General features: G+C 70.8%; 55 protein-coding genes (1 of these 55 cut by a window edge). 31 read left to right on the forward strand and 24 right to left on the reverse strand.

Annotated features, from left to right (window positions below; all coding sequences use genetic code 11):
- Positions 1-322: 322 nt before the first annotated feature.
- On the reverse strand, positions 323-955 hold the full coding sequence (locus tag NE236_RS37225; RefSeq protein ID WP_252846975.1) for a VC0807 family protein: 633 nt from the start codon (positions 953-955) through the stop codon (positions 323-325).
- Positions 956-1,067: 112 nt separating this feature from the next.
- Positions 1,068-1,523: a MaoC family dehydratase gene (locus tag NE236_RS37230; RefSeq protein WP_252846976.1), complete on the reverse strand. Its 456-nt coding sequence runs from the start codon at positions 1,521-1,523 to the stop codon at positions 1,068-1,070.
- Positions 1,524-1,751: 228 nt separating this feature from the next.
- Between NE236_RS37230 and NE236_RS37235 the strand changes: the two genes are divergently transcribed.
- The 4 genes from NE236_RS37235 (at position 1,752) to NE236_RS37250 (ending at position 7,220) form a co-directional block, all read left to right on the forward strand.
- Positions 1,752-2,021, forward strand: coding sequence for a DUF1876 domain-containing protein (locus tag NE236_RS37235; RefSeq protein WP_252846977.1), 270 nt, complete (start codon positions 1,752-1,754; stop codon positions 2,019-2,021).
- Positions 2,022-2,205: 184 nt separating this feature from the next.
- Complete coding sequence (locus tag NE236_RS37240) at positions 2,206-3,597, forward strand: tryptophanase (protein WP_252846978.1); 1,392 nt, start codon at positions 2,206-2,208, stop codon at positions 3,595-3,597.
- Between the two features lie 63 nt (positions 3,598-3,660).
- The gene (locus tag NE236_RS37245) at positions 3,661-5,154 is read left to right on the forward strand and encodes a M1 family metallopeptidase (RefSeq protein ID WP_252846979.1); all 1,494 of its coding nucleotides are present in this window, start codon (positions 3,661-3,663) and stop codon (positions 5,152-5,154) included.
- Between the two features lie 281 nt (positions 5,155-5,435).
- Positions 5,436-7,220 (forward strand): S53 family peptidase, encoded by a 1,785-nt coding sequence (locus NE236_RS37250; protein WP_252846980.1) that lies wholly within the window; start codon positions 5,436-5,438, stop codon positions 7,218-7,220.
- A gap of 49 nt (positions 7,221-7,269) precedes the next feature.
- On the opposite strand, the gene NE236_RS37255 is transcribed toward NE236_RS37250, so the two are convergent.
- Positions 7,270-7,899 carry a PaaI family thioesterase gene (locus NE236_RS37255; protein WP_289851376.1) on the reverse strand — a complete coding sequence of 210 codons (630 nt, stop codon included), beginning with the start codon at positions 7,897-7,899 and terminating at the stop codon, positions 7,270-7,272.
- A gap of 405 nt (positions 7,900-8,304) precedes the next feature.
- On the opposite strand from NE236_RS37255, the gene NE236_RS37265 reads away from it, so the two are divergent.
- Both NE236_RS37265 and NE236_RS37270 read left to right on the forward strand, forming a co-directional pair.
- The gene (locus tag NE236_RS37265; protein ID WP_252846981.1) at positions 8,305-8,853 is read left to right on the forward strand and encodes a hypothetical protein; all 549 of its coding nucleotides are present in this window, start codon (positions 8,305-8,307) and stop codon (positions 8,851-8,853) included.
- A 138-nt stretch (positions 8,854-8,991) separates the two neighbouring features.
- A complete protein-coding gene (locus NE236_RS37270; protein ID WP_252846982.1) occupies positions 8,992-9,555 on the forward strand; it encodes a CGNR zinc finger domain-containing protein in 564 nt (187 codons plus the stop codon).
- A gap of 26 nt (positions 9,556-9,581) precedes the next feature.
- Here NE236_RS37270 and folP read toward each other — a convergent pair whose 3' ends face one another.
- Positions 9,582-10,424 (reverse strand): dihydropteroate synthase, encoded by an 843-nt coding sequence (gene folP, locus NE236_RS37275; protein ID WP_252847085.1) that lies wholly within the window; start codon positions 10,422-10,424, stop codon positions 9,582-9,584.
- Between the two features lie 295 nt (positions 10,425-10,719).
- Here folP and gmd point away from each other — a divergent pair, with 295 nt between their 5' ends.
- The 4 genes from gmd to NE236_RS37295 all read left to right on the forward strand — a co-directional run bounded on the left by gmd (position 10,720) and on the right by NE236_RS37295 (position 14,131).
- Complete coding sequence (gene gmd / locus NE236_RS37280; protein ID WP_252847086.1) at positions 10,720-11,754, forward strand: GDP-mannose 4,6-dehydratase; 1,035 nt, start codon at positions 10,720-10,722, stop codon at positions 11,752-11,754.
- A 71-nt stretch (positions 11,755-11,825) separates the two neighbouring features.
- Positions 11,826-12,095, forward strand: coding sequence for a ubiquitin carboxyl-terminal hydrolase 14 (locus NE236_RS37285; RefSeq protein WP_252846983.1), 270 nt, complete (start codon positions 11,826-11,828; stop codon positions 12,093-12,095).
- Positions 12,092-13,600 carry an MFS transporter gene (locus NE236_RS37290; protein WP_252846984.1) on the forward strand — a complete coding sequence of 503 codons (1,509 nt, stop codon included), beginning with the start codon at positions 12,092-12,094 and terminating at the stop codon, positions 13,598-13,600. Before NE236_RS37285 ends, NE236_RS37290 begins: the two co-directional genes overlap by 4 nt.
- A gap of 306 nt (positions 13,601-13,906) precedes the next feature.
- Positions 13,907-14,131, forward strand: a complete 225-nt coding sequence (locus NE236_RS37295) for a hypothetical protein (protein WP_252846985.1) — start codon at positions 13,907-13,909, stop codon at positions 14,129-14,131.
- 85 nt (positions 14,132-14,216) lie between these two features.
- Here the strand turns inward: NE236_RS37295 and NE236_RS37300 are convergent, their stop codons facing one another.
- The 4 genes from NE236_RS37300 to NE236_RS37315 form a co-directional block, all read right to left on the reverse strand.
- Entirely contained in the window at positions 14,217-17,510 is a 3,294-nt protein-coding gene (locus NE236_RS37300; RefSeq protein WP_252846986.1) for an RICIN domain-containing protein, read from the reverse strand.
- Between the two features lie 5 nt (positions 17,511-17,515).
- Entirely contained in the window at positions 17,516-20,044 is a 2,529-nt protein-coding gene (locus NE236_RS37305) for a hypothetical protein (protein ID WP_252846987.1), read from the reverse strand.
- Between the two features lie 176 nt (positions 20,045-20,220).
- Positions 20,221-22,818 carry a class III lanthionine synthetase LanKC N-terminal domain-containing protein gene (locus tag NE236_RS37310; RefSeq protein WP_252846988.1) on the reverse strand — a complete coding sequence of 866 codons (2,598 nt, stop codon included), beginning with the start codon at positions 22,816-22,818 and terminating at the stop codon, positions 20,221-20,223.
- Positions 22,819-22,866: 48 nt separating this feature from the next.
- On the reverse strand, positions 22,867-23,055 hold the full coding sequence (locus tag NE236_RS37315; protein ID WP_252846989.1) for a hypothetical protein: 189 nt from the start codon (positions 23,053-23,055) through the stop codon (positions 22,867-22,869).
- A gap of 82 nt (positions 23,056-23,137) precedes the next feature.
- Here NE236_RS37315 and NE236_RS37320 point away from each other — a divergent pair, with 82 nt between their 5' ends.
- Positions 23,138-23,383 (forward strand): hypothetical protein, encoded by a 246-nt coding sequence (locus tag NE236_RS37320; RefSeq protein WP_252846990.1) that lies wholly within the window; start codon positions 23,138-23,140, stop codon positions 23,381-23,383.
- A 26-nt stretch (positions 23,384-23,409) separates the two neighbouring features.
- Here the strand turns inward: NE236_RS37320 and NE236_RS37325 are convergent, their stop codons facing one another.
- Positions 23,410-24,282 (reverse strand): LysR family transcriptional regulator, encoded by an 873-nt coding sequence (locus tag NE236_RS37325; RefSeq protein WP_252846991.1) that lies wholly within the window; start codon positions 24,280-24,282, stop codon positions 23,410-23,412.
- Between the two features lie 148 nt (positions 24,283-24,430).
- Positions 24,431-25,321 (reverse strand): Lrp/AsnC family transcriptional regulator, encoded by an 891-nt coding sequence (locus NE236_RS37330; RefSeq protein ID WP_252846992.1) that lies wholly within the window; start codon positions 25,319-25,321, stop codon positions 24,431-24,433.
- Positions 25,322-25,883: 562 nt separating this feature from the next.
- Here NE236_RS37330 and NE236_RS37335 point away from each other — a divergent pair.
- From NE236_RS37335 to NE236_RS37345, 3 genes are all read left to right on the forward strand, one after another.
- Entirely contained in the window at positions 25,884-26,717 is an 834-nt protein-coding gene (locus NE236_RS37335; protein WP_252846993.1) for a polysaccharide deacetylase family protein, read from the forward strand.
- Positions 26,718-26,864: 147 nt separating this feature from the next.
- Entirely contained in the window at positions 26,865-28,301 is a 1,437-nt protein-coding gene (locus NE236_RS37340) for a GuaB1 family IMP dehydrogenase-related protein (RefSeq protein ID WP_252846994.1), read from the forward strand.
- 167 nt (positions 28,302-28,468) lie between these two features.
- On the forward strand, positions 28,469-29,512 hold the full coding sequence (locus tag NE236_RS37345) for an enolase C-terminal domain-like protein (RefSeq protein ID WP_252846995.1): 1,044 nt from the start codon (positions 28,469-28,471) through the stop codon (positions 29,510-29,512).
- 146 nt (positions 29,513-29,658) lie between these two features.
- Here the strand turns inward: NE236_RS37345 and NE236_RS37350 are convergent, their stop codons facing one another.
- From NE236_RS37350 to NE236_RS37360, 3 genes are read right to left on the reverse strand one after another with little or no spacing between them, the layout of a single operon-like run.
- A complete protein-coding gene (locus NE236_RS37350) occupies positions 29,659-30,426 on the reverse strand; it encodes an amino acid ABC transporter ATP-binding protein (RefSeq protein WP_308209199.1) in 768 nt (255 codons plus the stop codon).
- Positions 30,423-31,214, reverse strand: coding sequence for an amino acid ABC transporter permease (locus tag NE236_RS37355; RefSeq protein WP_252846996.1), 792 nt, complete (start codon positions 31,212-31,214; stop codon positions 30,423-30,425). Before NE236_RS37355 ends, NE236_RS37350 begins: the two co-directional genes overlap by 4 nt.
- Positions 31,215-31,259: 45 nt before the next feature.
- Entirely contained in the window at positions 31,260-32,129 is an 870-nt protein-coding gene (locus tag NE236_RS37360) for an ABC transporter substrate-binding protein (RefSeq protein WP_252846997.1), read from the reverse strand.
- A 387-nt stretch (positions 32,130-32,516) separates the two neighbouring features.
- Here NE236_RS37360 and NE236_RS37365 point away from each other — a divergent pair, with 387 nt between their 5' ends.
- Positions 32,517-34,136 carry an AMP-binding protein gene (locus NE236_RS37365; RefSeq protein ID WP_252846998.1) on the forward strand — a complete coding sequence of 540 codons (1,620 nt, stop codon included), beginning with the start codon at positions 32,517-32,519 and terminating at the stop codon, positions 34,134-34,136.
- 14 nt (positions 34,137-34,150) lie between these two features.
- Here NE236_RS37365 and clpX read toward each other — a convergent pair whose 3' ends face one another.
- Positions 34,151-35,425 (reverse strand): ATP-dependent Clp protease ATP-binding subunit ClpX, encoded by a 1,275-nt coding sequence (gene clpX, locus NE236_RS37370; protein ID WP_252846999.1) that lies wholly within the window; start codon positions 35,423-35,425, stop codon positions 34,151-34,153.
- 119 nt (positions 35,426-35,544) lie between these two features.
- Between clpX and NE236_RS37375 the strand changes: the two genes are divergently transcribed.
- Positions 35,545-36,630, forward strand: coding sequence for a TetR/AcrR family transcriptional regulator (locus NE236_RS37375; protein ID WP_252847000.1), 1,086 nt, complete (start codon positions 35,545-35,547; stop codon positions 36,628-36,630).
- A gap of 152 nt (positions 36,631-36,782) precedes the next feature.
- Here NE236_RS37375 and NE236_RS37380 read toward each other — a convergent pair whose 3' ends face one another.
- Positions 36,783-37,991 carry an RNA-guided endonuclease InsQ/TnpB family protein gene (locus NE236_RS37380; protein WP_252847001.1) on the reverse strand — a complete coding sequence of 403 codons (1,209 nt, stop codon included), beginning with the start codon at positions 37,989-37,991 and terminating at the stop codon, positions 36,783-36,785.
- 155 nt (positions 37,992-38,146) lie between these two features.
- Here NE236_RS37380 and NE236_RS37385 point away from each other — a divergent pair, with 155 nt between their 5' ends.
- A complete protein-coding gene (locus NE236_RS37385; protein WP_252847002.1) occupies positions 38,147-38,734 on the forward strand; it encodes a P-loop nucleotide/nucleoside kinase family protein in 588 nt (195 codons plus the stop codon).
- On the opposite strand, the gene NE236_RS37390 is transcribed toward NE236_RS37385, so the two are convergent.
- Positions 38,706-40,505 (reverse strand): hypothetical protein, encoded by a 1,800-nt coding sequence (locus NE236_RS37390; protein WP_252847003.1) that lies wholly within the window; start codon positions 40,503-40,505, stop codon positions 38,706-38,708. The two genes, NE236_RS37385 and NE236_RS37390, sit on opposite strands and share 29 nt — an antisense overlap.
- Positions 40,506-40,648: 143 nt before the next feature.
- Here NE236_RS37390 and NE236_RS37395 point away from each other — a divergent pair, with 143 nt between their 5' ends.
- Both NE236_RS37395 and NE236_RS37400 read left to right on the forward strand, forming a co-directional pair.
- Entirely contained in the window at positions 40,649-41,371 is a 723-nt protein-coding gene (locus NE236_RS37395) for a hypothetical protein (protein WP_252847004.1), read from the forward strand.
- Positions 41,372-41,418: 47 nt separating this feature from the next.
- Positions 41,419-42,138, forward strand: a complete 720-nt coding sequence (locus tag NE236_RS37400; protein ID WP_252847005.1) for a 4'-phosphopantetheinyl transferase family protein — start codon at positions 41,419-41,421, stop codon at positions 42,136-42,138.
- Here the strand turns inward: NE236_RS37400 and NE236_RS37405 are convergent.
- Both NE236_RS37405 and NE236_RS37410 read right to left on the reverse strand, forming a co-directional pair.
- A complete protein-coding gene (locus NE236_RS37405; protein ID WP_252847006.1) occupies positions 42,126-43,100 on the reverse strand; it encodes a helix-turn-helix transcriptional regulator in 975 nt (324 codons plus the stop codon). The genes NE236_RS37400 and NE236_RS37405 overlap by 13 nt on opposite strands.
- Before the next feature lie 195 nt (positions 43,101-43,295).
- Complete coding sequence (locus NE236_RS37410; protein ID WP_252847007.1) at positions 43,296-44,204, reverse strand: NADP-dependent oxidoreductase; 909 nt, start codon at positions 44,202-44,204, stop codon at positions 43,296-43,298.
- 176 nt (positions 44,205-44,380) lie between these two features.
- Here NE236_RS37410 and NE236_RS37415 point away from each other — a divergent pair, with 176 nt between their 5' ends.
- The 4 genes from NE236_RS37415 to NE236_RS37430 all read left to right on the forward strand — a co-directional run bounded on the left by NE236_RS37415 (position 44,381) and on the right by NE236_RS37430 (position 47,742).
- Entirely contained in the window at positions 44,381-45,586 is a 1,206-nt protein-coding gene (locus NE236_RS37415; RefSeq protein ID WP_252847008.1) for a serine hydrolase domain-containing protein, read from the forward strand.
- A 242-nt stretch (positions 45,587-45,828) separates the two neighbouring features.
- Positions 45,829-45,993 carry a hypothetical protein gene (locus NE236_RS37420; RefSeq protein WP_252847009.1) on the forward strand — a complete coding sequence of 55 codons (165 nt, stop codon included), beginning with the start codon at positions 45,829-45,831 and terminating at the stop codon, positions 45,991-45,993.
- Positions 45,994-46,144: 151 nt separating this feature from the next.
- Complete coding sequence (locus tag NE236_RS37425; protein WP_252847010.1) at positions 46,145-47,332, forward strand: RNA-guided endonuclease InsQ/TnpB family protein; 1,188 nt, start codon at positions 46,145-46,147, stop codon at positions 47,330-47,332.
- A gap of 83 nt (positions 47,333-47,415) precedes the next feature.
- On the forward strand, positions 47,416-47,742 hold the full coding sequence (locus NE236_RS37430; protein ID WP_252847011.1) for a hypothetical protein: 327 nt from the start codon (positions 47,416-47,418) through the stop codon (positions 47,740-47,742).
- Between the two features lie 129 nt (positions 47,743-47,871).
- Here NE236_RS37430 and NE236_RS45370 read toward each other — a convergent pair whose 3' ends face one another.
- From NE236_RS45370 to NE236_RS37440, 3 genes are all read right to left on the reverse strand, one after another.
- Positions 47,872-47,982 (reverse strand): DUF397 domain-containing protein, encoded by a 111-nt coding sequence (locus tag NE236_RS45370; protein WP_372494497.1) that lies wholly within the window; start codon positions 47,980-47,982, stop codon positions 47,872-47,874.
- A 10-nt stretch (positions 47,983-47,992) separates the two neighbouring features.
- Entirely contained in the window at positions 47,993-48,907 is a 915-nt protein-coding gene (locus NE236_RS37435; RefSeq protein WP_252847012.1) for a helix-turn-helix domain-containing protein, read from the reverse strand.
- A gap of 70 nt (positions 48,908-48,977) precedes the next feature.
- On the reverse strand, positions 48,978-49,571 hold the full coding sequence (locus tag NE236_RS37440) for a TetR/AcrR family transcriptional regulator (protein WP_252847013.1): 594 nt from the start codon (positions 49,569-49,571) through the stop codon (positions 48,978-48,980).
- Positions 49,572-49,670: 99 nt separating this feature from the next.
- On the opposite strand from NE236_RS37440, the gene NE236_RS37445 reads away from it, so the two are divergent.
- The 3 genes from NE236_RS37445 (at position 49,671) to NE236_RS37455 (ending at position 51,450) form a co-directional block, all read left to right on the forward strand.
- A complete protein-coding gene (locus tag NE236_RS37445; RefSeq protein WP_252847014.1) occupies positions 49,671-50,117 on the forward strand; it encodes a nuclear transport factor 2 family protein in 447 nt (148 codons plus the stop codon).
- Positions 50,114-50,545, forward strand: a complete 432-nt coding sequence (locus NE236_RS37450) for a nuclear transport factor 2 family protein (protein ID WP_252847015.1) — start codon at positions 50,114-50,116, stop codon at positions 50,543-50,545. The genes NE236_RS37445 and NE236_RS37450 overlap by 4 nt, the downstream gene beginning before the upstream one ends.
- Before the next feature lie 110 nt (positions 50,546-50,655).
- Positions 50,656-51,450 (forward strand): SAM-dependent methyltransferase, encoded by a 795-nt coding sequence (locus NE236_RS37455; protein WP_252847016.1) that lies wholly within the window; start codon positions 50,656-50,658, stop codon positions 51,448-51,450.
- Here NE236_RS37455 and NE236_RS37460 read toward each other — a convergent pair.
- Together NE236_RS37460 and NE236_RS37465 are read right to left on the reverse strand one after the other, a co-directional pair.
- Complete coding sequence (locus NE236_RS37460; protein ID WP_252847017.1) at positions 51,425-52,582, reverse strand: glycerate kinase; 1,158 nt, start codon at positions 52,580-52,582, stop codon at positions 51,425-51,427. The genes NE236_RS37455 and NE236_RS37460 overlap by 26 nt on opposite strands.
- A gap of 99 nt (positions 52,583-52,681) precedes the next feature.
- Entirely contained in the window at positions 52,682-53,155 is a 474-nt protein-coding gene (locus NE236_RS37465) for a MarR family winged helix-turn-helix transcriptional regulator (protein WP_252847018.1), read from the reverse strand.
- 60 nt (positions 53,156-53,215) lie between these two features.
- On the opposite strand from NE236_RS37465, the gene NE236_RS37470 reads away from it, so the two are divergent.
- From NE236_RS37470 to NE236_RS37480, 3 genes are all read left to right on the forward strand, one after another.
- Entirely contained in the window at positions 53,216-53,428 is a 213-nt protein-coding gene (locus NE236_RS37470; protein WP_252847019.1) for a hypothetical protein, read from the forward strand.
- Positions 53,429-53,586: 158 nt separating this feature from the next.
- Entirely contained in the window at positions 53,587-54,933 is a 1,347-nt protein-coding gene (locus tag NE236_RS37475) for a hypothetical protein (protein WP_252847020.1), read from the forward strand.
- Between the two features lie 19 nt (positions 54,934-54,952).
- Positions 54,953-55,600, forward strand: coding sequence for a class I SAM-dependent methyltransferase (locus tag NE236_RS37480; RefSeq protein ID WP_252847021.1), 648 nt, complete (start codon positions 54,953-54,955; stop codon positions 55,598-55,600).
- Positions 55,601-55,610: 10 nt separating this feature from the next.
- On the opposite strand, the gene NE236_RS37485 is transcribed toward NE236_RS37480, so the two are convergent.
- Positions 55,611-55,787, reverse strand: coding sequence for a hypothetical protein (locus NE236_RS37485; RefSeq protein WP_252847022.1), 177 nt, complete (start codon positions 55,785-55,787; stop codon positions 55,611-55,613).
- Positions 55,788-55,886: 99 nt separating this feature from the next.
- On the opposite strand from NE236_RS37485, the gene NE236_RS37490 reads away from it, so the two are divergent.
- Both NE236_RS37490 and NE236_RS37495 read left to right on the forward strand, forming a co-directional pair.
- Complete coding sequence (locus NE236_RS37490) at positions 55,887-56,030, forward strand: hypothetical protein (RefSeq protein ID WP_252847023.1); 144 nt, start codon at positions 55,887-55,889, stop codon at positions 56,028-56,030.
- A 72-nt stretch (positions 56,031-56,102) separates the two neighbouring features.
- A protein-coding gene (locus NE236_RS37495) for a class I SAM-dependent methyltransferase (protein ID WP_252847024.1) crosses the window boundary here: on the forward strand, positions 56,103-56,362 show its start. The gene runs 484 nt beyond the window's last position; 260 of the gene's 744 nt are visible here — the first part of the coding sequence; its start codon is at positions 56,103-56,105; the stop codon falls past the right edge of the window.

A 56,362-nucleotide genomic window follows, 5' to 3' on the forward strand; every position in this document is an offset into this window, starting at 1 on the left:
CCGGTGATGCCTGTGGAGCTGGTGTCAGACGGCAAGGGTCCTCCCTTCCGCAGTCGGCGCTGAAACAGGAAACCCGCGCCGTGAGGCGCCCGGCCTAAAGGCCGGATCGGCCACAAGGCCGATGGGACTCCCCCTTTCTTCAGAAGGGGGAGGAAGTCAACGTGAACCTCTCCCTCGATCTGGGACGGCGATCAGTGTCGAGAGCCGGATGCCCTCATATCGAGAGATGTCACGTGCGGCGCGTCGGTTCGGCCGGAGTCACCGGGTTCTGGCCATCCGGTCAGGGGCGACGGCCGCCGGCGGGGCCGGACTGCCGTCGCGGTCAGGCGGGGACGGCGGTGACGCGGTTCACGCAGCGCTTGAAACCCCATACCGAGATCAGCACCGCGGTCGCGCCCAGGAACGCCACCGCCGTGGTCCGCACCCATAGGTACGTGCCGATCGACTGGTTGAACAGCAGCCAGAGGCTGATGGCGGTGTTGAGCGTGAAGGTGAACGACCACAGCAGCGAGATTCGCAGGAAGAAGCGGCGGACGCGGTCGTGGGCGAGGAACGCCTCCGGCAGCGGCACCAGGTCGGTGGCGACCTTGGCGGCGAGGGGACGGCCGAGCGGCACCGAGGCCAGGAACGAGACCGCGACGAGCATGGTGCCGAGGGTCGGCTGCAGGAAGTAGACGACGGCACTGCCCGTCACGGCCGCTAGGGCGGCGCGGGCGGTCACGCCGAGCGCCGCGAGCAGGAGCGTGCCGGGCACCGGCCGGCGCCGCACGACGCGGACGAGGATCCCGCCGTAGACCCAGGCGACCGCGGTCACGAGCGCGCCGTTGAACCCGAGCAGGAGGAGGCCCGCGTAGAACACGGCGACGGGGGCGATCATGCCTTCGACGACTCTGGGCAGCGCGTGCAGGAGGAGAGAGGTCAGGCAGGGAATCTCGAACCGATGCGGTGATTCCATGTGCCGGGCGACTCCCGATCGATCGACTTCACCAGGACCCGGACCACGGTACGCGAAGATCACCACCGAGTCGGCCGCTTCCGACATATGCCCCGGCTTGTCCAGAGTCCCTTTATTCAGCGATATAGAGGGACAGCGTCTCCGCGACGCAGGCGGGCTTGTCCTGCCCTTCGACCTCGATCGTCATCGTCACGAACGCCAGCTTGCCGGCAGGGGTGTTCTTCACGTCGGTCAGTTCGGCGCCCGCGCGGATACGGGCGCCGACCTTCACCGGGCTCGGGAAGCGCACCTTGTTCAGGCCGAAGTTGACGCCCATCTTCAGGCCGTCGATCCGGAAGATCCGCATCATGAAGGAGGGCAGCAGCGCGAGGGTCAGATACCCGTGCGCGATGGTGCCGCCGAACGGCCCCTGTGCGGCGCGCTCGACGTCGACATGGATCCACTGGTGGTCGTCGGTCGCGTCGGCGAACAGGTTCACCTGGTCCTGCGTGACCTCCTGCCATTCGCTGTGGCCGAGGTGCTCCCCCTTGGCCGCGATGTACTCGTCCAGATCGGCGAAGATGCGCATGACCCGCCCCCACTAGAACGATATTCGGTTAGGGTAAGCTAGCCGCTCCCCGGCGCGTTGTCATCGGCGCCGGAACCACGGCCGGACGCGACGCCTCCGCCGGCCGCCAGAGAAGAGCACGGCCCGCGTCCGCGACCGGCGGCGCGATCGGGGACCTTCGCCCCTGACGACGCAGTGGATGCAAGGGGACCCTCAGGAGTAAAAGGCCCGGTTTCGAAGGAGGCGGAGATGAGAACGGAGGATCGCTGGTCCGTCGAGGTCTACCTCGATGAACACGATGGCGAGACGCACGCGGAGGCGAGGCTCGTCGCGGGGGACGCCGAGCGCGTGCGCGGCCGAGGCAGGGCGCGCTGCAACCCCGCCGACTGGGACGTCCCCCGGATCGGCGCGGAGCTCGCGACGTCTCGGGCGCTGTCCGACCTTGCGCACCGGCTGCTCGACCTCGCCGCGGCGGACATCGAGGGGGTGACCCACGAGCACGTCACGCTGATCCGCTGATCGGTGCGACCCACCGTACGACCGGGGAGGCAGGACGCCAAAACGGACATTTCGCCAACACGGGCACGGCGACACAGTGACAGACGGGCGAAAAGTACAGTAAACGGGCCATATGACCACTATGCTCCTAACCCGGATTATCGGTTGCCCGAAAACCGTCTCGGGTGCAGCAAGGAGCGTCGGCATGCCCCTCATGGAGCCGTACCGCATCAAGGTCGTCGAGCCCATCCCGGTGACCACTCGGGTCGAGCGCGAGAAGGCGCTGGACCGTGCGGGTCACAATCTGTTCAATCTCCGAGCGGACGACGTCACCATCGATCTGCTCACCGACTCCGGAACCGGTGCCCTGTCCGCCGCCCAGCAGGCGGCCGCCGCGCTCGGCGACGAGACGTACGCGGGCGCGCGGTCGTTCGAGCGGTTCCGTGAGGTCGTCGACGAGCTGACGTCCTTTCCGCACATCTTCCCCGTCCATCAGGGACGGGCCGCGGAACGGATCCTGTTCTCCACGCTGCTGAAGCCGGGCCAGATCACCCTCAGCAACACCCATTTCGACACCACCCGCGCCAACTCCGAACTGGCGGGGTGCGAGGCACGCGACCTGCCCTGCCTGGAGATGAAGGATCTCGACAGCGACGAGCCGTTCAAGGGGAACATCGATCTGGCGGCGCTGGAGGCGACGCTGACCGGCCCGGACGCCGACCGGGTCGGGTTGGTGATCATGACGATCACCAACAACGGAGGCGGTGGGCAACCGGTGTCCATGGCCAACATCGAGGCCGCCTCGCAGATCTGCCGCCGACACGCGGTGCCGTTCTTCCTGGACGCCGCGCGGTTCGCGGAGAACGCCTGGCTGGTGACCCAGCGCGAGCCCGGTTATGAGAACTCCTCTCCCCGCGAGGTGGCGAAGGCGGCGTTCCGGCTGGCCGACGGCTGCCTGGCGAGCCTGAAGAAGGACGGGATCGGCAACATCGGAGGCCTGCTCGCACTCCGCGACGACGAGGTGGCCGGACGCTGCGAACTCACGCTGACCGCCACCGAGGGCTTCCGGACGTACGGCGGTCTGGCGGGCCGGGACCTGGAGATGCTCGCACAGGGGCTGGTCGAGGTCACCGATCCGCACTATCTGCGCGCACGGACCGACGCGGCCGCTCACCTCGCCGAACTCGTCACCACGGCCGGCGTCAGCATCGTACGGCCGCCGGGGATCCACGGCATCTACCTGAACGCCGGTCGCCTGCTGCCGCACATTCCGCCGGAGCGGTTCCCGGGTCACGCGCTGGCGTGTGCGCTGTACCTCGAAGGCGGCATCCGCTCGGTGGAGCTGGGCTCCCTCTTCCTCGGCGATGTCGACGCCGACGGGCGGCTCCTGACGCCGGCGCCGTACGAGTTGCTCCGCCTCGCCCTGCCGCGCCGGGTGTACACGCAGAGCCACCTCGAGTACGTCGCCGAGGTGATCGCCGCCGTGGCCAAGCGCGCCGAGAGCGTGTCGGGGTATCGCCTGGTCACCACTCCCCCGATCCTGCGGCACTTCAACGCGACCCTGGCGCCCGTGGATCCTCCGTCGGCCCGACCCTGAGACCCGCACCCGAAAGATCTCTATTATCCGGGTAGGTTGACTCGGAGAAATGCGGGAGAGCGAATGCGCAGCACACGACTGACCGCCGTGGTGGCCGCCGCCACCGGTGTCCTCCTGGCGGCCACGGCCGCCCATGCGGACGCAGGCCCCGGCGCCCCGGGCATCGGTGACCCCTATTATCCCGACTACGGCAACGGCGGCTACGACGTCGCCCATTACGGCCTGGATCTGAGGTACCGGCCGTCCGATGACCGTCTCGACGGGACGGCCACGATCACCGCGCGGGCGACGCAGGACCTCACCCGCTTCGACCTGGACTTCCTGCTCGACGTCTCGTCCGTGACGGTGAACGGGCGGGCGGCGCGGTTCGCCACCTCCGGTGCCCACGAGCTGGTGATCACACCGGCGGCCACCCTCCACAAGGGCCGGCCGCTCACCGTCGTCGTCCGGTACTCCGGCGTCCCGTCGACGAAGAAGTACAACGACTACGTCGGCTGGGCCCGGACCCCGGACGGGGCCGTGGCCGCCCAGGAGCCGGAGAGCGCCTGGTGGTGGTTCCCGAGCAACGACCACCCGCTCGACAAGGCCACCTACGACGTCCAGATCACCGTGCCGAACGGCCTGCAGACGATCAGCAACGGCGAGCCGACCGGTGCCCGAAGCGCGAACGGCTGGACGCGGTACGGCTGGCGCGAGACCCGGCCGCAGGCGACGTACCTGGCGACGCTGGCGGTCGGGAAGTTCGACGTCCACCACTCCCGGACGAAGAACGGGCTGCCCGTCATCACCGCCTACAGCCCCGACCTGCCCGCCGACCGCGCGGCGGCGGCCAAGGCGAGCGTCGAGCGCACCGCCGAGGTCGTCGACTGGGAGAGCGGGATCTTCGGCCCCTACCCGTTCACCTCGGTCGGCGGTTACGTCCCCAACGTGACCTCCCACTTCGCCCTGGAGACCCAGACGCGGGTGTTCTACAGCCCGTACGGCTTCCGCAACGGACCCCGGCCGTACCTCGTCGTCCACGAGAACGCCCATCAGTGGTTCGGGGACAGCGTCTCCCTCGCCCGGTGGAGCGACATCTGGCTGAACGAGGGGTTCGCGACGTACGCCGAGTGGCTCTGGTCGGAGCAGCACGGCGAGGGCACGGCCGCCGAACTCGCCCAGAAGACCTACGACTCCTATCCGGCCGACGACCCGTTCTGGCAGGTGAAGCCGGGCGACCCGGGGCCGGGCGAGAACCAGTTCCACGACGCCGTCTACGACCGTGGCGCGCTCACCCTACAGGCGCTGCGGGCGAAGGTCGGCGACCGGGCGTTCTTCACGATCCTGCGCACCTGGGCGGCGCTGAAGAAGTACGGAAACGCGACGATCCCGGAGTTCATCGCGCACGCCGAGCGGGTCTCCGGTCACAAGCTCGGTGATCTGTTCCAGACCTGGCTGTTCACCCCCGGCCGCCCGGCCGGGCCGCCGCAGCGGACCGCCACGGCGGGCACGCCGAAGTCGTGGCCCCAGATCCGGCAGGCGCACGCCGCCCTGCACGCCCCGGCACCCCGCGGCTGACCACGCACGATCCCGTACCGGCCACGTGCCCGGCGCTCCGCCGGACACGTGGCCGGCCTGTTGCTCGGGTATGGCCCGTTCTGCCATCGTATGCGAGCACACGCACCAAGAGTGGCCATCCGGCTACTGGTGTCACACCAGCCCCAGGCTCGCCTCCGCGGTCTGGAAGACGGAAACCCCCTTAACGTGTGGAACCGGCGACAAGTCGCGCTCGTCTGAGCGCTCACGCACGGTCCACCCGTGCGTGTCGGCAGTCCCAGACGAGGAAACGGGGTACATCCGTGCGCAAGCGCCGGGCCGCATGTCTCAGAGTGCTGCTCGCACTGACCGTGTTGAGCGGATGCGGGAGTTCGGGGAACTCCGGCAAGCCGTCGGCATCACCGACCGCCGCCGCATCGTGGAAGTTCACGGCTCTCAACCTCGGGATCCCGGACAAGGCGCTGAAGGCGCCGGTCACCGGCCGGGTCCCGGAGGACAGGACGCTGCACGTCGGCGTCACGCTGAAGGTCAGCGACGCCGCGTGGAAGAAGTTCGGGCACGGTAAGAGTCCGGCCCAGAGCGCCGGTGACGTGGGCAAACAGCTCGGCGTCAGCGACGAGACGATCCAGAAGGTTCAGGCGTACCTGGGCAACGCCCACATCCAGGCCAAGACCAGCAAGACGCGTACGAGCGTGACCTTCGACGTCAAGGCCGGGCAGGCCGCGAAGCTGCTCCGGACGTCCTTCGTCACGCACCGGCTGAACGGCCGCACGTACTTCACGCCCGACCCGTCGCACCCGCCGCAGATCCCCGAGCAGCTCGCGCCGTACATCCTGGCCGTGACCGGCCTGGAGAGTTACAGCGCCGCCCCCAAGGCCCGCGGCGCGCTGGGCGCGTCGGTGCCCGGGCGCGCCCTCCCTACGCGGGCGGCCAGCTGCATCCAGCGGTTTCCGCAGAAGTTCGCCTCGAGCGACCGGGTCGCCGCCGCGTACGGCTACAACCAGATGTGGAACCAGGGCTGGCGCGGCGAGAACATGACGGTCAACCTCGTCGAGATGGACGGGTACGACCGGAACGACGTCGCCAACTACGTCGCGTGCACCGGCTCCCACATCCAGCTGGGCAACGTGAACCTCGGCGCGAGCGAGCCGGCGGTCGGCGCCGAGGCCACCCTCGACATCCAGATGCTGGCGGGCCTGGCCCCCAACCTGCGCATCGTGGACTACCAGGAGGACCCCGCCCTCCTGAACAGCGGCAACGGCGCCGACTCCTGGACCGCGCTCAACGACGCGTTGCAGCGGATCAGCGACGACAACTACAACGTGCCGCGGCCGGGCAGCGTCGTCAGCATCAGCATGGGCGGCCCGGAGGGCTACCTGTCGCAGCCCATCATGCAGGCGATCGACCAGAGCCTCCGCGTCCTCACCGTGGCCGAGAGGATGACGGTGTTCGTCTCGAGCGGCGACTGCGGGGCGTACAGCGACCGGACCTACGGCTCGCTCGACGTGTCCTTCCCCGCGACCTCGACGTACGCGGTCGCGGTGGGCGGCACCCGTCTGGACCTCGCGCCGAATGGGGCCCGCACGCAGGAGGTCGTCTGGTCCGACCGCTCGAACCTGTCCCGGTGCGAGAACCAGTGGGGCAGCGGTGGCGGAGTGAGCAAGGTCTTCTCGCACCAGCAGTTCCAGACGGCGCCCGGCACGAACAACCAGTACGCCGGCAGTGGCGGCCGGCAGGTGCCGGACATCTCCGCGGCCGCGATCAACCTGCCGATCTACTACCGAGGCCGGTGGGTGTCGTCCGGTGGTACGAGCGCGGCGGCGCCCATCTGGGCGGCCGGCATGGCGCTGGTGAACCAGGGACTGCTGACGCGGATCCACCTGTACTGCTTCGGCCCGGACACCTTCTACCACGTGGCGAGCGCGGCCGGGGCGAACAAGCCGTACACCGACGTGGTCGCGGGCAACAACCTGTACTACCCGGCGACGGCGGGCTTCGACCTGTCGACGGGTCTCGGCACGCCGAACCTGCCGGCGTTCTTCAACACGCTGGTCGTCAACCCGGGTGGCACCCCGGGCGGCAACTGACCGGATGCCTCGTCGGCCCGGCGCGCGACCGGGCGCCGGGCCGCGGTGGTCACAGGTCCGGGTCGGTGTCCTTGGCGCTCGCGACGGGCCGCAAGGGCTTGCGCAGCGGAACGATCATCATGCTGAAGTCGGCCGCCGCGATGACGCGGTCCTCCACGTCGGTGACCCTGCACTCCACGACGATGAGCTGGCGGCCCGCCTTGAGCACCCGGGCGCGCGCGTAGACGGCGTCGCCGTGCGGGCGGCCGAGGTACCGGACGTGCAGGTCGGCCGTTACGAGACTCTGCCGGCCCGGCTCGAAACCGCTCCCCCGGGCCGCCGCCGTGCCCGCCGCCACGTCGATGAGCGTGGCGATGGCGCCGCCGTGGAGGTTGCCGGTGCTGTTGAACGCCTGCGGCCGGATCGGCATGGACAGCACCGCGTGGTCCTCACCCATCTCGACCATCTCCAGGCCGAGCAGGTCGTGCAGCGGCGTGTCGTGCCGCAGGGCGGTCCGCATCGACTTCTGGTCCGACTCCGGCAGGTCGACGATGCGGACGGTGCCACCTGGCCCCGGCGACCGCCCCGGCTCCGGCGGCCCTGACGCCGTCGGATGCTCCGGCGGACCGGCCCGCCCCGTCTGCTGCGGTTGCTCCGGCGCCGCCGGCCGCTCCTGCGGCATCCCCGCTTGCTCGGCCATAGGACTCCTTCGACTCGCACCTGATCCGCCGTACCGAGTTTACGGACAGTGGCCCGCCTGCGCCGTGATCGCCACCCCGCCGCCGCTTTTACGGGCAATAGGGCGAATTACCCAGAAAGTACGGCCGAGCATTACGCCGGGTGAAGATCATTTAAGTCGGCTTCGTGATCTCTCCTGAAGAATCATCGGCGGCAGAGTTGGCCACTCTGGGCCATCGTTCAATCCTCCTAAATACATCTATGAGCACATAAGTCTGCTGGTACCTTGGCCAGCCGGTCCCGGAAATATCGGCCTTTCGCCTGCGAGAGGGCCACCGGACCGCTTCCATAGGCGTCTTATGACGTACCGCGAATACCACGAAAGAGGGGGACCCGGATGAGACACGCGCGCGATGGTGCGTCTGCGGTGATCGACGCCGCGAGTCAGGTGCTCACGATCCGCGGCCGGTCCGAGCCGCCCGAGGCCCGCAATCCCGACGTCGCCTGGGGCCCCCGGGCGGTCGACGGCGTCTGGGTGCCGACCCGGAACGGGCAGCGCCTCCAGATCGGGCTGCCCGGTCCCGCCGACGATCACGCCGTCACGGCCGTCCGGCCGAGCCTGCGGCTCTTCCCCGGCGTCGCCACCGACACCGATCTGATCGCGCAGACCACCACCACGGGCATCCGCCTCATCACTGTGGCGCACGGGCCCGGAGCGCCTGCGGAGTTCCGCTTCGCCGTCGGGCTCGGCGAGGGCCTGTCGCTCGACGCCACGCCCTCCGGCGGCTACGACGTCGTCCACGATCGGTACGGCGCGACCGTGGGCCGGTTCCACGCACCCTGGGCGTGCGACGCGCTCTACCGTCCGATCCCCGCGGCCTACGATCTGGACGATTCGGCCCTGGTGATGACCGTGGGGCACCGGGAGGCCGACGCCCTCTACCCGGTCATCGCCGATCCGTTCTACGCCCGTTGACCGGGCGCGGCTCCTCCTCCTGCACGAGGGGGTCGCCGAGGACGCCACAATGTGTAGTAGGAGCACCGGCATACGAAGTAAGTAGCGTTTGCGCGTACGCTGATTACTCCAGGACCATGACGGCCGAACGGAGTCGAAGTGCTTTTCAGCCATGACACCGAGCACGCACTCGAGATCGTCGTCGAGCTGGTCAACACCGGGCCTCCGGCCACCGAGACCGAGCACTTGCCCGACCTGGCGGCCCTTCAGGAGTTCGTCGACCACAACCGGCTGAGCGACGCCCGCGACCTCGACGCCGCCGACCTCATCGCCACTCACGGTCTCCGCGACCGGCTCCATGAGGTCTTCCGGACGGCGAACGACAAGGACGCGGCCGTACGCCTGATCAACGCGATCATCGCCGGGGCGCGCACCTCGCCGCACCTGACCGACCACGACGACTACGACTGGCACGTGCACTTCTTCGCACCGGGCGCACGGCTCGCCGAGCACCTCGCGGCCGAGGGCGGCATCGCCCTCGCGTACGTCATCGCCGCGGACGAGCTCGACCGCCTGCGCGTCTGCGAGGCCCCCGACTGCTCGCGCGTGCTCGTCGACCTGTCCCGCAACCGCTGCCGGCGATACTGCGACAGCCGCACGTGCGGGAACCGCATGCACGTCGCCGCCTACCGGGCGCGTCAGCGCGAGTCCGCGACGCGCTGACCCCGCGCGTCACCGCCCCGGCGTCGTCACGGGTGAATCGCGGGGGCGCCACGGACGACCGTCGCGGGACCGCTCCGCCCCGGGCCGACGACGTCGCGTCGTAGCGCGGCCACGGCGTCGAGCGCCCGCCGGGCGCCGTCGGCGTCGTGCACCCGGAAGACCCGGGCGCCCAGCCAGGCCGAGATCCCCAGCACCGCCATCGTCCCGACGCCGCGCTTGTCGACCGGCCGGCCGAGCGTCTCCCCGATGAAGTCCTTGTTCGACACCGCCACGAGGACGGGCCACCCGGTCGCGGTCAGTTCCCCCAGCCGGCGCGTGATCTCCAGGGACTGGCGCGTGTTCTTGCCGAAGTCGTGCGCGGGGTCGATGAGGATCGCGTCGGGGCGCACGCCCAGTGAGACGGCCCGCTCGGCCTCGGCGGTCACGTGGCGGATCACGTCCGCCACCACGTCGTCGTAGGCCACCCGGTGCGGACGGGTCCGGGGGCGCAGGCCGCCGGCGTGCGCGCAGACCAGCCCGATGTCGTACGCCGCCGCCACCTCGGCCAGCCGCGGGTCGGGCCCGCCCCACGTGTCGTTGAGCAGGTCGGCTCCGGCCCGCGCGACCGCCTCGCCCACCTCCGCCCGCCAGGTGTCGACGCTGATGATCACATGCGGATGGCGCTCGCGCACCGCCGCGACCAGGTCGACGACCCGCCGGAGCTCCTCGGCGACCCCGACCTCCTCGCCCGGACCCGCCTTGACCCCGCCGATGTCCACGATGTCGGCACCCGCCTCGACCGCCGCGCCGACGGCCGCGAGCGCGGCGTCGAAGGCGTAGGTCGCCCCACGGTCGAAGAAGGAGTCGGGGGTCCGGTTGACCACGGCCATCACCACGAAGCGGTCGAGCGCCCGTCCGCCGAGCCGGAGGCGCGGGTGGACCAGACCCGTCCCGGCGTCGGCCGGATCCCCCGTGGCTTCCGGGCCCGTCTGCGGCGGCTCCGCACCCCGGAGTCGCCCCCCTCCCGCATCACGCACCACGACATCCTATGCGGGCGGCCCTGCCGGAACCGGCGATGGTGAACCCGATTCGGGTCATCTTGGGCCGCTATCGCCATCGCCCGGTGGTACGGCTAACCTCTGGGTCACACGAAACGGGCAAAGCCCCGTGAGCTTGGAGGTTCCGCTGACCACGCGAGCGCTCATCACCGGGATCACCGGGCAGGACGGCTCGTACCTCGCCGAGCATCTGCTCGACCAGGGGTACGAGGTGTGGGGCCTGGTCCGGGGACAGGCAAACCCGCACGTGTCCAGGCTGCGCAAGCACATCGGCGACGTGCGGCTGGTCTACGGCGACCTCCTGGACCAGGGCAGTCTGATCTCCGCCGTCGAGAAGGTGCGGCCCGACGAGGTGTACAACCTCGGCGCCATCTCCTTCGTGCCGATGTCCTGGCAGCAGGCGGAGATCACCGCCGAGGTCACCGGCATGGGCGTGCTGCGGATGCTCGAGGCGATCCGGGTGGTCAGCGGCATCAGCGGCTCCCGCACGCCCGGCGGCGGCCAGATCCGCTTCTACCAGGCGTCGTCCTCGGAGATGTTCGGCCAGGTCCGCGAGACGCCGCAGAACGAGCGGACGCCGTTCCACCCGCGCAGCCCGTACGGCGTCGCCAAGACCTACGGACACTTCATCACCCAGAACTACCGGGAGTCGTACGGGATGTTCGCGGTCAGCGGCATCCTGTTCAACCATGAGTCGCCGCGCCGGGGCTCGGAGTTCGTCACCCGGAAGATCTCCCTGGGCGTGGCGCGCATCAAGCTCGGGCTGGCCCACGAGCTGCGTCTCGGGAACCTGGAGGCGCGGCGCGACTGGGGGTACGCCGGCGACTACGTCCAGGCGATGCGGCTGATGCTCGCGCAGGACACCCCGGAGGACTACGTCATCGGCACCGGCCGCACCCAGGCGGTGCGCGAACTCGTCGAGCTCGCCTTCAGCACCGCCGGTCTCGACTGGCGGGACCACGTGGTCGCCGACCCGGAGCTCACCCGCCCGGCCGAGGTCGACCTGCTGTGCGGCGACCCGAAGAAGGCCCGCGACCAGCTCGGCTGGGAGCCCGGCGTGTCGTTCGAGGAACTGGTCGCCATGATGGTGGAGTCGGACCTGGTGCTGCTGTCGCGCTCGGACCGCCCGGAGGACGAACCGCTCAGCTTCGACCACTGGTGAGAACGGGCTCTGGGCTCGGCCTGACCCTGGCGAGAGGCGGAGATCATCCGCGGCATGCGAGTATGCCTTTTATGACGACATCGACCTGCGAACACGTGTCCACGCTGCCGGAACCCCCTCCCGACGCGCGTACTCCCGAGGGCTGCGAGGACTGCCTGCGCACCGGCGGCCGCTGGGTCCACCTGCGCCTGTGCCTGACCTGCGGGCACGTCGGCTGTTGCGACTCCTCGCCGAACAAGCACGCGACGGCGCACCACCATGAGACGTCCCACCCGGTCGTACGCTCGTTCGAGCCGGGTGAGGACTGGCGCTGGTGCTACACCGATGAAGTGATCGTTTGAACCTCCGGCTGTCGGAGGCGCGCGGGCGCTGGGTGCTTGCCGCCACCGTCCTCGGCTCCAGCCTGGCGATGCTGGACGCCACGATCGTCAACGTGGCGCTGCCGCGCATCGGCAGGGACTTCCACGCCTCCGTGGCGGGCCTGCAGTGGACCGTGAACGCCTACACCCTCACGCTGGCCGGGCTGATCCTTCTCGGCGGCTCGCTGGGCGACCGGTACGGCCGCCGCAAGGTCTTCATGATCGGCGTCGCGTGGTTCGCGATCGCGTCCGCCCTGTGCGGGCTCGCCCCGAGCATCGGGGTGCTGGTGGCCGCCCGCGCCCTGCAGGGTGTCGGCGGCGCGCTGCTCGCTCCCGGATCACTGGCCATCATCCAGGCGTCGTTCGCGCAGGACGACCGGCCGCGGGCCGTCGGAGCGTGGTCCGGGCTCGGCGGCGTCGCGGGCGCGATCGGACCGTTCCTCGGCGGCTGGATCATCGCGGCGGCCGGATGGCGCTGGGCGTTCCTGCTGAACCTCCCGCTCGCCGCCGTCGTCATCCTCGTCGCCTCCCGGCACGTCCCGGAGAGCCGCGACGAGAGCGAGCACCGGGGCTTCGACGTCCTGGGCGCGGCGCTCGCCGCCCTCGCGCTGGCCGGCGTCACGTACGCCCTGACCGAGGCCCCCGCGAAGGGGACGTCGACGGCCGCCGTCGCTCTCACCGCCGTGATCGGCGTCGCGGCGGGCGCGGCGTTCGTCGTGGTCGAGCGGCGCAGGTCCGACGGGCACGGCCCGAGCGCCATGCTGCCGGTCGGGATCTTCCGATCCGGCCAGTTCACGGCCGTCAACGTGGTGACGTTCATCGTGTACGGCGGGATGAGCGTGCAGTTCTTCCTGCTCGTCGTCGAGCTGCAGGTCGTGGCCGGCTACTCCCCCATCGTCGCGGGTACGGCGCTCCTCCCGGTCACCGTGCTGATGCTGCTGCTGTCCTCCCGGGCGGGCGCCCTGGCCCAGCGCGTCGGCCCCCGCCTGCCCATGACGGTCGGGCTGGTCCTCGCCAGCGCCGGAATGCTGCTGACCCTGCGCGTCGGTCCCCACGCGTCGTACGTCATGGACGTGCTGCCCGCCGGCCTTGTCTTCGGCCTGGGCCTGTCGGCGACGGTCGCGCCGCTCACCGCCACCGTGCTGGCCACCGCCGACGTGCGGCACGCCGGCGTCGCGAGCGGCGTCAACAACGCGGTCGCCCGCGCGGCAGGCCTCCTCGCGGTCGCGGGCATCCCGCCGGCGGTCGGCCTCGTCGGGAACGCCTTCGCGAACCCGCGCGTCTTCGACGACGGTTTCCACACCGCCATGATGATCGCGGCCGCTCTCCTGGCCGTCGGCGCCGTGCTGACGTTCTTCACCGTCCACGACGACGCCCTCAGCCCCGAGCAGGCCACCGCCCGCCCGGAGTGCCCTTTCAACTGCGCCGTCGGCGCCCCACCGCTCGAACCCGGCATCACCGCCGAACCCGCCGGCGGGGCACGTTGAGTTCGGGAGTATCGCCGTTCCGCGCGGTGCCGCACGGGAGCCGCCGCCCGTTCGCGGCATTTCGCCCTTTTTCGGCGTATCGCACGGTCTAGGCCGGGGCATTTGTCCCCGAGTGTCGGCAATTTGCGCCATTGAGCATGACACGCGATCAATCACCGGCCGAAAGACTCTCGCCGAATCGCCCAAAGGAGATTATTCGCAAAGCTGCCGCCCAACACGGGAGGACATACAGCTTAAGGGTATTTCACGGAAGGTGACGATACGGCGGCACACCGATATGCCGCCGTCCAGATAGAAGGGGTAGATATGAAGCTTCGGACAATGATGCTGACCGGCGCCGTAGTGGCAACCGCGGCCCTCGGTGTCGCGGCGCCCGTCTCCGCAGCGCACGCGAGTTCGCGACCGCAACTCGTCAAGGGTGACGACCCGTTCAACCTCTTCAGCAGCTTCAGAAATCGTGGCGCGCTGGCCAACGCTCGTGGTGGCAACATCTTCGTCACGAAGAATTCCAACGACGTCGACGAGGACTGACCGGCGCCGCGTGATCATCTGAACTGCGGTGAGGCCGCGCCCCCACGAGGGCCCGGCCTCACCGCGGAATGAGGGGTGCCGGCGATCAGGACACCGGGATCAGCCGCCACTGCTGGCTGGCGCCGCCGTCCGGGGTGTTCTGCTGAACGCCCGCACCCGGATCCTTACGCTGCTGCCAGATGTCGACCGCGAGCCCGCTGTGCCCGTTGGTCAGCGTGTACGCGCCGCCCGGCGCGGGTGTCAGCTGCCACTGCTGGTTCGCCCCGCCGTTGTCGGTCCACTGGTCCAGGTCGGTCGCCGGCTCGGTGGACGCCGCCGGGACGTCGAGGACCTTGCCGCTGTTGACGTTGACCAGGGCGTAGCGGGATCCGGCCGGCTTGAGCCGCCACTGCTGGTTCGACCCGCCGTTGTCGGTCCACTGCACGACCTTGCCGCCGTCGTCACGCGACTGCCCTGCGACGTCCATCACCAGCCCGCTACCGACGTTCTGCAGCCGGTACGTCGCGCCCGCCGTCGGGACCGGCACCAGTTCCCATCGCTGGCTCGCCGCGCCGGACCCGGGGTTCTGCACGACCGCCGCGCCATCGTCCTTCGAACCGCCCCGGACGTCGGCAGTCCTGCCGCTGTCCCGGTTCGTGAGCGTGTAGTGGCCGTCGCCGGTCGGGACGAAACGCCACTGCTCACGGTCCGACCGCGTGTCGGCGCGCTGCTCCAGCTGCGCGCCGGTCGCCCCGGACGGTGACGCGAGGACCTTGCCGCCCGCACCGACGACCTCCAGGTAGCCGGTGCCGTGGCCCTCCAGGTGCCACTGCTGGGACGCGGCTCCGGAGTCGGCGGCCTGCGCGATCTTCGTGCCGTCGGCGGCGACGGACAGTGCCTTGCCGCTGCCGGCGTTCACGAGCTTGTAGGCCGTGCCGGCGGTGGCGTTCTGCCCCGGCGTCACCTTGAGGTCGTCGAACTGGGCGTTCAGCCATCCCGCGCCGGGGATCTGCTTGTAGATCGCCGCGCCGGAGGCCAGCAGGTCGACCGGCCCGTCGCCGGCCGTGCGGATCTGCAACTGCAGCGGCCGGATGTCCCCGCCGGGGATCGTCGTCTTCACCTCGACCGTCTGCGGCGTGTCGCTCAGCTGGACGGCCTGACCGCCGACGTCGCTCTGGCCGTTGTAGAGGTTGAGGTAGACGTTCCCCTTGCCCTGGAGCGTGATGCTCGTCTTGTACGAGGTGCCCTGCGCGAGCCCGGTCGGGGTGAACTGGATCCAGGTGTTCTGTTTCGCGTCGTCCATCTTCCAGTGGACCGCGCTCTTGCCGTCCGGTGTGGTCGCCTTCTCGACCGTCCCGCTCACGTCGCCGTCGAGGGAGTACGGCCCGTTCCAGTCCAGGTCGCCGGTCGGCTCGGTGACGAGGTCGCCGCCGACGTTCCCGCCGTCGCCGACGCCGACCGCCAGGCCGGCCGGTCCTGCGGCGTAGGCGGAGTCGTGCGCGGTGCCGACCTGCCTGCCGTCGATCGCCGCCGTGATCGCGTCGCCCTGGAAGGTGAGCGCGAGCCGGTGCCAGCTGACGGGGCCGAGGGCCGCGACCTTGCCCGAGGCGAGCGTCGTCAGCCCGCCCCCAGTGTCGCCGCGCACGATCGACCAGTCGCCCGCGTCGGTGACCCGCAGGTAGTACGCGTCGATGTGGCCGACCTCCCAGTAGTCGCGCCCGCCGTACCGGCCCAGGAGCTCCACCGAACCGGTCTGCTCCAGCATGACGTCGGCGCTGACCGTGTAGTTCGTCCACGTGCCGTCGCCGATCAGGCCGTACGGCGTCGCCGCGTTGTCATGCCAGACGATCGGCTTGACCGACGACATCTGGCGGGCGCACTTGCCCGCCCGTCCGGCGCCACAGCGGACGATCTCGAAGGAGCCGTGCTGGGGGGCAAGGTAGCCGGGGATCGCGCCGGTCCGCGACCGGTCGAAGGTGTCGGAGTACGGCAGTCCGAAGCCCGCCGACGGCCCCGACGTCGCGGTGCCCTTGCCCTGGCCGGTCGTGGTCGTCAGCGTGTAGACGCGGCCCGGCTTCAGCGTCACCGTGTAGGTCCCGCCGGCCGGCGTGACGTCGGCGACGTGCGCGAAGTCGTCCGCGGCGTTCTTCGAGGCCAGGTCGGTGGACCAGACGTGGACCGCCCCGGTCGACAGTCCGCCCGTGACGGTGAAGGTGACGGTCTGGTCGGCGGCGGCGCGTGTCGTCTCGACGACGGTGCTGTAGTCCCGGTGGTTCGGCGACTTCAGCGTGACGTAGCTGCCGTTGGCGCGGTCGCCGCCGAGCAGGCCGCTGGCGCTGTCGACGTACGCCCAGCCCGGCTGGGTGAACTGGGTGGTGTGGGCGGTCACCCACGCCTGCTTGCCGATCGCGAACCGGCCCGACCACGGCTGGTCGTCCACGGTCAGCGCGGTCGTCTGGAAGGGCAGGCCGGGCGGCAGCGCCGCGACCAGCGGCCAGTTGATGAACGAGGTCATCCGGCCGTCGACGTATCCCAGGTTGATCGCGCGGGCCATCGAAGGTGCGCCGTTGTCGTAGTCCTGGGAGCCGTTCTCGCTGGCCCAGATCGGCTTGCCGACGTTCTTGGCGGCGTCAGGGGTGTCGCAGGTGTTCGCGCTGCCGCCGTCGCCGCCCTCGCAGGGGTAGTGCGCGCCGACGACGTCCACGGCGGCGCCGAACTTCGGGTCGGCGGCGATGGCGTCGGCGACGTCCCAGCCGGAGTCGGCGGCCACGACCTTGGTCGCGTAGCCGTTCGCGCGCAGGGCCGTGTGGAGACTCTCGTACCAGGCCTTGTCGAAGCCGTTCTCGTTCCAGCCGCCGAGGTAGTCGATCGGCAGGTGGTGCGTCTTCGCGCAGCCGAGCCACTTCATCAGGTAGTCGACCATGTCCTGGGTCCAGAAGCTGCCCTTGCCGATCCAGCCGGGCGCGCCCCAGGACAGCGCGGCCAGCTTGATGTCCGGGTTGCGCTTCTTGGCCTGCTCCATCAGCCACCACTCGTAGCCGCGGTCGCAGTTCAGGTCGTCGGGCGTGTGCATGTGGCTGGGCTCGGCGCCGTCGGTGGAGTTCATGTCCCCGCCGATCTCGACCTTCAGGATCTGCAGGGAGGCGCCGTAACCGGGCTTGAACAGGTAGTCGAGGATCCGGCTGCGCTGGGGTTCGGGGTAGTCCAGCAGCAGCCGCGAGTTGCCGCCGCCGCCGCTGATGGCGCCGAGCCCGTCGAAGGTCCGGCCGCCCTTCGTCCCGTCCACGGTGACGGCCGTGCCGGTCACCGCCCGCGCGGACGCCGCGGGCGCGACGACAGAGGCGACGGAGACGAAGAGGGCGAGCAGCGCGAGCAGGACACCGCTACGGTGTTTCAGCATGATCATCACCTCGTGAAGGCCGCGACGGCGGCGTTCCAGCCGAAGCCCTGGCGGTCGAGACCGCTGGAGCCGAGCGGATAGGGCCAGGCGGGATCGGCGCCCGCGATGTCGGCGTTCTTCTGCGTCACCTTGAACTCCTTCGACAGCGGGGTGGCGGCGACCTCCGCGGCGATCGAGTCGCGCATCGCGCCCCGGGCGGCGTGCACGCCGTGCCGCGCCGCCGAGTACTCCGCGAGGTACTCCCACAAGAGCCAGCTCGCGCCGTTCTGGTACCAGCCGGCCGGCTCACCGAGCCCGATGACCTTGCCGGTCTTCGGGTCGTTGGTCAGCGTCAGGAACTCGCTCGGCGGGACGGCTCCGCCGTCCTCCTTGGCGAGCACCTTCATCCCGTACGGTGTCCGCTCCTGCGCGGCGAAGGTCCGCCGCACCATCGTGTCGGTGAGCAGCGGCCGGCCGAACAGGTACAGCGACAGGGCGTCGCCGGCCAGGACGTCCGGGGACTTGAAGTCCTTGGTCGACAGCCAGCGCACGTAACCGAGGTGGTCGTCGTACAGCCTGCGGTAGACGCCGGTCGCGGCGGTGATCTCCGCGTCGCCGACGTCCGCGCCGAGACTCTTGGCGGCGCGCAGCGCGACGACGTACAGGCCCTGGTCGTACGCGTTGACCGCCCCGGTCGGGAACAGGTAGCCGTCCAGCCAGGAGTCGGGGGTGATCTGGAAGCCGGCGTTGTCGACCGGCCCGGCGGTGACGAACGCGCCGCCGCTCACCTGGTGGGCCCGGATGTAGGACAGGACGAGGTTCGCCGTCGCGGTGTCCTTGACCGGCAGCCCCCACGTCGTCGCGTCGTGGTACATCCGGATCAGGTAGTACAGGCCGCTCTCGTCGCCGAAGAACGGCCCGCCGCCGGTGACGGGCGTGTGCCCGGCCTCGCCGCCCGACCTCGGGATCGCGCGGGTGAACTGCGCGAGCAGTTCCTTCTCGGTGTCCTTGGCGTACGGCGTGCCGTCGAGGCCGAGCGTGGTCCAGAAGCTGTCGCGCATGTACGTCGTTGCGCCGAAGTGGGCGTACTTCTGGTTGGGTGCGAGCGCCTTGACCCCGCTCGCCGTCGTCATCCGCGCCCAGTAGGCCGTCATCCGGCCGATGGTCGCGAACTCGTCCGCGGCGACCCGGCGCAGCGCCGCGGCGGAGGCGGCCTTCCCCCAGGCGGGCATCGTCCGGCCCGCCGTGCTCAGCCCGAGCGCCTCGGCGGTCGCCAGCTGAGCGCCGAGCGCGAGCCCGTACGACCCGGCGGCCGACCGGTAGAACACGCTCCGGAAGGACCGCGTCTGCCCGTCGCCGAGCACGATCGGATCGGCCTCCGTCCCGATCTGCGGGGCGGCCAGCCGGGAGCCGTCGATGACCAGGTGCGGCGCGGAGTACCCCGGCAGCGGCTCGTCCCACGTGGCGGCGCCGGCCACCCCGTAGGTGTAGGTCCCGTCGGAGGCGCCGAGGGCCGGAACCGGCGAGTCCAGCAGCGCGTCGGCCGGATTCGGGCTCTCGTACGACGTCGTCTCGCCGCCGGTCCACAGCGGCCGGCCGACCTTGAAGTCGGTGTACGGGGTGTACCAGTAGACGACCGGGCCACCGCTGGTCGCGGTCCGCACCTGCGCGTCGATCACGTTGGGGGCGACGAACCGGTAGGTCTCCGACCGCGTCACGGTGGTGGAGCCGATCTTGTCGGTGGCGCCGGAGAGGGTCAGCGTCGCCGCCGCCGGGTCGTAGTTCACCGTGGTGTAGCGGTTGGCGAGCCGGTTCGCGTCGGTGACGGGCTGCCGGGTGACCGCCCGCACCGAGGTGTTCCAGGCGAGCAGGTTCACATCGCCCGCGGCGGAGGTGCGGATCTGGAACTGCGGCGTCCGCGTGTGCTCGGGGATCGGCACGTCGAGGGTCAGCGTCTGCGGCTGCGACGTGAGCGTCACCGGCGTGCCGCCGACGTCGCGGGCGCCGTCGTAGACGTTGAGGTACACCGTGCCGGTGCCCTGCAGCGTCACCGTCGCCCGGTACGTCGTGCCGACCTTGGCGTCGGCGACCGGCACCTCGATCCAGGTGTTGTTCTCCGCGCCCGGGAGGGTCCAGCGGACGGCGGAGGCCCCGTCCGGCGCGGTGGCCTTCGTGACCGCTCCGCCGCCGGAGCCGGGGCCGCCCCAGTCGAGGTCATCGGTCGAATGCCCGAGCAGGTCGTCGCCGGTCGGTTGGTTGAGGCTGGTGCCGGGGACGGCCGTCAGGTCGTACTTGCCGGTCATGCCACGGGTGGTGACGAGCCGGGTGCCGTCATAGATCTCGGCGCGGTAGCCGCCGGTCCCGTCGCCCGCGACGGCGACGTGGAGGGCGTCGGCCGGACCGTACGACCGGGCGGCGGGCTGCGAGGCGGGCGTCGTGGAGGCGGGGGCGGGGGCGGGGGCCGCGTGTGCCGCGCTACCAGTGCCGATGATGAGGATGGTCCCCATGGCGATCGCCATGGGCGTCGCGCCGTAAAGGCGCGGCGGTCTGGGCATGCAATTCTCCAGGGCCACAGTGGTTTCGGGCGGGGGCACCGATGACAACGTTGTCGCGGTGACGTGAGTCTGAGTGGCTCTGGTGACTGATGTCAAGAGTTGTTGCTTTTTGTGGCTTTTACGCCGAGCTGTCGGAGTCCGAGCCTCCGCGCGCAGTCGTCACGCCGTGAAGGGGGTCATGCAGTGAAGGGGGTCATCGGCGGCAGGGGAAGAGCCGTCTCGCCGCCCTGGCGGGCGAGCCGGCGGAAGAAGCCCAGAATCCCGGCCAGCCCGGTCGACAGAGAGGCGGCACCGGCCCCACCTGGATCCTTGACGAAGACCGGGTGGTCGACCGGACCGGCGCTGCGCAGCAGCATCTGCACGGCGACGGCGCGTGCGGCGTCCCAGCGCCGCGGATCCCCGTCGTGAACGGCGAGATCGATGAGGGCGTCGCCGATGCCGGCCGCGCCGCAGCACTGGTCGAGCACGCCGATCCGGGGCAGGGAGAGCTCCATCGCCGCGCCGGCCTCCCTGGCGAGGTCGGTCAGAGCCGGGTCGTCGAGCGCCGCGCCCGTGTGGAGCAGCGTGCGCGCGATGCCGGCCAGGCCCCGGCACCAGGAGAAGGCGAGAGGCGGCGCGGATCCTTCGCGCGCCCGCCGTACCCATGATCCGGCATACTCGGACAGCCGCTCGGCGCGCTTGGCGGCCTCCGTCAGCAGACGCTGGTCGCCGGTGCGCTCACCGACACTGATCAGCAGTTCGATCGCGCCCGCGTCGCCGCGCGCCAGCCCCGCGTAAGGGTCGACAGGGTCCCGATCGCGGGGCCTGTCGCCGTCGGCCGTCGAGCCGAGTCCACCGTCCTCCATGACGGACTCCACGCACCGACGGACGACGGCACGATGAGCGGGGTCACCGTCCTGCTCCGACAGCAGAAGGTGGCCGATCCCGACACCGGCGGCCCCGGCGATCAGGTCGAGCCCTTCCGGCTCCCACTCCGCATCCGGGATGCGGGCGCCGAGGTGACCGTCGGGAAGCTCGATGCCGTGGTCGCGCGCCCGGCTCAGGAAGACGTCGATACCCGTCCGGCCGTGGAACAACCCCGGCGGCAGGTGAGGTGCGGCGTGCGCGGTGGCTGCCGCAAGATCGTGCAGGGAATCCGCGACACCCGGCTCGCCCAGGTGCTCCAGGAGCTCGAGGCCGATGCCCGCCATCCCGCGGTGGACCTCGGCGCTGCGCGGCCCCAGAGTGCCGGTCAGGATTCCGCGCGCCTGGCCGAGCAGATCGGCGAGAAGGTTCCCGGCGACGTCCGCGGCGAGTTCGGGGGTGACGCTCGGCGGCGCGGGCAGGAACCCGACCCGTTTCACCTTCTCCTCGCTCGGGGGCCGCGCGGAGATCTCTTCCGCCGCGAGCCGCCGCAGTGCGCGCCGGGCGGTGTCGTCGCCGCCGAGCAGGTCCACGATGATGCTGATCATCCCGGTCGGTTCCTCGCCGTAGGCGAACCGGATCGTCTGGAGCGCGCGCCGGCGGGGCAGCTGGACGTCGTCTCCCAGCGTGACCGGGCGCAGGTACGACGTCGCGAACAGCAGCGTCATCGCGAGGGCGTGAAGATCATCGGTGTCCCGCGGCGGCTCGCCGCGCCGCTGCCGCGGCGGCGCGTAGCCCTCGGTCCCTCCGGGAATGTGCAGGCCGTCGTAGCTCGCCACCCCGAAGTCGATAACGCTGACCCGGCCGCGGTCGATCACCACGTTCCTCGGCGTGAGGTCGCGCATGACGATGCCGCGCGCATGAAGATCGAGGAGAATCTCAGCAAGTCGCCTACCGAGCCGTTCGAGGGAACGCCCGTCGCCGGCACCATGATGCGACCCGAGCGGATACGGGCCGTTACGGGCGACGTCCTCGGCGAGATTGATCGGGCCGACGTCAGAGGTCACCAAGAACTCGTCCTGGCCGTGCCGGAAGTGATCCAGAAATCGCGGAACACCGGGGCGGCCTTCGAGGATTTGCAGGACACGGCGTTCGTTGCGCAGGCGCATCCGGATGTCGCCCGAGGCCGCGTGTTCGTCCACCAGAGCGCGCGCCTGTTTGACCACGACGTTCATCCCATCGCGCTGATCGACGGCGCGATAGACGTTGCCGCGCGCGGATTCGTAGATCCCCGCGACGACCCGGTAGTGGTGGCCGAGAACCGTCGGTTCCGTCAGAGCGGTCTCTTCATCCGCACGCCGGCCGGTGAACGGATCGACGGCCCAGGACGGCTGCTCGTACCGAAGACCGGCAAGCCCCTCGAACTCTTCGCCGCCGGGCCCGTCGATCCGGGCGACGAACCGTCCCCGCGCGCCGGAATCCTCTGGCTGCTTGAAAGGACCGTAGCGGTAATACACGGGTGCGTCCTGGTCCACCCGTCGGTCGCTGAGCACTCGCGGACCCTGGTGGCCGCGCAGGAGCTCGGCCAGCTCAAGGCCCAGCTCACGGAGGCGTCGCTGGTCCGGATAGATCGTGAACGCCTTGCCGACGGTCGCTGGAGAGTCGTACCCGTTGTTCAACCTGTCGAGCACCCGGCGCGAGCGCGCGAGCTTGAACACACACCCCGCAGCGAGCAACCGGGGAAGAAGTCTCTCCACCAGCGCGGCGAAGGCCGCCGACCGGGAGGAGACATGCAGTTTCCAGCCGTGCTCGGGCAACGGGGCACCGTCGGGAAATACCGTCAGCCACGTCGGTCCGACGTGAACGCTATGGCCGGTCCGCGCATGCTCCCTGACGATTTTTTCGATGGCGTCGGAGTCTCTTCCCTCCATGTCAGACACCACTTTCATAACGCCAGGGGAGCATGCGCGGACCTCTCTCTAGGAGTTCGACACGGCCTCGGCGGCGGGCCAGGTGCTGTCACCGGGCCAGGTGCTGTCACCCGCCATCGACCAGGTGCTGTCACCGGGCCAGGTGCTGTCGCCGTGCGTCCGCCCGGTGAAGCCGACGGCCGGCTCCATCACGTCGGTTCCCGCTTCGCGGGGCTCCAGATCAAGCAGTTCGGTCAACGTGACTCCCTCCACGTCGGCGCCGTGTGGCGCCTCGTATGATCTTGCTCTGTATAGCGCACGATGATCTTCGCCTCAATCCTTGATTTCGGAACGCCGATATGCGGTCGTCATCGACCTCCGTCACGGTGACCATCGGCACCCAAAAACACCCGTGCGCACCGCGCATTCCGCGAAAAAAAGCCGCTACCCCCATCCGAACGCCGGTGCTGTCGGTACACAACCGATGGAATACTCGATCAACGACCATGCCGCGCCGGATTCGTTCGATTCCAGCGCCCCGGCGGCGGCGTTCGCCGAACGTTTCCCCCTCGTTCAGCAAACCTGATGGTGAACGCGGTCACGCGGGCCGCGTCAGCCGCGGGACTTGGCGAAGGCCAGGAAGTCGCGGGCGAGGGGAGTGAGGGCGCGGCGGGCGTGCACCAGACCGATGGTCGCGGTGATGGGCGGCATGAACGACCGGACCGCGACGCCGTCGACGGCCTCGACCTGGTTGCGGTACCAGAGCAGGGAGCCGCGGCCGGCGCGTACCGAGGGGAGCCAGGAGCCGCGATCGTCGGACTCGACCGCGGCGACCGGCTCGACGCCGAGGCGGCCCAGTAGCGCGTCGAGCTCGGCCCGCCGGGGACCGCCGCGCGCGGGCATTATCAACCGCATGCCCCCGAGCGCGGCGATCGGGACCGGCTCGCGGATGTTGAGGGCGGGCGGCGAGATCAGGACGATCTCCCGCTGCTCGATGGGGTGCGCGGCGAGGTCCCCGGGCACCGGCAGGTCGGTCAGGGCGAGGTCGGCGCGGCCGTCCCTGATGACCGCGCCGATCGCGTCGCGGCCCTCGCAGCGGATCACCCGGACCCGTACGGCCTGCTGGTCGCGGGCGAACTCCGGCAGGAGGCGCGCGGTCAGCTCCGGCTCGAGGGTCAGGGTCGAGGCGACCCGCAGCTCCCCCGCCCTCCCGCCCGCGCGGCCACCGGGAGGGACGGAGGAGACCGCCGTGATGGCGTCGACGGCGCGCAGAGCGTCGCGGGCGTACCGCACGATCTGCTCACCGGTGTCGGTGAGCGCGACGCCGCGGCCGACGCGCGCGAACAGCTCGACGCCGAGCTCCCGCTCCAGGTCCCGGATCGCCCGCGACAGCGCGGGCTGCGCGACGAAGAGAGCCTGCGCCGCCGCGGTCATCGTCCCGTGGTCGGCTGTCGCGACGACATAGCGCAGCTGCCGCAGATTCATGCCACGACGGTATGACAACGCGCCGGATTGGTCGTTGACATAGCCGGAATTGGCCTGGACATCCTGGTTGGCGGATGTTTTCTCCGCTCGGTCAGATGATCACCTAAAAGGCGTCCGCCATGGGCTCCTTTTCGTCGGCCATCGCCCGTCACGGCAGCTCCGCGCCGTAGACCCGCTTGACGACGTCGAGGTGCTGCCAGGTCTCCCCGACCCACACGCCGGGGACCGCACGGACCGCCTCCAGGGTGCTCAGGAGGACGTCGCGGGAGGTGGCGTCGATGCCGCACAGAAGGTCGTGACGGCCGAATCCGGTCACCACGTAGTTGACGCCGGGCAGCGCCGCGATCCGCGACGCGGCCGCGCCGATGTCGGAGGACACCCGCACGCCCAGCCCGGCGAGCTCGCCGGAGCCGAGGGCCTGGGAGTCGACGATGCCGGTCACGTGGATGATCCCGGAGCGCATCAGGCGCACCGCGCGGGCCCGCGTCGCCGCCTGGGAGAGTCCCACGACCTCGGCCAGCCTCGTGTACGGCGTGCGGCCGTCGCGGGTCAGCTCCCGCAGCAGCCGCCAGTCGATCTCATCCAGGGACACGTCGGGCAACTCGGTGACGACCGAGTGCGCGTCCTTCACCACGGTCGTCACGCGGAACACCTCGATGCCACGGACTCCGGGCAGCGACCGCACCGCGTCGACCTCTTCGACGAGGGCCGCGTCGTCGCGTACGCGCAGCTCCGCGACCACGGGATGCGCTCCGGCGGCCATGGCGGCGAACCACGCGGCGGCCCTTCGCGCGACGGCGTCGGCGACCTGCCGCGCCGGACCGTCGACGTCAATCGCCAGATGACCGATCGCTCCGGTCCCGACCACCGACGCATGCACGATTCCCACCACACGCACGATCCCCGAATCGAGGAGGTGCTGTACGCGCGTGCGCACGGCCGTGCGGGACAGCCCTACACGGTCGGCGAGCGCCTGGAAGGTGGCCCTCCCATCCCGCTGCAGCTCGCGTACGAGCACGGCGTCGACCGCATCGAGCACGGGGTTCCTCCTCGGGATGTATGGTCCTGCAGTTGTTTGCATGATCATTTCATTAGTGGCGTGTTCGCCGCGAAAACGGAGCGTTGTTCGTGTTTCTTCGCTGAACGACCACGAATGTGTCGGTGAGGCGCGACGTCGGTGCCGAAAGCGGCGCGTGGCGCGATCCGTCGGCATGGCAACGTCCGGGATCATCGCGTCAGTACCCGCGTACCAGTTCGTCGAGTATTCACGCGACGCTCGTCACATGTCGGCCGCCGGGGAGCACTCGCTGCCGCCCTTTTCCCCGGTGTCGGCGGGAACGCGGAGGCGTACGCGCGTCGGCAACGGGCTGGTGGCAGCGGCGAAGGCATGGCCCTGAACTGCATATATGCCTCTCAGCGAGGGGGTGCGGGCCCGCGCACCCGGCCACCGGCCCGGGGGAGGCGCCGGATCCGCAAAGTGCGGTGGGACAGCTCAGACATCAAGTGTTCCATGGGGAAATCACCGAAGGTCAATGGTCCCGGCAGGAAAGTTTCCTGTCCACATCGCCGTGGAACCCGTGCCGACACGCCACACTGGGCCGATGCGATGGGGATGTCTCGCCGTGCTGCTGCTCGTCCTGGCCACCGGTTGCGAATCGGGCGACGCCGGCGGCGGGGCCCGGCCACCGGCCGCCCACGTGGCGGCTCCTTCCACCACGGCGACGCCGACGCCGCCACGGCGGGTGCACGCCCCGATCGCGCCGGGAGGCATGGTCTTTCACGGCGCGCGTGACTCGCGGATGGTGGCGCTCACCTTCGACGCGGACATGACACCGGCCATGAAACGGGCGCTCAAGGCGGGCCGGATCCGGTCCTCCTTCGACCGGCGGATCATCACGACCCTCGACACCACCCACACCCCTGCGACGATCTTCGCGACGGGCATGTGGATCGAGCAGTACCCCGCCGAGACGGCGACGCTGGCGGCCGACCCGCTCCTGGAGTTCGGGAACCACTCCTACCGGCACAGCGCGTTCACGACCCCCTGCTACGGCCTGCCCGCGCTCCCCCGCGACGAGGAGACCGCCGACGTACGGCGCACCGCCGCGATCCTCGACCGTCACGTGCCCGGCCACACGCCGTACTTCCGCTTCCCCGGTGGCTGTCACGACGCGCACGCGGTGCGCGCGGTCGCGGCGGCGGGAGTGACACCCGTCCAGTGGGACGTGATCAGCGGTGACGCGTTCGGTCACGATCCCCGCGGGATCGTCCGCACGGTGCTCCGCGAGACGAAGGGCGGATCGATCGTCGTGATGCACCTGAACGGCGCCCCCACCGCCCCGGAGACCCACGCCGCGCTCCCGGACATCATCCGCGGCCTGCACGCCCGGGGACTGCGCCCGGTCAAACTGTCCGAGTTGCTGTCACCCCACTGAACCGAGCACCCCGCTGCACCGAACCCTCCACAAAACTGGGCATCCACGAACCAGATCCATTGAACCGGGCACTTCGGGGTATCCCTCACAATAGAGGGCGGCCTTCTCCTGCCGATCACCCCAGAACTCCGGACGGTGTAGACGAACGTGCGCCTGCTGAACGATGAGCAACCGGCCCATGACCTGACCTACAACGACGTGTTCATGGTCCCGCGCCGCTCCGACGTCGGATCCCGCCTCGAGGTCGACCTGTCGACCTCGGACGGCAGCGGCACGACGATCCCCATCGTCGTCGCGAACATGACGGCCGTCTCCGGCCGGCGCATGGCCGAGACGATCGCGCGGCGCGGCGGCATGGCGGTCATCCCCCAGGACATCCCCGTCGACGTGGTAGCCGACGTCGTCCGCTGGGTCAAGGCGCGTCACCTGATCGTGGACACGGCCATCAAGCTCGGCCCCTCCGACACCGTCGGCGCCGCCCTCGGTCTGCTGCACAAGCGGGCGCACGGCGCGGTCGTCGTCGTCGAGGACGACCGCCCGGTCGGCGTGGTCACCGAGGCCGACTGCCTGGGCGTCGACCGGTTCACCCAGCTGCGCGAGGTGATGTCGCGGGACGTCCTGACGCTCCCGGACGACGTCGACCCGCAGAAGGCCTTCGACACGCTGCATGGCCGTGGCCACCGGCTCGCCCCGGTCGTCGACGGGCAGGGCCGGCTGGCCGGTGTGCTGACCCGTACCGGCGCGCTGCGCGCCACCCTCTACCAGCCCGCCGTCGACGCGGACGGCCGGCTGCGCGTCGCCGTCGCCCTCGGCGTCAACGGCGACATCGAGGAGAAGGCCGGCGCGCTGCTCGAGGCGGGTGCGGACCTGCTCGTGATCGACACCGCGCACGGGCACCAGGAGAAGATGCTCGGCGCGCTGCGGCGCGTACGCGCGATGGACCCGCGGGTGCCGCTGGTGGCGGGCAACGTCGTGACCGCCGAGGGCGTACGCGACCTCGTCGACGCGGGGGCCGACATCGTCAAGGTCGGCGTCGGACCGGGCGCGATGTGCACGACGCGGATGATGACCGGCGTGGGCCGCCCGCAGTTCTCCGCGGTCCTCGAATGCGCCGCCGAGGCCCGCCGGCTCGGCCGGCACGTCTGGGCCGACGGCGGCGTGCGCCATCCGCGCGACGTGGCCCTCGCCCTCGCCGCCGGGGCCGCCAACGTCATGATCGGCTCGTGGTTCGCCGGGACGTACGAATCCCCTGGCGACGTCCAGCGCTCCGCCGACGGCCGACTCTACAAGGAGAGCTTCGGCATGGCCTCGGCCCGCGCGGTCCGGCTCCGCACCGCCGACGACTCCCCGTTCGAGCGCGCCCGCAAGGCGCTGTTCGAGGAGGGCATCTCGACGTCGCGGATGTACATCGACCCGCAGTCCCCCGGCGTGGAGGACCTGCTCGACTCGATCATCGCCGGTCTGCGCAGCGCCTGCACGTACGCCGGCGCGCGGACACTGGAGGAGCTGCACGAGTACGCCGTCGTGGGCGTGCAGAGTTCGTCGGGCTACGCGGAGGGCAAGCCGCTGCACGCCAGCTGGTGATCGTGCCCTCCAGAGTCACGCGCGTGCCGTGGCCTTCCGGAGCCGCGGGCGCGATGAGCGATCCGCGGCTCTTCGGAGCCGCGGCTGCCATGGGCGTCGACCGCCGGCGCCCGGGCATGCCCGTGATGGGTGGATCATAGAGTTGATGTCGAGACAAGGACGGTGACATGCCCCGCATCGAGGGGTTCGAGGCGTACCGCCTGACGATGCCCCACGGCCGGCGGCCGGAGAGCATCCTCGTCCGGGTCTGCGACGAGGACGACGCCATCGGCTGGGGCGAGGTCGCCGGCTCCGACGCCTGCTGGGCCGACATCGAGGAGCGCGTCGGCCCGGCGCTGCTCGGCCTCGACTGGGAGCTGCCGGAGGAGGTCGTCGGCGTCGGCGGTCTCGGCGGCCACGAGGCCGCCTCCGCCATCGACATCGCCTGCTGGGACCTGTGGTGCCGCCGGCACGGTACTCCGCTGTCGCACGCCCTCGGCGGCACCCGCACCTCGATCGTGGCCGGCGCCCGCCTGACCGCCGAGCCGATGCTCGACGTGCTGCTCACCCGCGTCAACCGGCTCGTCAGCGCCGGCTACGCCCGCGTGACGCTGGCCGTGCAGCCCGGCTGGGACATCGAGCCGGTACGGGCCGTGCGCCATGCGTTCCCCGCGCTGGCCCTGCAGGCGGACGCCGCAGAGGCCTACACCGAGGATCCCGCGCACCTGTCCGCGCTCGAGGCGCTCGACGCGTACGGTCTGATCGCCATCGAGCGGCCGTTCGCCGGCGGCGAGCTGGACGCCCACGCCCGCCTCCAGCGGGCGATCGACACCCCGGTGTGCCTGGACCCGGCCGACCTCGACACGGTCGACACCGCGATCGCGATGGGCGCCGGCCGGATGCTGGGCCTGCGCATCGCACGCCTCGGCGGCCTGACGGCCGCGCGCAGCGCACACGACCGGGCCCTCGCGTCCGGCTGGGACACCTGGTGCGGGGGCGCCGCGGGCTTCGGCATCGGCCAGGCCGCCGCCGTCGCCCTGGCCGGCCTTCCCGGCTGCGACCTGCCCAGCGACGTCAGCGAGACCCCGACCCAGACCGCCGTCGTGTCACCGCCGGTCCGCGCCAACGGCGGCGTCGTCGCCGTTCCCCTCACCCAGCCGGGCCTCGGTCACGACATCGACCACGACCTCGTGGCCCGCCTGTCCCGCCGAACCCTCCGCATCCCCGCCTGAAAGGCGCGGCGCTCCGCGCCTGCGGCCACGTTGGCGTCTTCTGGACTCCTTGACGCCGCGATGGACGCCTTTCCGTCCCAATTGCACGTTTGGCGACGTCAATGCCGACGGCAAAGACGGGACCCTCGCCGCGTTATCCGCGACCCTTAGAGGACGTCGCTCAGGAACTGGCGGAGGCGGGGGCTGTCCGGGGCGTCGAATATCTTCTCTGGGGGGCCGGATTCCACGGCGACGCCTTGGTCGAGGAAGACGACGACGTCGGAGGCCTCGCGGGCGAAGCCCATCTCGTGCGTGACCACGACCATGGTCATGCCCTGCTTGGACAGGTCGGCCATCAGGCTCAGGACGCCCTTGACGAGCTCGGGGTCGAGGGCCGAGGTCGCCTCGTCGAAGAGCATCACCTGCGGCCGCATGGCGAGGGCGCGGGCGATCGCCACGCGCTGCTGCTGCCCCCCGGACAGGTGCCCCGGCCGGGAGCCGGCCTTGTCGGCCAGGCCGACCAGCTCCAGCTGGTGGCGGGCCTCCTGCTCGGCCTCGTCGGCGGACAGCTTCCGGATCCGGCGCAGCGGCAGCATGAGATTGCGCAGGACGTTCATGTGCGGGAACAGGTTGAACTGCTGGAACACCATGCCGACCTGCTGCCGCAGCCGGTCGGGGTCGCGGTCCAGCACGCTGACGCCGTCGAGGAGGACGTCGCCTTTGTCGGGCTCGATCAGCCGGTTGATGGTCCGCAGGAACGTCGACTTGCCCGATCCGGACGGACCGATCACGCAGGCCGTCCGGCCCTTCTCGACGTCGAGGTCGACGCCGCGCAGCACGCGGTTGTCGCCGAAGGCCAGGTGGATGTCGCGGGTGGCCAGGCTGACCGAGGAGAAGGTCTCCTCCTGCTCGCTCTGCCGCTGCTCTTCGGTCACTTCGTACCCTCACTCGTCGCGGGAAGCGGCGTCTCGCCGGCCACCATGAGCACTTCGTCCGCGTTCGGCGGACCGGTCCTCGTGCGGCGGCCCTGCCGCAGCCGATGGTCGACGAAGTTCACGAAGTGGGTCAGCGGGACCGTCAGTACCAGGTAGAAGATGCCGGCCAGCAGCAGCGCCGACTCGTTGCCGGTGTTCGCGGCGGCGTCCTGGCCGATCCGGAACAGTTCGCGCTGGCCGGCCGCCAGGCCGAGGAAGTAGACCAGGCTGGAGTCCTTGATCAGAGCGATCAGCTGGTTGACCCAGGCCGGCAGCACCCGCCGGATTCCCTGCGGGATGATCACCAGGAGCATGGCGGCCGAGTAGGAGAATCCGAGCGCCCGCGAGCCCTCGAGCTGCCCGGGGTCGACGCTCTGGATGCCCGACCGGAAGATCTCCCCGATGTAGGCGGTCGCGATGAGCGACAGCGCCAGGATGCCCAGCGGGTAAGGGTTCGGTCCCCAGACCTTCATCCCGATCTGCGACAGGCCGACGCCGATCAGCAGGATGGTGACCACGGCGGGCAGGCCGCGGAAGATGTCGGTGTAGACGCGCGCGGGCCACCGGAGCCAGCGGTGCCGGGAGGTGCCGGCCATGGCCAGCAGCATCCCGAGGACCGTGCCGATCAGCGCCGAGATGATCGACAGGATCAGGGTGTTCGGCAGGCCCGTCTTGAGCATGTCGGGCAGGGCCTGCCGCATCGACTGCCAGTTGAAGAAGGTGTCCCACAAGGTCGTCAGCTGGTCCATCTACCTTCTCCCATCAGCCCGCGCGCGTCCGTTTCGGTCAGCCGGTCAGGACGACGGGGACGCGGCCGGCGCCCCCGAGACCTGGACGGGCGGGAAGGTCACCGTGCCGCTGCCGGGCTTGAACGCCTGCGGGACCGGGCGGCCGGGGTAGTACTGCTCCTGCAGCTTGGTCCAGGTGCCGTCCTTGATGACCTCGTCGAGCCCCTTGTTGAGCGCCTCGGTCAGCTTGGGGTTGTCCTTGGCCACCGCGAACGCGGTCGGCTGGGAGCTCAGCTGCTTCTGGGCGACGACGACCTTGCCGCCGCTGTCCTTGGCGCTCTTCTCGCCGATCTCCGCCGGGGAGATCCAGGCGTCGGCGGTCTTGGACTTCAGCTGGTTGAGCGCGCCGTTGTAGTCGGGCACGCGGACGGGGTTGAGCCCCTGCTTGGTGGCGTAGTCGTCTTGTACCGTTCCCTGGACGACGACCACGCGCTTGCCCTTGAGCTGGTCGAAGCTCTTGACGGACGAGCCGGCCGGCACGTCGAGGCCGAAGTAGCCGAAGTCGTAGCCGTTGGTGAACGCCACCGTCTTCTTGCGGGCCTCGGTGATGGTGATGGAGGAGCTGCCGACGTCGTACTTGTGGTTGGCCACCTGCGACAGGAGAGCCGAGAAGTCGGTGCCCGCGAACTGCACCTTCAGCCCGAGCTTGGCGGCGACGGCGGTCAGCAGGTCGTTGTCGAAGCCGGTGAACTTGCCGTTCTTCAGGAAGACGTTCGGCGGCGCGTCGGTCAGCGTTGCCGTGCGCAGGACGCCCGGCTGGATCAGCTTGTACGGGTTGCCGGCGGACGCCTTCTGTCCGCCTCCCCCGCACGCCGTCAGGGCGCTGGCGGCGGCGACGGCGGCGACGGTGGTTGCGAGGGCTCGCAACGGACGCATGGAGGTTCTCCTCTAGGGGTTATGCGCGTGGGTATAGGCGACGACGGCGATGTCGTGACACGTCATCGGCGGAAAGTCGTCGGCGCGGGACGCCGACGATCCTCAGGATGTGTTCAGACCCGTAAAAGCGCCCCGTCAGGGCATGACGGGGCGGCCGAAGCACGGCCGACAACTCATCGACGTGACACGGAGCAGGTCGATGTGCCTGCGCGTCACGAGGTGGCTGTCCATGTCCCTAATCCTGCCCATTTCAGTGGGATATCGTCAAATTGACGACCCACCCCGTCGATGCTCCGCTGACCTGGGGCGTCACCGGGAACGATCGTTCCCGGTCGCGAGCAACGCTCCTCTTGATCATCCAAGCAATCGCTTGGTAAACAGTTCTGGATGGAGACGTTCGCGCGCGTACTGCTGGACCGGGCCGACGACGGCGGCACCGGGCTGCTCTTCGAGGACGAGCGACACACGTGGGCGGACGTCGTACGACAGAGCCGCCGGCGCGCCGCGCTCGCCTGGGCCCTGCTCGCGGACGGACGGCCTCCCCACATCGGCGTACTGCTGGACAACGTCCCCGAATACCTGTTCTGGCTCGGCGGGGCGGCGCTGTCCGGCTCGGTGATCGTCGGCATCAATCCGACACGACGCGGCGCGGAGCTGGCCCACGACGTCCGCCACACCGACTGCCGGTTGATCGTCACCGACACCGCGCACGCCGCGCTGCTCGACGGGCTCGACACCGGCGTGCCGCCGGAACGCGTGCTGCGCGTCGACGCCCCCCGCTACGCGGACCTGATCGAGCGGGCGGGGCCGCCGCCGATGGCGGAACCGGACGCCCGCGATCCCCTCCTCCTGCTCTTCACCTCCGGATCGACCGGCGCCCCCAAGGCGGTGGTCTGCGGTCAGGGCCGGCTCGCCGCGATCGCGCGGCAGGCCCACGCCTTCGGCATCACCGCCCGCTCGGTCACGTACGCCGCCATGCCGATGTTCCACGGCAACAGCGTCATGGCGAACGTCGCGATGGCGACCGGCGCGGGAGCGGCCATCGCCATGCGCCGCAGGTTCTCCGCGTCCGGGTTCCTGCCCGACGTACGCCGCTTCGGCGTCACCTACTTCAACTACGTCGGCCGGGCGCTGGCGTACATCCTGGCCACACCGGGGCACGACGAAGACGCCGACAACCCCCTGGAGGTCGCGTTCGGCACCGAGGCCTCCGCCCGGGACATGACCCGGTTCGCCGAGCGGTTCGGCTGCCGGTTGATCGAGTCGTACGGATCCAGCGAGGGCGCGATCTCCATCCGCAGGACCCCGGACAGCCCACGGGACGCGCTGGGCCTGCCCCCCGACGGCGCCGACGTCGCCGTCGCCGACCCGGCGACCGGCCGGGAATGCCCCCGCGCGCGCTTCGGCCCGGACGGCGAGCTGATCAATCCGGACGAGGCGATCGGGGAGATCGTCGCCCGGGGCGTCGAATTCGAGGGCTACTACCGGAATCCGGCCGCCGACGCCGAACGGCTCCGCGGAGGCGTCTACTGGAGCGGCGACCTCGGGTACCGCGACGCCGACGGGTTCTTCTACTTCGCGGGCCGGGGCGGCGACCGGCTCCGCGTGGACGGCGAGAACTTCGCGGCCGCGCCGGTCGAGCGGATCCTGTCCCGCTGGCCGCCCGTCGTGATGTGCGCGGTCTACCCGGTGCCCGACCCGCGTACGGGCGACCAGGTGATGGCCGCCCTGGAGCTCGACGCCCCGTTCGCGCCGGAGGCGTTCGCGGAGTTCCTGGCGGCGCAGCCCGACCTGGGCACCAAGTGGGCGCCGAGGTTCGTACGCGTCGTCCCGTCGATGCCGCTCACCGCGACCAACAAGGTCGACAAGCGACCACTGCGCCGGGATGCCTGGCGCGGCGGCGACGTCTGGTGGCGGCCGGGCCGGGACCTGCGGTACGAGCCCCTGACCGACGACGCCCGGCGCTCCCTGGAGGAGGAGGCCGCCGCCCACGGCCGCCGCCTTTAACCCGTGTCTCCGGTCTACGCCGATTTCTCGGGGCGTTGTTCTCCGCCGTACGGGCGCTCGCGCGGCACCAGTGTGGGGTTGACGTTCTGCAGCACGGTGTCACGGGTGACCACGACCTTGGCGACGTCGTCCCGGCCCGGCACCTCGTACATCACGTTCAGCAGGACCTCCTCGCAGATCGCGCGGAGCGCACGGGCGCCGGTGCGGCGCAGCAGGGCCTGGTCGGCGATCGCGCCGACGGCGTCGTCGGTGAACTCCAGCTCCACGCCGTCCATCGCGAACAGCTTCCGGTACTGCCTGATCAGGGCGTTGCGCGGCTCGGTGAGGATGCGCGTCAGCGCGGCCCGGTCGAGCGGCTCGACGGTCGAGACCGCTGGGAGCCGTCCGACGAACTCCGGGATCATCCCGAACTCCCGCAGGTCCTCCGGCATCACCTGGGCGAGCAGGTCGTCGCGGTCGGCATCGCCCGGGAAGACCGCGCCGAACCCGGCTCCCCGGCGGCCGGTTCGCCGCTCGGTGATCCGCTCCAGGCCGGCGAACGCGCCACCGCAGATGAACAGCACGTCGGTGGTGTCGATCTGGACGAACTCCTGGTGGGGGTGCTTGCGCCCGCCCTCCGGCGGAACGCTCGCGACGGTGCCTTCGAGGATCTTCAGCAGGGCCTGCTGGACGCCCTCGCCGGAGACGTCACGGGTGATCGACGGGTTGTCGGCCTTGCGGGCGACCTTGTCGATCTCATCGATGTAGACGATCCCGGTCTCGGCCCTGCGGACATCGTGGTCGGCGGCCCGAAGCAGCGCGACGAGGATGTTCTCGACGTCCTCCCCGACGTAGCCGGCCTCGGTGAGCGCGGTGGCGTCGGCGATCGCGAAGGGGACGTCGAGGATCCGCGCGAGCGTCTGCGCGAGGTGGGTCTTCCCGGAACCGGTCGGCCCGATCAGCAGGATGTTGGACTTGCCGACCTCGACCGCCTCTTCTCGGGACGTCCGGCGGCCGGTCCGCGCGTGGAGGCGCTTGTAGTGGTTGTGGACGGCCACGGCGAGCGTCATCTTGGCACCGTCCTGGCCGACGACGTACTGGTCGAGGAACTCGTGGATCTCCCGAGGCTTCGGTGGCCTGCGCACGGCAGGCCCGTCCTCGTCGTCCGCGATGAGCTCGTTGCAGATCAGCACGCATTCGTCGCAGATGTAGACCCCGGCGGGGCCCGCGATGAGCCTGCGGACCCGCTGCTGCCCCTTCCCGCAGAACGTGCACGTCAGCGGATCCGCACCGGCATCGATGGGCGCCATTCGCAACGTCTCCTCGAGAGTCCGCGGCTCGTCGGATGACGTGACCATATGATCTCATCATCTGAGTGGCGACGGTATCTTCTACCGCCACGTAGGGCAATCCGGCGACCGGGGGGACGATGGTCCGGCTCACCAGGGCGCAGACCCGGGAGCGCAACCGCGCCCAGGTCCTCGCCGCCGCACGGCGGGAGTTCGCCGAGCGGGGATACCGCGACGCCAAGGTCGACCACATCGCCGAGCGCGCCGGCCTGACGCGGGGCGCGGTCTACTCCAACTTCCCCGGGAAGCGAGCCCTGTACTTCTCGGTCCTCGCCGAGGACGCCGAGCGGCCGGCCACGCCTGCCGCTCCGGCGACGGCGGAGACCTCGCGGGAGTCGCTCGGGGCGTTCGCCCGGGCCTGGATCGACCGGCTGCCCCTCGCCACCGACGTGGAGGACGACCGGCGGATCGGCAGAGACGTGCTGCCCGAGATCCTCGCCGATGACACGATCCGTGAACCGTTCGCGCAGCTGATGAAGCTCGACGCGATCCTGCTCGGGCTGGCCCTGGAGCGGTTGCGACCGGCCGGCCCCCCGCCCGCCCGTCTCGTACGGGTCGCGGAGGCGGCGCTCACGATCCTGCACGGCGCGAGCCAGATGACCGCCGCCGCGCCCGGCCTCCTGGAACCCTTCGACCTGGTCACCGTCTGCGAGGGCCTGGCCGACCTCGATCTGGGCGGAGGATGGCCGCCGGTGCCGCCGGTCCCGTCGGCGCGGCCCGCCGACGATCCGTGGGACCCGCCCGACGCGGTGGACGCGCTACGCGGCGAGCCGGTCCTGCTCACCGGTGACGGGGTCGTCGCGATCCTTGGCCTGCACCGGCTCGAGGCCGCGGAGGAGGCCGTACGCGCCGCCCCGCCGAGCGCCGAGGTCACCGCCGTCGTGGTCACCGGTGACCCCGGTGAGCTCGCGCCGCTGGCCAGGCTGGTCGTCGCCGACGTGTGCGGCTGCCTGCGCCGGGCGTTCCCGGCGTCGGCCTGGCCGGGCCTGCGGGTCGTGCACGACCCCGGAGGCGTCCTGGCCGCGGCCGCGGGTGTACCCGCCGTGAGCGACACGACCGAGACGGCCGTCCGCATCCACGGCGGCCGGATCGTCGCCCGCGCCGACGGCCGAGGCGCGTGCCACGCCGCCGCACGCGAGGGAACACCATCGGCTCGGCGGCCCTGACGACGGACCGGGACGCGTGGACGCCGTCGGGTTGCCGGGCCTGAGGACCGGTCGGTGCACATGACCGGGCAGGATCGGGCCATGCGCGATTTGACTTCCTCCCCCTTCTGAAGAAAGGGGGATTCCCATCGGCCTTGTGGCCGATCCGGCCTTTAGGCCGGGCGCCTCACGGCGCGGGTTTCCTGTTTCAGCGCCGGCTGCGGAAGGGAGGACCCTTGCCGTCTGACACCAGCTCCACAGGCATCACCAGGGGTTTGCCTGGCTACGGCTCGACCAGCCGCAACGATGTTCTTGGCCGCGTTGATGTCCCGGTCATGCCGGGTGCGGCAGCCCGGACACGTCCAGTGCCGGGTGGAAAGGCTCAGCTTGGCGAGCAGGTGCCCACAAGCCGAGCAGGTCTTGGAAGACGGATACCAGCGATCGATCACCACGAGCGTGCGCCCGGTCCGTTCGGCCTTGTACTCCAGCTGCCGCCGGAACTCCCCCCACCCCGCATCGGAGATCACCCGCGCCAGCTTCCGGTTCTTCACCATGTTTTTGACCGCGAGGTCTTCGATCACGATGACATCCGCTCTGCGCACCAGGTTGGCGCTGACGCGGTGCAGGAAGTCGGCGCGGGCGTTACGGACCTTGCGGTGAGCGCGGGCCACCTTGGCCTTGGCCTTGCGCCGGTTGGCGCTCCCGCGCTCGCGGCGGGCCATGCGCCGCTGGTAGCGGGCGAGGTTGCGGGCCTTGCGCTCCAGATGGCGGGGGTTGGCGATGCGTTCCCCGTCGGAGGTGACCGCGAAGTCCTTGATCCCCAGATCGACGCCGATGGCGTGCCCGGCCTCGTCCATGGGGTCGGGGGCGTCGGCATCGACGGCGAAGGTCACGTACCAGCGGCCGTCCGGGTCGCGGGAGATGACGACCATGGTGGGGTCGAGCGTGGCGGGGTCGACGTCCTCGAAAGACCATACGAACCTCAGCGGCGTGGTGGTCTTGGCCATGGACAACTCGCCGTTCTTCATACGGAACGCCGAGCGGGTGTAGTGCGCGGTCTGCCGGGAGTTGCGGTTCTTAAAACGCGGATACTTCGCACGGCCGGCGAAGAAGTTCGCGAACGCCGCGTGCTGGTGCCGCAGCGTCTGCTGCAACGGAACCGACGACACCTCCGACAGAAACGCCAGGTCCTCGGTCTTCTTCCATCCGGTCAACGCGGCGTCGGTCTGCTTGTAGGAGGTCTTCTCGCCCCGCTGGTGGTAGGCCGTGTGGCGTTCGGTGAGGGTTTTGTTCCACACCAGGCGCACACACCCGAACGTGCGGCTGAAAACCGCCGCTTGTTCGGGGCCGGGGTAGGCCCGGCACTTGTACGCCGTCCGCATGACCGACACCTTACAACTGTCACGCTCACATGTAAGTCGAATGACCGGATGTCGGCGGACTCCGTTCTCAGGCCGTCCCGGCTCCGCCGGGCCGCTCCTGACGGAGTCCGGAATCCTCCCCGGCCTGAAGGCCAGGGCATCCTCCGGAGGACAAGGTGAACCCGGCGGATGTGTGGATCGTCGCGGGCCCTCCCGCGAGCGGCAAGTCGACGGTGGCGCGGCTGCTGCTCGACCGGCTACGGCCCGTACCCGCCCTGCTCGACAAGGACACGATGTACGGGCCGTTCGTCGCCGCGACGCTGCGGGCGGCGGGGCGGCCGGACGGCGAGCGCGAGGGACCCTGGTACGACGAGTACGTCAAGGACCATGAGTATGCCGGGATGACGGCGACGGCGCGGGAGATCCGGGCACACGGCTGCCCGGTGCTGCTGAGCGGACCGTTCACCGGCCAGGTCCACGACGCCGGGCGCTGGCAGGCCTGGATCGAGGAGCTCGGCGGGTCGCCCGTCCACCTGGTCTGGATCCGCTCCGACGCCGACACGCTACGCGCCCGGCTGCTGAGCCGGGGCCTGGAGCGGGACGCCGGCAAGCTCGAGCGCTTCGAACGCTTCCTCGCCGGCGTACGGGCCGACGAACCGCCGGTCGTGCCGCACGCCGCCCTCGACAACCGGGCCACGGCCCCGCCGCTGGCCGACCAGGTCGACGAGGCGTTCTTCAGCGGTGGAACAGTTCGCGGAGGTTGACGACGAGCAGCACCCCCGCGACCACCACCAACGGGACGAGCAGAACGTAGCGGCCGCCGTAGATCACCGCCAGCCCCAGGCCGACGGCGACGGTCAGACCGGCGGCGAGCATCAGCAGCCCCATCGCGAAGGACAGGAGCTTGCGCCGGACCCACGCCTCCATGGTGACGAAGAGCAGCACGACGGAGCCGAAGAGGATCGCCACGGGCTCGTGCGGGATGACGAAGATGCCCACCAGCGCCAGCAGGAACAACGGCGTGGAGAGCGCGGCCCACGCGTGCAGGAACCTCGTGCGCGGCCCCCGGAACGGCGTGTACGGCAGGTGGGGTTCCCGCAGGTGCGCCTGCGCGGCCTCCGGGGCCGGAGGACGGGCCAGGGTCGCCTCGTGCGCGGTGCGCTCCTCCGCCGACTCGGTGCGGTCGCGGACGAGCAGGGCCAGGGCGGCCTCGGCCTTGACCACCTCGGCGGCCCGCCGGCGGGCGAGGTTCCTGGTGTTGCGGTGCCCGGCCAGGGACGCCGCCGTCGTACGGAGCCGGCGCAGCTCCTCGCGGCTGCGCTCGATCGCGGCGTCGGCGGACTTGATCTCCTCGTCCAGGGCGGCGATCCGCGCCCGCAGGTCCCGCCGCTCCTCCTCGGGGCTCGGCGGGATCTTCTGCAGCCCGGCCCAGCCCAGCGGGTCGGCCCACAGGGTCCGCACACGTCCGTCCCGCTCGTAGCGCGGCCCGGCGGGGGCGCGCTCGCCACCCACCCAGTCGCGGGTGTCCCGTCCCCAGAGCCCGCGAAAGCCCCGTACCCAGGGCGTCTCGTCGGAGATGGGGACCGGCCGCCACGTACGATCCCGGCCGGGGCCGATCCGCTCCCCGTCACCCAAGGCGTAGTCGATGAAGGGGATGCCCACCCCGTAGTGCCGTTTCTCCCTCGACCAGGGGAAGGCCAGCGCCATGAGCCGCTGCACCCAGCGGACGTAGCGCCGCATCCGTACGGGGTTCACGGTGACGAGGTACTGGCCGGGCAGGAACGCGCCGGAGTGCGAACCGGCTCCGACGAAGACGACCGGATGCTCCCCGTCCTTGTGGAGGTCGGGGTCGTCCCAGCGGCGGCGCAGGTCGTCGCCGCTCTCGTCGTGCGCGGAGAGCGCCACCCAGGCGGGGCGCGGGCCGTCCTCGGTCTCGGCGAGGTAGACGGTGACCGACTCCCAGTCGCCCTCGTGGTCGTTGACCCCGGCGAACGTCGTCCGCCAGTCGTTCATCGCGTACAGGAACCAGTACTGCAGCACGATGTAGCCGCCCTCGCGGACCACCCGGCCGTAGTAGGTCGCCCGGTCCCGGGTCAGGTGCCGCTCGCCGAGGTCGGCGGCCGCCGCCGCGACCCCGCCCGGCACCGAGCCGCGCAGGAACAGCGAGGCGCGCAGCAGCACGTCGAAGACCCGGCCGATCAGGCCGACCGCGGCCAGGCGGCCGGAGCGTGCGATGCGCGGCTTGGCACGGGCACGATGGGCGCGGACCTCGCGCCGGTCGAACGGCCGCTGCACGAGCAGCAGCGACAGCGCGGTGCCCGGGCGCTCGTCGGCCGTGGCGACCAGGCGTTCCGCCGTGAGCTCGCCCGCCTCGAGGAGCCGTTCCTCGCCCTGCCACAGGCTGCAGGAGCGGATGTAGTCCTCGGCGTCGACGGGGAAGAACCGCTCGCCCGTGGTGTAGGCCAGTACCGGTTCGTACCGCCGCAGCAGCCCCAGGTCGTGGTCGTGTCCAACGGCCTCGACTTCCTCTGTCACCGGTTCCCCCCATGTGACGACGACTCCGCCAGTTATACCGGGCCACATCCGCGCAAAGCGCGGGGCATGGACGCGCTTGAAAGGTTTCTTGCCGGGTAATCCGTAGGCGCCCGAGAGTTCAGGAGCTGATTTCCATGACCGGGATGCTTCGAGTACCTCGCAGCAGGGGTGCCCTCAGCGGTGTGATCCTCGTGCTGCTCGGACTGTGGGGTGGGTTGGCCGCGGTGGCCGGCCCGTACTTCCACTTCGCGTTCGCTCCGGACAAGGCGTGGTCGTTCACGTCGGGGCGTGTCTGGCTGGAGATCCTGCCGGCCTGTGCCCTGCTGGTGGGTGGTCTGATCCTGCTGGTGAGCGCCAACCGGGCGACGGCGGCCGCCGGGGCGTGGATCGCCGCGCTCGGCGGGGCCTGGTTCATCGTCGGCGGTCCGCTCAGCCTGCTGTGGTCCGCCACCGACCGGCTCGGCCCGCCCGTCGGCGGGACGACGCGCCAGGTGGCCGAGCAGCTGGCGCTGTTGTCCGGACTGGGTGTCGTCGCGGTGTTCTTCGCCGCGGTGGCTCTGGGCCGTCTGGCGGTCGTCGGTGTCAAGGACGCGCGCCTCGCCGAGCGTGAGGCGGCGTACGTCAAGGAGGCTCCGACGGCGGAGGAGCCTCGGCCGGTGCGTGAGGACCGGCCCGGCCCGATCCAGGCGACGCAGCCCTTCCCGCGCCGTGCCGGGCGGGCCCCCGTGACCCCGCCCGAGCACGAGGTGCCCCCGCCGGCCGAGCGCACCGTGCCCCGGGCGGCCGAGCCGACGGATCGCCGGGTCGCCGGCGGTCCCGCCCAGGAGGACACCCGCACCTTCCGGCGGCCGGGCGAAGGGGCCTGACCCGCGATCGTCCGCCGGGCGGGGTCGGCTCTGCGATCATCGAGAGCATGGACCTCCCCGGCGGGACGTGTCATGTCTGGTGGGCGCCGCGATCCGCGGCCTCGGAGCGGCTGACGGCCGTGCTCAGCCCGGCGGAGCGGGAGCGGCGGCTGCGCTTCGTCCGTGAGGAGGACCGCGACCGTTACCTCGTTGCGCACGCGCTGACCAGGATCGTGCTGGGCGCTGTGAGCGGGACTCCTCCGGAAGAGCTGGCGTTCGACGTGACGTGCGCGCGGTGCGGCGGACCCCACGGCAAGCCTCGGCTGCCCGAGGGCGGTCTGGAGTTCTCCATCTCCCACTCGGGCGACCGGATCGCGCTGGCGGTCGCCCCCGGCACCCCCGTCGGCGTCGACGTCGAGCGCCTGATCGAGTCCCGCGACCTGGACGGGCTCGCGGCGGCGGTGCTGGCGGACGGGGAGGGCCTCGGGCCGGACGGTACGGACCGGGCGGCGGCGCTGACCACGTACTGGACCCGCAAGGAGGCCGTGCTGAAGACCACCGGAGACGGCCTGTCCGTCGCTCCCCGCACCCTGACCGTCAGCGCCCCCGGCCGGCCGCCGGCCCTGTTGTCCTGGCCGGACGGCCCCCACGTTCACCTGTACGACCTGCGGCCCGGCCCCGGCCACCTCGCCTGCCTCGGCTCCCTGGCCCCGGTCCGGGTGGTCGAGAAGGACGGAACGGAACTGCTCGCCCGCGCCGCCGTACCGCAGGAGGATCAAGCGTCGTAACGGTCGAGGATGGCGCGCGCGGACGCGACGATGCGCTCGCGGAGCTCCACGGGCTCCAGCACCTCGGCGTCGCGGCCGAACTTCAGCAACTCGACGTGGGCGTGGCGTACGGACTCGATGGGGATGACCGTGCGCACCCAGCCGTCCTCGTCCGGCGGTCCGGCGTTCCGCTGGGCGGCGCGGATGACCTCGGGCGTGAGCAGGTGGCGAAGGGTCCGCATGCCGTCCGGAGAGAACCGGACGACCGCCTCGCCGGTGAACATCGAGCCGCGGAACCGCTCGAGGTAGGACTGCCAGAACTCGGCGAGATCGAAGTCCGCGGGCCGCTCGAACTCCTCCTCCAGCATCTGCAGCGTGAGGATCCGGTTCACTCGGTAGGTGCGCTCGCCGCCGTCCGTGTGGCCGATGAGGTACCAGCTGCCCGCCTTGAGCACCAGGCCGAGCGGATCGATCGTACGGGTGACGTCCGTGGGCGTCTTCCACCGGCGGTAGCGCATGTGGAGCCGGCGCTGCTTCCACACGGCGTCGGCGACCGTGCCCAGGTACGGCGTGGGCTCGCCGCCGTGGAACCAGCCGGGCACGTCGAGGTGGAAGCGCTCACGGATCCGTCCCGCGCGTTCGGCCAGCTGCCGGGGCAGCGCCGCCATGAGCTTCAGCTCGGCCGCGGCGAGGACCGTACCGAGGCCGAGTTCGGCGGCCGGGCCGGGCAGGCCGGTGAGGAACAACGAATCCGCCTCCTCCGCGGTCAGTCCCGTGAGGCGGGTCCGGTAGCCGTCCAGCAACTGATATCCGCCGGCCGGGCCGCGGTCGGCGTACACCGGCACACCCGCCGCCGACAGGGACTCGACGTCCCGGTAGATGGTGCGCAGGGAGACCTCCAGCTCGTCCGCCAGTTCCTGGGCGGTCATACGGCCCCGCGACTGCAGCAACAGCAGGAGGGACACCAGGCGGCTCGCGCGCATGCGCCCAGTCTGCCGCGCGCGAATGCCTCGGCCGACCGCCCAGGGCGCCGCCGACCATCGCCCGCCCGGCACGACCGCCCAGAGAGCGGCCGACCACGACCGTCACCGCGGGGACCAAGCGCCGCCCACGACCGTGCCGGCGTGACGGTGCGGGGGCGGCCGACCACGATCGTCCCGGCCGACAGCCGGGACGGCTCAGATGACGATGACCGTCTTTCCGCGGGCCCGCCCTTCCCTGCTGCGGGCGAGGGCGTCCGGTGCCTGGGGCAACGTCACGGTGTCCCCGATGAGCACGCGGAGGTGGCCGGCGTCGATCTCCCGGGCGAGGCGTTCGAGCCGGTCGGCGCCCGCCTCGTTGAGGAAGTTGGCCGCGTCGACGCCGGGGAGCCCCTCCTCGGGGACCGCGAACACCGGGCTGAGGACCGTACCTCCGGGGCTGACGGCCGACAGCAGCCCGCGCAGTCCCCGGGTGTCGCTGACGAGGTCGATCACGGCGTCGACGGGTGCGGCGAGCCGGTCGGCGATGGGACCGGCGCTGTGGTCGACGATCTCGGCCGCGCCCAGCGCCCGCATCAGGTCGGCCTTGTCCGCGGTGGCGGTGGCGACGACCGTGATCCCACGGGCGGCGGCCAGCTGCGTGGCGAACGTGCCAACGCCTCCGGTCGCCCCGACGATCAGCAACCGGCGGGCGTCGCCGACGCGGTCGACGAGGTTGAGCGCCGTCGTCCCGGCGGTCGGCACGGCCGCCGCCTCGCTCAGCGCGATCGTCCGTGGCGGGGGCGCGACGGTGTCGACCGGCGCGACGGCCCGTTCGGCGTACGACCCGAGGCCGCGCCGGGGGTCGCCGAACTGGCCGAAGACCGGATCACCGGGCTGGAAGCCGGTGACGCCCGGTCCCACCCGTTCGACGATGCCCGCCCCGTCGGTTCCGACGACCAGGGGGAACACCGTGCCCGGGACGGCACCGTCGATGACCTTCCAGTCGAACGGGTTCAGCCCGGCGGCGTTCATCCGGACAAGGACCTCACCCTGGCCCGGCTCGGGCACCGGCTGATCGGTCAGCTCCGGCTCCGCCCCGATATCGGACACTGTGACAGCTCGCATAGGTCCCCCCGAAATCCACCATGCTGCATCGAGCACTACCCTGGGTAATCAAGGCTCATTCGTCGAGACGCTGGATGGGCGATCTTGCTCTCCACGGCGGATAGCCTTCAGGGGTCCGTGCCCCTGGCGTTCATTGGCAGGTTCGACAAGTGCGACCGACAGGCCGTGGAGTGACCGTGGCACGTCTTCAGATGGCCCGATCCGGCGCCGCGCTGGTTCTCATCGCCGCCGCGGCGACGGCGTGCAGCAGCGATTCCGGTGGAGGTGAGGCGCACCCGCCGAGCCCCGCCGCGGCCTCCTCATCGCCGGCCCCGGCGCCGACGCCGAACCCGCTGGCGACGTCGCCGGCGCCGAGCGGCGACGCCAGTGCGGCCGCGATGAGCTCCTACCTGCAGGGCCTCGCGAAGAAGGACAGGTTCACGGGCGTGGCCCTGGTGGTCCGGCGCGGTCAGGTGCTGGTCCGTTTCCCCGCAGGCAAGGCCGACGAGGCCAAGAAGGTCCCGAACGGTCCGGACACCATCTTCCGGATCGCCTCGGTGAGCAAGCAGTTCACCGCCATGCTCGTGCTGCAGCTGCGGGACCAGGGGAAGGTGAAACTGGACGACCCGGTCTGCCCGTACCTCGTCCCCACCTACATCAAGGCCTGCCCCACGGCGTGGCGGCCGATCACGGTTCGCGAGATCCTCGTCCACACGTCCGGCATCCCGGACATCTCCGAGATGAGCGACTTCTTCACGAAGCTGGATCAGCCGACCACGACCAAGGAGATCATCAGCCGGTTCGTGAACAAGCCCCTGGATTTCAAACCCGGCACCGGCTGGAAGTACAGCAACTCCGGATACATCCTCGCCGGCGCGATCATCGAGAAGGTCACCGGCAAGCGGTACGGCGAGGTGCTCCGGGAGCAGATCACCGCCCCGCTGCAACTCGAGCACACGGGCTACAGCGAGGGCGACCCGCCGGACGGCTGGGCCAAGGGCTATCTCAGCATCGGCAAGCCGGCGGGCCACATCAACGGGTCGCAGGCGAACGCCGCCGGCGGCGTCTACACCACGGCCGGCGACATGGCCCGCTGGGACCGGTCGTTCGGCGCGAACCTGGTCGCGCCACCCGCCACGGTGAAGCTGGCCTTCACCTCTCAGGCCGACTGCCCGTCCGGCGGCTGCCTCGACTCCCCCTCCACCGGGTACGCCTTCGGCTGGCTCGTCGACCGGCTGAACGGACACCGGTACCTCTACCATCCCGGTCTGCTCGAGGGGTACCACGCCAGCAACGTCTACCTGCCCGACGACGACATCGCCGTCGTCGTGCTCAGCAACGTCCAGAGCACCGACGTCAACGGCATCGCCCGCCACCTCGCCGGCCTCGCCCTCAAACCGTGACAACGCGTGACGCGTTCCGGCCCGCCGTCGGCACAAGGAACTAGGTCCGATTGAGGAAGGCGTCTCGGTCCCCGGACCGATGATCACGCACGGGCGCGCGGTACGGACCACGACTGACCGAGCTCGGCCAGGCCCTCGGCTACTGGGCGGCCCGCTGGCAGCAGGTTCCGGGGTTCGCCACACCCTCCGGCACCGCCGACCCGGCTGCGGCCCTCGCCGCCGTTCCGCCCATTCCCCGGCAGGTGGTCGGCATCAACAACCGGCTCGGCCAACTGGCCGAACTCACCGGCTGGACGGCGACACTCTCCGCGCTCAGACCCGCCACCGACCCCGGGCAGGCCCAGGACCTGCTGGCCGACCTGTCCGCTGCCACCACCGTGCACTACCTTCACCTAGGTCCGACCTAGTCCTCCGGAGGATGCCCCGGCCTTCAGGCCGGGGAGGAATCCGGACTCCGTCAGGAGCGGCCCGGCGAAGCCGGGACGGCCTGAGAACGGAGTCCGCCAACGTTCGGTCATTCGACTTACACATTCGCATGACAGTTGTAAGGTGTCGGTCATGCGGACGGCGTACAAGTGCCGGGCCTACCCGGACCCCGAACAAGCGGCAGTGTTCAGCCGCACGTTCGGATGTGTGCGCCTGGTGTGGAACAAGACCCTCACCGAACGCCACACCGCGTACCACCAGCGAGGCCAGAAGACCTCCTACAAGCAGACCGACGCCGCTTTGACCGGATGGAAGAAGACCGAGGACCTGGCGTTCTTGTCGGAGGTGTCGTCGGTTCCGCTGCAGCAGACGCTGCGGCATCAGCACGCCGCGTTCGCGAACTTCTTCGCCGGCCGCGCGAAGTACCCGCGGTTCAAGAACCGCAACTCCCGGCAGACCGCGCACTACACCCGCTCGGCGTTCCGCATGAACAACGGCGAGTTGTCCATGGCCAAGACCGCCACCCCGCTGAGGTTCGTGTGGTCCTTCGACGACGTCGAGGTCTCCACGCTCAACCCCACCATGGTCGTCATCTCCCGGGATCCGGACGGCCGCTGGTACGTCACGTTCGCCATCGACACCGACGCCCCCGACCCCATCGATGAGGCCGGGCACGCCATCGGCGTCGATCTGGGGATCAAGGACTTCGCGGTCACCTCCGACGGGGAACGCATCGCCAACCCCCGGCATCTGGAGCGCAAGGCCCGCAACCTCGCCCGCTGCCAGCGCGGGAGCATGAACCGCCGTAAGGCCAAGACCAAGGTCGCCCGCGCCCACCGCAAGGTCCGCAACGCCCGCACCGACTTCCTGCACCGCACCAGCACCAACCTCGTCCGTCGGGCTGACACGATCGTGATCGAAGACCTCGCGGTCACCAACATGGTCAAGAACCGCAGGCTGGCGCGGGTGATCTCCGATGCGGGGTGGGGGGAGTTCCGCCGGCAGTTGGAGTACAAGGCCGAACGGGCCGGGCGCACGCTCGTGGTGATCGATCGCTGGTATCCCTCGTCCAAGACCTGCTCGGTGTGCGGGTACCTGCTCGCGGAGCTGAGTCTTTCCACCCGGCACTGGACGTGTCCGGGCTGCCGCACCCGGCATGACCGGGACATCAACGCGGCCAAGAACATCGTTGCGGCTGGTCGAGCCGTAGCCAGGCAAACCCCTGGTGATGCCTGTGGAGCTGGTGTCAGACGGCAAGGGTCCTCCCTTCCGCAGCCGGCGCTGAAACAGGAAACCCGCGCCGTGAGGCGCCCGGCCTAAAGGCCGGATCGGCCACAAGGCCGATGGGAATCCCCCTTTCTTCAGAAGGGGGAGGAAGTCAAAACGCGCACGGCTCGGCCGTCATGCTGGTCCACGCCGCGACCGCACCCATGGCGGTACTCCGCACCCTGCCCGCGCTGCCCCGCAACCAGTGGGCCGCGAGCCTGTACGCCGCCTGGGCCGCCAGCGCGGCCGTGACCGCCGCTTACCTCCCCGCCGCACCCGCGCCCAGGCACAGCCCGCCCACCGCACCGGACTCGGCCGACGAGGTGTTCGCCCGTGCCGTCCGTCACCAGGACGAACACGTCATCAAGCTCGCCGACACCTGCCTCGACGTCTACGACCGCACGGGCAACCCCGACGCCCTCGCCGCCGTCATCCGCGCCACCGAACTGATCGACGAGCCCTGACGGAACATCGTTCGTCAGGGCCATCAAATGAGGCGCCGTCTGCACACAAACAGATCAGCGATCTTGTATTCACCCAGGGCGGGCTGATCGCCACCCCGACTTTGTGTGCAGGCGGGCTCGCCGACCGGGCTAACTGCTGTCGCCGGAGGACTCGACGACGACGACCTCGATACAGTTGGTGGCTTCACCGCTACGGGTGCTCTTGCGCCACGGAAGACGTGAAATATCCTCTGGATTCATGGCGGCCGAACTACTCCTTCGCAATCACGGCGATGAGCTCCGTTGATGCTTCCGGAGACAACGCCACGGACTTCAGGCTCTCGAAATCCACCTTAATCCGTCGAATGATCTCCGCGCTCTCCGCGAACGCATCCCCCAGCCTGGTCCCGGCATGCGCCACGTCTGGCGCGATGTCTTCCGGGAAACCAAGGATGATGAACGGACCATCGAGACCGGCGTGCGTCCCGACCTCAAGCGGGAGGACCCTGACCGTCACGTTCGGCCGCCGCGTGGCGTCAAGCAGGGCATTCAGTTGCCCGCGCATGACATGCGGACCGCCGATCGGCCGACGTAGCGCGGCCTCGTCCAGGACTGCGGTCAGCATTGGGGCGGGCGGGTCTTTGCGGCTCAACAGGGCTTTGCGGGCCATGCGCGCCCGGACGCGGCGGTCGATGCCGGCTTCGTCGTCGCGCTGTCCTGCACGGATGATTTCACGGGCGTACTCATCGGTCTGAAGTAGCCCTGGGATGAGCTGCGGACTCCACTCGTCGATGCGTGCCGCATCATCCTCCAGTGCGAGGTATGAGCCTTTGAAGATGTCGGAGTAGTCCGTCCACCAACCTCGGCGCCAAGAGTTTTTGGCGAGTTCGATGAGCGCGGCGCGGGTGGCGCTGTCGACGCCGTACAGGTCGAGCATCGCGATGATGGCCGGGGTAGTCGGTTTTGTCTTCGCGCGTTCGATGTACGCGACCTTGAAACGGCTCCAGCCCTGGCCGAGCTGGGCTGCGGCCTCCTCGGTGGTCAGGCCGGCGCGTTCGCGGAGGCGTCTGAGCTCGCTCGCGAGCTTGCGGCCGCGGACGGTTTGTGATCGCCCGCATGCCCTTTCGCGCCGACCGTGGCGACTACCTCGACCTCGCCATTCCCCTGCACCGCCACGCCGGCTCACTACTCGCCGCCTCCTGACTCCGGCCAGACAAAGGCTCCCGTCCGACGAGCGGCGTGCAGCGTCCCCAAGCTCATGGGGCGCGGAGGCCGTCGAAGATCACGGCGAGGGCGCGCGCCCGTACGTCGGCGTCGCCGCCGACGTGCTCGGCCGCCTGTGAGGCACCGACCAGGAGGGTCAGGATCTCGGGTAGCCCGATGTCGCGCCGAACCGCCCCGGCCTCCTGGGCGCGATCGAGCAGGGAACCGAGCGCGCGCCTGAGCTCCTGACCCGTCTCCGCCGTGGTCGCACGGACGTCGACGCCCGCCTCGGCCAGCGCGGCGGCGAAGGCGTTCTTGGTGGCCGCATGGTCGACGACGCGGGCGAAGAACGCGAAGAAGGCCGCGCCGGGATCCTCCGCGCTCATCAGCGCGTCGGCCTCGGTGGCGAGCCTGCCCAGTTGGGCGACGAACACCGCCTCGAGGAGCACCTCCTTGGTCGGGAAGTGGCGGAAGACGGTGCCGACGCCGACGCCCGCACGCCGGGCGACCTGCTCCGTGGAGGCGGTGGTGCCCTGCTCGGCGAAGACGGCCTCGGCGGCCTCCAGGACCCGTGCGCGGTTGCGGAGCGCGTCCGCACGGGGCCGCCGTCCGCCGTCCGGGGCGGCCGCGGGCTTCGGTGGCGACATCACACCATCCTCGTTGACAACCGGAGTGATCACTCCGCATAATCTTTTTACCGGAGCCATCACTCCGATTACTTCCACGATCTCGCCCAGGAGTCTCCCATGCCCGAACCGACCAGTCCCCGCGCCGTCTTTGAGCGCCTGAACCGCGGCATCGCGGAGGGGCGCTGGAACGACCTGGCCGACCTGTATGCGGAGGACGCGGTGGTACGCCAGCCGTTCGCCCCTCCGGCCTCCGGCGCACCTCAGATCCTTGAGGGCCGCGAGACGATCCGAGCCCGATTCGCCGGCGCGGCCCGGATGGGCCTGCGGTTCGGCGTGCGCAACGTGATCGTGCACGAGACTACGGATCCCGAGGTGATCGTCGCGGAGTTCGACTATGACATCCCCGCCGGCGACGACGTGCTGACGGCGGCCAACGTCCAGGTGCTGCGGGTCCGCGACGGCCTGATCATCGAGACCCGTGACTATCACGACCATCTCACCATCGCCCGCGCCACCGGCGGTCTCTCCGCGCTCCTCGCCGCCCTTGACGGAGAGACCGCGTGACGCCGCGCGAGGTGTTCGAGCGGCTGATCGACGGTGTCACGAGCGGCGACTGGGACGCGCTGCCCGCTCTGTACGCCGAGGACACCGTCGTCGTCCATCCGATGGCCGAGTCGGACGAGCCCCTGGTCGGACGGGAGGCCCTGCGGCGGCACTTCGCCGCTGCGGCCGCACTCCCCCTGCGGATGAGCGCGCGTGACGTCGTCGTGCACGAGACCGCGGATCCGGAGGCCGTCATCGCCGAGTTCGAGTACGCCGGGCGGGTCACCACCACCGGCCGCCGGTTCACCGTACGCAACGTCTTCGTGCTCAGGGTCCGCGACGGACTCATCGTGGAGTCCCGCGACTACGCCGATCACCTCCGGTTCGGAGCGGCGATCGGTCGGCCGCCCGGTCCACCTACTGTCGGCGTGGACGGGGCATCCTCCTGAATCATCCGGCATTTCGTGAGACATGTTGTTTCTTGCGGATGTGGCCCAAGGTGGCCATGATTTACCGGGGTCATGACTGACGGTCGAGTCGGCCCCTAGGCTTGGCGATCATGGAGGAACGGATCCCCGACGTCATCGACGTCCACACCCCGTCCCCCGCCCGCATGTACGACTACTGGCTGGGCGGCAAGGACCACTTCGCCGCCGACCGGGAGGCGGCCGAGAAGGTGATCGCCGCCCACCCCGAGCAGCGGCAGCTCGTGCGGGCGAACCGCGACTTCCTCGTGCACGCCGTGCGCTACCTCGCCGAGCAGGGGATCGATCAGTTCCTGGATCTGGGGACGGGCATCCCGACCTCGCCCAACGTGCACGAGGTGGCCCGCGAGGTCCGGCCGGCCGCACGAGTGGTCTACGTCGACAACGACCCGATCGTCTTCGCGCACAACCAGGCGTTCCGCGCCACCGACGACAGGATCGGCACCGTGCAGGCGGACGTCCGCCGCCCCGGCGAGATCCTGGGCGATCCGGCCGTCAAGCGGCTGCTCGACTTCGACCGGCCGGTCGGCCTGCTGGCCGTCGCCGTCCTGCACTTCGTCCCGGAGGGCGAGGCCGTGATGGCGAGCCTGCGGGAGGTCATGGCACCCGGCAGCTTCGTAGCGCTGTCCACCGGCACCAACGAGGGGCTGACGCCAAAGCAGCGCGAGCGCATCGAGAAGGCCTACGCCAAGGCCAGCGCCCCGGCCGTCATCCGTTCCCGCGAGGAGATCCAGCGGCTCTTCACGGGGTTCGACCTCGTCGAGCCGGGACTCGTCCACGTCGCCAAGTGGCGGGCCGACGGTCCGGAGACACGGGGACGGCTTCTGGCCGGGGTCGGTCGTCTCAGGACGTCGCACGCGGACCGCTGAGTGGTTCGCCCAGCCGGGCCCGGGCGATCTGCTCGGCCAGTCGTTCGAGCAGCGGGCCCGCGTCCGCCATGCACCGCACCGGGTCGGGTTCGAGGTCGGTGAGCGCGTACGCGCCGGCGAACCCCGCGGCGCGGAGCTCGTCGTCGTCGAGCGCCCGCCGCCCGGATACGGCGATGACCGGCACTCCGGCCCGCCCGGCCGCCCGCGCCACGCCGACCGGCGCCTTGCCGCGCAGGCTCTGGGCGTCCAGGGAGCCCTCGCCCGTGACGACGAGGCGCGCGCCGTCGAGATGCGCGGCGAACCCGAGCAGGTCGAGGAGGTAGGCGATGCCCGGCTCGACCTGGGCGGACAGGAACGCCAACGCGCCGAAGCCGACGCCGCCGGCCGCCCCCGCACCGGCGAGCCCGGCCACCACCCGGCCGAGGTCGCGGCGGACGATCGCGTCGAGGCGGGCCAGCCCCGCCTCCAGGATCTGGACCTGCTCCGGGTCGGCCCCCTTCTGCGGCGCGAACACGCGTGCCGCGCCGTCCGGTCCGAGCAGGGGGCTGTCCACGTCGCTCGCCACGACGACGGTGACCCCGCGCAGCCGGTCGGTGAGGGCGGACGTGTCGACCGCGTCGAGGTCGCGCAACGCCGCGCCGCCCGGCGGAAGGTCCCGGCCGCGGGAGTCGAGGAGGCGCGCGCCGAGGGCCGCGACCATGCCCGCGCCGCCGTCGGTGCAGGCGCTGCCGCCGAGGCCGAGGACGACGTGCCGTGCCCCGTCCGCCACGGCCGCGGCGATCAGCTCGCCGGTGCCGTGGCTGGAGGCGGTCAGCGGCGCGCGTACGCCGCCGGGGAGCACGCGCAGCCCGGACGCCTCGGCGAGCTCGACGACGGCCGTCTCGGCGCGGACCGCGTACGACGCGGTCACGGGCTCGCCGGTCGGCCCGCTGACGATGGCCCGCCGCCGGGTGAACCCGGCGGCCACGGCGGCGTCCACCGTGCCGTCGCCGCCGTCCGCGACCGGCAGGGCCGTCAGCCGGACCTCCGGATGGACGCGGCGCAGCCCGGCTGCGACGTGCGCGGCCACCTCGGGAGCGGTCAGCGACCCCTTGAACTTGTCGGGAGCGATGACGACGTGGCTGCTGCTCATGGATTCCCTTCTCAGCGGACCGAAATCAGGTTTCGTCCCGCCGATTATCCAGTCTCGTCCGGTTCGTCCTGCAAAAACCGGAGATCTTGAAACGGGATCTCAACCGGAGGTTCCGGTGGCGTGGGCGACGGCCCCCTGAGCGGCGCCGATGACCCGTGTCAGGGCCACATGGAGATCCTGCAGTTCGGCGACCTCCATGCCCAGACGCTCGACGATGGTCGGCGGGATCTTCTCGGCCTCCGCGCGCAGCGCCCGGCCCTCGGCGGTCAGGGTGACGGCCAGCACCCGCTCGTCCCGGCCGTCGCGCCCGCGTTCGACGTACCCGACGGCCTCCAGGCGCTTGAGCAGGGGCGAAAGGGTGCCCGGGTCGAGCTGGAGCAGCCGGCTCAGCTCCTTCACCGACAGCGGCGCGTGCTGCCAGAGCGCGAGCATCACGAGGTACTGCGGATGCGTGAGGCCGAGCGGCTCGAGCAGCGGCCGGTAGACGGCGACGACGCCGCGCGCGGCGACCGACAGGGCGAAGCACACCTGATGCTCCAGTGCGAGCGGGTCGTCTATGTCACGTTCGGCCATGGAATCTCCAGGTGGTTGGCGCGATTAACATATTGTGCACCAACGATTGGGGTACCAACGATGACCGGTGACCAGCTCGTCCCACGCAAGAAGTCCTACGAGGAGAAGTTCGCGGAGCGCATCGCCAAGCGCGACGCCGAGCGCGGCCCTCTCAAAGATGGGAAGGTCTTCGAGCACGGTCCCGCGAAGTTCCTGTTCATGTTCATCATCGGGTTCGTGATCGTCACCCACGTCGCCATCCTCATCGTCATGATGGCCAGCGGCATGCGCTGACCGCCGTTCCGGCCCCCAACAAGGATGATCTTGCCGTCCGACGGCCGCGCCTCTAGGGTGCGGAGTCCGACCGGCGAACGCCTGCCGACGATGGCACGCCGGCCGTACCTCCGTGACCGCACCCCACCGGTCACGACGGCTCTGCGAGGAGATCGTCCATGCGCCTTCGCCGGCTTGCTTCCCTCGTCACCGGCGCCGCCATCGCCCTGTCGCTCGGGAGCGCACCGCCCGCCGGCGCGGCGGCGGTCCCCGACGACCAGCCGCTGCCGCCGTACACCATCAGCAACCCGGCGCTCGCGCCGCTGACGGTCGACGGCCGGACGACGACCGTCCGCCAGGGCGTCTTCCACCACGCCGCGTACGACATCGAGGTCCCGCCGAACTGGAACGGCGAGCTGGTGATGTGGGCGCACGGCTACCGCGGCCAGACCACGACGCTGACCGTCGACCCGCCCACCTTCGGGCTGCGGCAGAAGCTGATCGGCGAAGGTTACGCCTGGGCCGCGTCCTCGTACGCCGACAACGGCTACGACGTACGCTCCGGGGTCGTCGAGACCCGGGACCTGGCGGACCTGTTCGCCCGGTCGCAGCGCCGGCCGAGGCGCACCTACATCGCGGGCGTGTCCATGGGCGGGCATGTGATCGGCCGGTCGATCGAGCAGTACCCGCACTTCTATTCCGGCGCCCTGCCGATGTGCGGGGTCCTCGGCGACAACCGGCTGTTCGACTTCTTCCTCGACTACAACCTGGTGGCGCAGGACCTCGCCGGCGTGCGCGCCTATCCCCCGCCGGCCGACTACCTGACCAACGCCGTGCCCAGGATCCAGCAGGCGCTCGGGCTGGGCGGCCTGAAGCCGGGCGGTCCGGACACCACCAACGACCTCGGCAAGCAGTTGCGCGCCATCGTCGTGAACCGCTCGGGCGGGCCCCGGCCCGGCGCGGAGGCTGCTTTCCCCGCCTGGAAGGACTTCCTGTTCAGTCTGGGCGCCCCCGCGACCGGTACGAGCCTGGCGGAGAACCCCTCGCAGCTCGCCGGCAACGCCCGCACGCGGTACACGCCGAACGCTCCGGTCGACGTGAACGCCACCGTCCGGCGGGTGCGCCCCGCCGACCCGGTCGACCGGTACTCCCCGCGGCTGTCCCAGATCCCGCGGATCTTCGGGTTGCCGACCGCCAAGGTCGTCACCCTGCACGGCCTCGGCGACATGTTCGTGCCGTTCTCGATGGAGGAGATCTACGGGTCGGAGGTCGCCCGCACCCACCGGTCCGGCCTCGTCGTCCAGCGCGCCATCCGGACGGCGCAGCACTGTGAGTTCTCCCCGGCCGAGGCCGGGCAGGCCTGGGACGACCTGGCCCGCTGGGTGCACGGCGGCTCGCGTCCGGCCGGCGACCCGGTCACCGAACCGGCGGAGGTCGCGCGCCCGGACTTCGGCTGCCGCTTCACCGACCCGGCCGCCTACCCCTCCGGCACGCGCGGGCTCTTCCCCGCCTGCCCCCGAAGCTGACCAGATCACCGTGGTGAACGTGGACGAGCAACGGGCGTACGCACGGCGGCTGGCGGCCGAGTCGATCGCCGAGGACGACGCCACCGGATGGTTCGAGCGGCTGTACGCGGCGGCCGAGCGCGGCGAGGCGATCGTGCCCTGGGCCGACCTGGAACCCAACCCGATGCTGCGGGCATGGGCGCGGCCCGGCTCCGGCCGCGCCGTGGTCGTCGGCTGCGGGCTGGGCGACGACGCCGAGCACCTGGCCGGGCTCGGCTACGACGTCACCGCGTTCGACGTCTCCGAGACCGCGGTCGCCCGCGCCCGCGGCCGCTTTCCGGACTCCCGCGTGGACTACCGGGTCTCGGACCTGCTCGCCCCTCCCGCGGCGTGGCGGCGGAGGTTCGACCTGGTCGTGGAGATCTACACGATCCAGGTGCTCCGCGAGGACGCGCGCAGGCGCGCCATCGCGGGCACCGCCGACCTGGTCGCGCCCGGCGGGACCCTGCTCGTCATCGCCCGCGCCAGGGAGGAGGGCGACGATCCGGGCCGGATGCCCTGGCCGCTGACCCGCGCCGAGATCGAGGCATTCCCGCTGCCCGCCATACGGATCGAGGACCTCCACGACGATGAGGACCCACCGGTACGCCGCTGGCGCGCGGAGTTCCGGCGGCCCGCCGGCTCCTGAACGGGAGGGATCAGGGAACCGACGCGTCGCCCGCGACCTCCCGCAGGATCACGCGCGCCTCGTCGGGGTAGCTCTCGATCAGCCGCCGGAGCTCGGTGAGCTCTCCACTGCGGGTCGACCGCCCCACGGTCGGCAGCGCCAGGACCTTACGGAGCTCCTGCAGGGCCTGGGCGAGGTCGTCGTTCATGCGCGCCCGCTCCGCGCGGCACGGCCAGTAGACAAGAAGAACACGAGCAGTAGTCAAGCCACTACTTTTCGTATTCGCAAGTCGCCGGGCGTTCTGTGCATGAATTTCCGTGATCCGGTCGCCGCCTTCGCCCGCTTCATCGACGAGGGCCTGCACGTGAGCGCGCTCGCCGCGGCCGATCCCTCCGGCGCGCTCGCACGCGCCCCCGAGACTCGTCGACGACCGACCGGCCCGATCGCATAGACCAACATATGAGACGAACTTTCTTGTGATGTGAGATGACCCTAGGCTGGCCACCGGGAAGGGGTGATCACGGTGATCAGAGAATGGGACGCCACGGCGTACGACGCCCTGCCGTTGCCGCACCTGCGGTGGGGACGACGCACCCTTGACCGGCTCACGCTCAGCGGCGACGAGACCGTTCTGGAGGCCGGCTGCGGCACCGGCCGCGACACGGCCGCACTGCTCGACCTGCTGCCCCAGGGGCGCGTCATCGCGGTGGACGGGTCGGCGCGCATGCTGGACCGGCTCCGCGCCAGGCTCGCGGACGGCCTCGACCGGGTCGACGTGCTCCA

It is taken from the genome of Actinoallomurus purpureus (assembly GCF_024055795.1).
GTDB lineage: Bacteria > Actinomycetota > Actinomycetes > Streptosporangiales > Streptosporangiaceae > Actinoallomurus > Actinoallomurus purpureus.

Coding starts and splice junctions, on each gene's coding strand:
- NE236_RS37245 (WP_252846979.1), top strand. CDS start 3,661: ATGCGCAGCACACGACTGACCGCCGTGGTGGCCGCCGCCACCGGTGTC.
- NE236_RS37365 (WP_252846998.1), top strand. CDS start 32,517: ATGGAGACGTTCGCGCGCGTACTGCTGGACCGGGCCGACGACGGCGGC.
- folP (WP_252847085.1), bottom strand. CDS start 10,424: ATGGCCGTGGTCAACCGGACCCCCGACTCCTTCTTCGACCGTGGGGCG.
- NE236_RS37300 (WP_252846986.1), bottom strand. CDS start 17,510: ATGCTGAAACACCGTAGCGGTGTCCTGCTCGCGCTGCTCGCCCTCTTC.
- NE236_RS37490 (WP_252847023.1), top strand. CDS start 55,887: ATGAATTTCCGTGATCCGGTCGCCGCCTTCGCCCGCTTCATCGACGAG.
- NE236_RS37460 (WP_252847017.1), bottom strand. CDS start 52,582: ATGAGCAGCAGCCACGTCGTCATCGCTCCCGACAAGTTCAAGGGGTCG.
- NE236_RS37305 (WP_252846987.1), bottom strand. CDS start 20,044: ATGCCCAGACCGCCGCGCCTTTACGGCGCGACGCCCATGGCGATCGCC.
- NE236_RS37445 (WP_252847014.1), top strand. CDS start 49,671: ATGCCCGAACCGACCAGTCCCCGCGCCGTCTTTGAGCGCCTGAACCGC.
- NE236_RS37440 (WP_252847013.1), bottom strand. CDS start 49,571: ATGTCGCCACCGAAGCCCGCGGCCGCCCCGGACGGCGGACGGCGGCCC.
- NE236_RS37355 (WP_252846996.1), bottom strand. CDS start 31,214: ATGGACCAGCTGACGACCTTGTGGGACACCTTCTTCAACTGGCAGTCG.
- NE236_RS37410 (WP_252847007.1), bottom strand. CDS start 44,204: ATGCGAGCTGTCACAGTGTCCGATATCGGGGCGGAGCCGGAGCTGACC.
- NE236_RS37485 (WP_252847022.1), bottom strand. CDS start 55,787: ATGAACGACGACCTCGCCCAGGCCCTGCAGGAGCTCCGTAAGGTCCTG.
- NE236_RS37430 (WP_252847011.1), top strand. CDS start 47,416: ATGCTGGTCCACGCCGCGACCGCACCCATGGCGGTACTCCGCACCCTG.
- NE236_RS37455 (WP_252847016.1), top strand. CDS start 50,656: ATGGAGGAACGGATCCCCGACGTCATCGACGTCCACACCCCGTCCCCC.
- NE236_RS45370 (WP_372494497.1), bottom strand. CDS start 47,982: ATGAATCCAGAGGATATTTCACGTCTTCCGTGGCGCAAGAGCACCCGT.
- NE236_RS37295 (WP_252846985.1), top strand. CDS start 13,907: ATGAAGCTTCGGACAATGATGCTGACCGGCGCCGTAGTGGCAACCGCG.
- NE236_RS37465 (WP_252847018.1), bottom strand. CDS start 53,155: ATGGCCGAACGTGACATAGACGACCCGCTCGCACTGGAGCATCAGGTG.
- NE236_RS37475 (WP_252847020.1), top strand. CDS start 53,587: ATGCGCCTTCGCCGGCTTGCTTCCCTCGTCACCGGCGCCGCCATCGCC.
- NE236_RS37360 (WP_252846997.1), bottom strand. CDS start 32,129: ATGCGTCCGTTGCGAGCCCTCGCAACCACCGTCGCCGCCGTCGCCGCC.
- NE236_RS37335 (WP_252846993.1), top strand. CDS start 25,884: ATGCGATGGGGATGTCTCGCCGTGCTGCTGCTCGTCCTGGCCACCGGT.
- NE236_RS37380 (WP_252847001.1), bottom strand. CDS start 37,991: ATGCGGACGGCGTACAAGTGCCGGGCCTACCCCGGCCCCGAACAAGCG.
- NE236_RS37470 (WP_252847019.1), top strand. CDS start 53,216: ATGACCGGTGACCAGCTCGTCCCACGCAAGAAGTCCTACGAGGAGAAG.
- NE236_RS37255 (WP_289851376.1), bottom strand. CDS start 7,899: ATGGCCGAGCAAGCGGGGATGCCGCAGGAGCGGCCGGCGGCGCCGGAG.
- NE236_RS37395 (WP_252847004.1), top strand. CDS start 40,649: ATGCTTCGAGTACCTCGCAGCAGGGGTGCCCTCAGCGGTGTGATCCTC.
- NE236_RS37400 (WP_252847005.1), top strand. CDS start 41,419: ATGGACCTCCCCGGCGGGACGTGTCATGTCTGGTGGGCGCCGCGATCC.
- NE236_RS37225 (WP_252846975.1), bottom strand. CDS start 955: ATGGAATCACCGCATCGGTTCGAGATTCCCTGCCTGACCTCTCTCCTC.
- NE236_RS37230 (WP_252846976.1), bottom strand. CDS start 1,523: ATGCGCATCTTCGCCGATCTGGACGAGTACATCGCGGCCAAGGGGGAG.
- NE236_RS37425 (WP_252847010.1), top strand. CDS start 46,145: ATGCGGACGGCGTACAAGTGCCGGGCCTACCCGGACCCCGAACAAGCG.
- clpX (WP_252846999.1), bottom strand. CDS start 35,425: ATGGCGCCCATCGATGCCGGTGCGGATCCGCTGACGTGCACGTTCTGC.
- NE236_RS37345 (WP_252846995.1), top strand. CDS start 28,469: ATGCCCCGCATCGAGGGGTTCGAGGCGTACCGCCTGACGATGCCCCAC.
- NE236_RS37325 (WP_252846991.1), bottom strand. CDS start 24,282: ATGAATCTGCGGCAGCTGCGCTATGTCGTCGCGACAGCCGACCACGGG.
- NE236_RS37285 (WP_252846983.1), top strand. CDS start 11,826: ATGACGACATCGACCTGCGAACACGTGTCCACGCTGCCGGAACCCCCT.
- NE236_RS37240 (WP_252846978.1), top strand. CDS start 2,206: ATGCCCCTCATGGAGCCGTACCGCATCAAGGTCGTCGAGCCCATCCCG.
- NE236_RS37375 (WP_252847000.1), top strand. CDS start 35,545: ATGGTCCGGCTCACCAGGGCGCAGACCCGGGAGCGCAACCGCGCCCAG.
- NE236_RS37310 (WP_252846988.1), bottom strand. CDS start 22,818: ATGGAGGGAAGAGACTCCGACGCCATCGAAAAAATCGTCAGGGAGCAT.
- NE236_RS37405 (WP_252847006.1), bottom strand. CDS start 43,100: ATGCGCGCGAGCCGCCTGGTGTCCCTCCTGCTGTTGCTGCAGTCGCGG.
- NE236_RS37235 (WP_252846977.1), top strand. CDS start 1,752: ATGAGAACGGAGGATCGCTGGTCCGTCGAGGTCTACCTCGATGAACAC.